Genomic DNA, 57,025 nt, shown 5'->3' with positions numbered 1-57,025 from the left:
GGAACATCGCTACCTCAGCCATGACGAGGCAATCCGTTTAGCTGAAAATTCAGGCGACCATAGAACGCTTGTGCTCGTGTTCTGCTACACCGGGCTGCGTTGGGGCGAGGCCGCCGGATTGCGTGTGCGAGATATTGATTTCAACAAGCACCGCATTTCGGTCAGCGTGAACGCGGTGGAGGTCGGCAACCACATCGAAGTTGGCACGCCAAAATCCCACAAGAGGCGCTCAGTCGCCTTTCCTCAATTTCTCGTTGGGTCGCTGAAGCAGCCGATAGCGGGTAAGTCGCCAGACGATCTGGTGTTCTCTGATTCATTTGGATTCCACATGAAGCGCACCCGAGTGAGCACAGGTTCGCGGTCGTGGTTTAAGACCGCATTGACCACAACCGGGCTTCCTCCCATGACGATGCACGACCTCCGTCACACGGCCGCGTCGCTGGCAATTTCCTCCGGCGCGAACGTCAAAGCCGTCCAGAGAATGCTCGGACATGCCTCCGCCGCGATGACTCTCGACGTCTATGCAGACCTCTTCGATGACGACTAGACGCCGTTGCACATCGCCTCGATAAGGCCGCAGCTATTTCAATTGTGGGCAAAATGTGGGCAACCGCCGATTTTGGGGCAAAGGAAAGCCCCTGAGTCCCAGTGTTTATAAGGGATTCAGGGGTTCGATTGGCTGCGGAGACGGTGGGATTTGAACCCACGGTACCCCGTAAAGGGTACTCCACCTTAGCAGGGTGGTGCACTAAGCCGAACTATGCGACGTCTCCTTGGCATCTGCTTGCGCAAACACACTCGTCCATCTTAGCCGTACCGCGGGCATCCGCTCTGACCATGAAGATCTCGGTCAGAGCGGATGTCCTCGCCCGGCTACTGGTCCTTCAGGGTTCGGCCGGCCGTGCAGGTGTAGTCGCCGGCGGTCTGGCCGGTCACCGACTCCGACAGGACGACTCCCGGGGCCTCCGTAGCCACCGGCGCCTCGGTCACGGCCGGAACATCGGTCGCGGCGGGATCCGTGGTCGCGGCCGGCGCGGGAGCGGCGTCAACGGGAGCATTCGGGTCAGCGACCGTACCGCTGCCCGTTGTTCCACTCAGCGAGAGCGGCTGATCGGCAGCGACGGCCTCGAACAGGTTGTCGAAGGCGGGTTGAATGGCCTTCACGCCGCCGGCCGTGGTGCCGGTGGGTACCTGCGCGAACACGACCTGGTCGAGGTCGATGTCTTTCAGAGCAATGGCGATCGACGCGAGGGTGGTCACGCTGTTGAGGCTGTCGGAGAGGCGCATGTTGGCGGTGACCGCCTTGGCCAGGGCGTACACCTTGGTCGGGTCCGAGAGGGTGTCAGCACTCTTGATCGTGCGCACCAGCGATGACATGAACAGCTGCTGGTTGTTGATGCGGGTCAGGTCGCTGCCGTCGCCGACGCCGTGGCGGGTGCGCAGAAACTGGAGCGCGTCGTACCCGGAGAGCTCGTGCTCACCCGGGTCGAGAAACGTTCCGGTGTATTCATCTTCGATGCGCTCTGCGACGCAAACCGGCACACCGCCGACGGCGGAGGACATAGCCATGACGCCGCTGAACTGCACCTCGGCTGCGAAGGGGATGGACAGGCCGGTGGCCTTCTCGACGGTCAGCACGGTGCAGGCGAGCCCACCGTAGGTGAGCGTGGTGTTGATCTTCTGGCTGCTCATCGCGCTGAACGAGCCACCATCGGGGTCGGGGCAGGAGGGGATGGAGACGAACATGTCCCGGGGAAAGCTGATGACCGAGGCGTTGCTGTGGTCTTCGGAGATGTGCAGCAGCATCGTCACGTCGTTGAGGTCACCGGTGGAGTCCTCCGGACCGAACGCCGCGTCCTGGCCGACTCTGCTGTCACTGCCGACGATGAGCATGTTCACGCCGCCGTCGATGGCGCCGATCGAGGGCACCGGCCCATCAGTCTCATTGGCGAGGTGCACACTGGGCTGCACGCTCGCGGCGACGTCATAGGTGGCGATGGCACCGACGGAGAAACCGCTGACCAGAACGACGGCCACACTGCCAGCAAGAAACTTCGCCACGGCGACGGCAGCGTTCGACTTCTTCAGTCGGCCATGCCGGGCAATGGTTTTGAGGTTCCTGGAACCGGCACTGCGGGGGCGAAGTTGGTCGCTCACTCATGTCCTCTCATCGGGTAGTCGGCCTGGTCAGCCTGAGGCGACAGTCATTGTGCGCCGGTGTTCTTCACTTGCACTGGTGCTGCGGAGGGCGTGGGATTCGAACCCACGAGACATTTCTGCCCACCAGTTTTCAAGACTGGCTCCATCGGCCGCTCGGACAGCCCTCCCGGTTGCCCATGCTCCACACGAAATGCTGCGGAGAAGAATTGGGCGAACTGGCCCGATTCTAGCCGATGGCAGACCCCACAGGCTGACAGAGGGGTCTGATAAACGGCTGGATGCCAGTCAGAGCGTGCGCAGAACCATGGCGAGGCCGTCGACTTCCACGGTTCCGGTGAGCTCCGATCCGGCGGCGAGAACGTCGTCGGGCGACTCTCCCATGGCCACACCGCGACCGAATTCGGCGGCCCATTGCAGCATGTCGATGTCGTTGCGCCCATCACCGACGGCCATCACCCGCTCGCGCGGCACACCCATCGCCACGCGCACCCGCTCCATCGCGGTTGACTTGTTGACGCCGTCGGGGGCGATGTCGAGCCAGGCGGTCCACCCGATGGCGTAGCTCACCCGGTTCAGGCCCATGCGCTCGACGACCTGGAGAAAATCTTCCATATCGTGGTCGGGCGAGATGACGACCACCCGGGTGGCCTTGTGCTTGAGCAGTTCATCGAAGTCGACCCGTTCGCTGTCCATGCCGATCGTGGCATCGGGGATCGGTTCGGTGTAGCGGTAGAAGCCGTGCTCATCTTCGACCGCGAACCGAGCGGAGCCGAGGTGCGCGCGAATCGATGTGAGCACGTCACGCGGGTCGAAGGTCTCGACCCATTCCCGGCGGTAGCCCATCGGCGCTGAGGCGTCGCGGTGCATCGTGATGGCTCCGTTGGAGCAAACCACGTAGCGCGGTGCGATACCGAGTCGGTCGAGCACCGGCAGGGCCGCTGCGGCCGAGCGGCCAGTGGCGAGCATGACCTCGTGGCCGGCTGCGGCGAGGCGGGCGACCTCATCGATCACGGCCTGGCTGATCGAGCCGTCTTCGTGCATGGTCGTGCCGTCGATATCGAGGGCAACAAGCCACGGCTCCGTTGTGACGACAGTCTTCACTTCGTTCCCTTCACCGGGAGCGGCGTCAACACCTCAAGGCCGCCGAGATAAGGCCGGAGGGCCTCGGGGACGCGCACCGAGCCATCCGCTTGCTGGTGTGTTTCGAGCATGGCGACGAGCCATCGCGTGGTCGCGAGCGTGCCGTTGAGGGTGGCGACCGGCGCGGTCTTGCCCGATTCGGTGCGATAGCGGATGTCCAGCCGGCGCGCCTGGTAGGTGGTGCAGTTGCTCGTGCTGGTGAGCTCACGGAAGGCGTTCTGGGTGGGCACCCAGGCCTCGATGTCGAACTTGCGGGCGGCGCTGGAGCCGAGGTCTCCGGCCGCGACGTCGATCACGCGGTAGCTGAGTCCGAGGGACTGCAGCATGCCCTCCTGCAGGGCGACGAGTCGGTCATGCTCGGCCTCGGCGTTCTCGGGCAGCACGTAGGTGAACATCTCAAGCTTGTTGAACTGGTGCACGCGAATAATGCCGCGGGTGTCTTTTCCGCCCGAGCCGGCCTCGCGGCGGTAGCAGGTGGACCAGCCGGCGTAGCGCAGGGGTTCCTCGGACAGGTCGAGGATCTCGTCTTTGTGATACCCGGCGAGCGCGACCTCGCTCGTGCCGGTGAGGTAGAGGTCGTCGGCGGGCAGGTAGTAGACCTCGTCGTTGTGTTCGCCGAGGAAGCCGGTGCCGTCCATGATCTCTGGACGCACCAGGGTGGGGGTGATGAGCGGCACGAAGCCGGCGTCGAGCGCACGGTCAAGCGCCATGTTCATGAGGGCGATTTCGAGGCGGGCGCCGATGCCCTTCAGGAAGTAGAAGCGCGTGCCAGAGACCTTGGCGCCGCGGGCCATGTCGATGGCTCCAAGCAGTTCGCCGAGTTCGAGGTGGTCGCGCGGCTCAAAGTCGAAGACCGGGGCGTCACCGTGGGTACGCAGGGTCGCGAAGTTTTCCTCGGCACCGGCCGGAACGCCGTCGATGATGGGGTTGGCGATGGACTTGACGATCTTCGTGAAGCGTTCCTCCGCCTCAGCGGCCACGGCGCCGGCGGCCTTGACCTCGGCGGCGAGGCCGCGCGCCTCGGCGACGAGGGCCTTCTTCTGCTCGGGCGAGGCCTGGGCCACCGTCTTGCCGAACAGGTTCTGCGTGGCGCGCAGGTCTTCGAACGCCGTAATAGAAGCGCGTCGTGTCGCATCGGCGGCGAGCGCGGCATCCACCGCTTCAACGGAGTCGCCACGGGCCTCCTGCGAACGCTTGAAGAGGTCAGGGTTTTCGCGTAACAGCACCGGATCAATCACCCGGCCAGTCTACAAGCGCCTGCCGTGGGGCAATCGCGAGGGCAACCCAGTAGCCTAGGCCTCGTGACCGCCTCCGAAAGCCGTAACCAGCACGCCGCCGTCGTCTACAACCCGGTGAAGGTCGATCTCGCTAAGCTGCGGGCGAGCGTGGCTGCGGCCGCACAATCCGCACGCTGGGCCGAAACGCACTGGTTCGAAACGAGCGTCGACGACGTCGGCCAGGCCGCCACCAGGCAGGCGCTTGATGCCGGCGCCTCGATGGTGCTGTCGGCCGGTGGCGATGGCACGGTTCGCGCCGTCGCTGAAGCCCTGCGTGACTCCGGCGTGCGCATGGCGATCGTGCCGTCGGGCACCGGCAACCTGCTGGCTCGCAACCTCGAACTGCCGCTCGGCAGCATCGATGCGGCGACCGCGATCGCGTTCAGCGGGGTCGACAAGCCCATCGATCTCGGTGTGGCGAGCGTCACCACCGAGGCCGGCGCGGTCGAGGAACACGTCTTCCTGGTCATGGCCGGTCTCGGCCTCGACGCGCAGATGATCGCCCACACCCGCGATGACCTGAAGAAGCAGGTGGGCTGGCTCGCCTACGTCGACGGGGTGGCGCGGGCGCTGCCGAAAGCCCGGCCATTTCGCATCCGCTACAGCGTTGAGGGGCGCGTCGACCGGCCAGCGCAGGTGAGCGCCATTCTGATCGCCAACTGCGGGCTGCTTCCGGGCAACCTGCAGTTTCTGCCCGACGCTCGCCTCGACGACGGCATTCTCGACATCGCCGTACTGCAGCCCAAGGGCGTGCTCGGCTGGCTGACCATCTGGCGGCGGGTGACCTGGGAGAACGGCGTGCTGCGTCGCTCAGCGGTGGGCCGGCGCATGATCCAGGCGACGGAATCGTCGAATGAACGGGTGATGACGACCCTGCGCGGCGCGGATATTCGCATTGTGCTCGAGCACGCCCAGGATTTCGAGCTCGACGGCGACGAATTCGGGCTGGTCCGCAAGGTGAAGTTGCACGCCGACGCTGGTGCGCTCATCGTGCGCGTACCGAACGAATAGGTCTATTCGGCCGGTTCCCCGCCGCTGTACCTACTCGGCCGGTTCCCCGCCGACCAGGCCACGCAACCAGTCGCGGGCTTCGATGAAGATGCCGTCGTCGTAGCGTGAGGTGAATTCGATCGGGCGTTTGTCGGCCCGCGGATAGGATCCGAGAAAGATCACCTTCGGGCTGAACCGGCGAAGTCCGAGCAGCGCATCGGCGACCCGCTCGTCAAGAATGTGCCCGTCGGCGTCGACGACGAAGCGGTACCGTCCGAGGGAATCACCGATCGGTCGGGACTGAATGAGACTGAGGTTCACGCCCCGAGTGGCGAATTGCTCGAGCATCTCGAGCAGGGCACCGGAACGGTCACTCGGCAGTTCGATGATCAGGCTGGTCTTGTCGGCGCCGGTCGGAGCGGTGAGCTCGTTGCCGCGGCCGACGAGCACGAACCGGGTGACCGCGTTCGGGTTGTCGCCGATATTCGACGCGAGGACGACGAGGTCGTGGTGCTTGTCGATGCCGGGCGGGGCGATCGCGGCATCCGCTTGCGTGTTGTCCAGAAGAGCGGATGCCGCGGCGACGTTGCTCGACGAGGGAAGGTGTTCGTGGCTCGGCAGCGTCTTCTCGAGCCAGTTGCGGCACTGGCCGTAGGCGACCGGATGCGCGTTGACGACCCGCACGTCGGCCAGCGTGGTGCCGGGGCGGGCGACGAGCACAAAATTCACCGGCACGAGGTATTCGCCGATGATGCGCAGGTTCGGAACGCTCGCGAGGGCATCCTGCGTGGCGGTGACGCCTCCGTCGACCGAGTTCTCAATGGCGATCATCGCCGCGATGCTGCGGCCGGAGATCACGTCGGCGAAAGCCTCGCCCACGTTGTTGACCGGACGCCAGACCTGGTCGCGTGCCTCGGGCACCTGCGCAAGCGCCGCTTCGGTAAACGTGCCGGCCGGGCCGAGATAGCTGTAGGTCTGGGTCTGCGTTTTTGTCAGGGACAGCGGATTCGGCGAGTCGGGCATGGCTCACAGCCTACTGGTGGTGCCAGACTGTGCTCATGAGTGAACGTGCGGGCACCCGAGCCCTGGAATCTGACCTGATCGACGTTGAGGGGCTGGTCAAGGCCTATTACGACTTGAAACCGGATGTCGCAGTGCCGGCCCAGCGGGTCGTCTTCGGCACCTCCGGACATCGAGGCAGTTCGCTGAACACCGCGTTCAACGAGGATCACATCAGTGCGACGACGCAGGCGATCGTGGAATACCGAGCCGGCCAGGGCATCACCGGCCCGCTCTTCATCGGCACGGATCCGCACGCCCTGAGCGGCCCGGCCTACACGACCGCCCTCGAGGTGCTCGTCGCCAACGGTGTGCGCGTGCTCGTGGACGAATTCGATGACTACGTGCCCACCCCCTCGCTGTCGCACGCGATCCTTGCCTACAACCGCGCCGAGCACGGCGACCTCGCCGACGGCATCGTCGTCACGCCGAGCCACAACCCGCCGATGGACGGCGGTTTCAAGTACAACCCGCCGCACGGCGGTCCGGCCGACAGCGACGCCACCTCGTGGATCGCCAATCGGGCCAACGAGCTCATCGCCAATGGCCTCGACGGTGTACTGATGAGCGAGCCGAGCGCCGTCGAGACCTACGACTTTCGCGGCAACTACGTCAACGACCTCGAGAACATCATCGACATGCAGGCCATCCGCACCAGCGGAATCCGCATCGGCGCCGACCCGCTCGGCGGCGCGAGCGTCGGCTACTGGGGCGCCATCCGCGACCGCTACGAGATCGACCTCGTCGTGGTCAACCCGAAGGTCGACCCGACCTGGCGATTCATGACCCTGGACTGGGACGAGAAGATCCGCATGGATCCGTCGAGTGCCTCGGTGATGGCATCCGTTGTCGCTCACAAAGACGAGTACGACATCCTCACCGGCAACGACGCGGATGCTGACCGGCACGGCATCGTCACGCCCGACGGCGGGCTGATGAACCCGAACCATTTTCTGGCCGTCGCCATCGACTACCTCTACAGCCACCGCGAAGGCTGGAAGCCCGACGCCGCCGTGGGCAAGACCCTGGTCTCGTCGACGATGATCGACCGGGTCACCGGCTTTCTCGGCCGCGACCTGTGGGAGGTGCCGGTGGGCTTCAAGTGGTTCGTGCCCGGCCTGATCGACGGTTCGGTGGCTTTCGGCGGCGAAGAGAGCGCCGGCGCAAGCTTCGTGCGCTTCGACGGCACGGTCTGGACCACCGATAAGGATGGCATTCTGCTCGCGCTGCTCGCCTCCGAGATTCTCGCCGTCACCGGCAAGACCCCTTCGCAGCGCTACGCCGAGTTGGCCGAGCACTTCGGCGCACCCTCGTATGCGAGAGTGGATGCCGCGGCCACGCCCGCCCAGAAGGCCGCGCTGGCCAAGCTCGACGGCTCAATGATCACCGCCACCGAACTCGCCGGCGAGAAGATCACCGGTGCCTTCAGTGTGGCCCCCGGCAACGGAGCTGCCATCGGCGGCGTCAAGGTCACCACGGAGAACGCCTGGTTCGCAGCCCGGCCGAGCGGCACCGAAGACGTCTACAAGATCTACGCCGAGTCCTTCCTCGGACCAATCCACCTGGCCCAGGTTCAGCTCGAAGCCAAGGCCATCGTCGACGCCGCGATCGCCTAGGGAACACTCCAGTAGTAGGCAGTGCCGCCCGGGTGATCCACCGTGATCGCCGTGTCGACCGAGCGGTAGTCGGAATCCAAAGTGTGCCCGGCGAAGGAGATGGAGATGGTCTCGCCGACCTTCTCCACCCTGGTGACGATGCCGGTGTGATCGCGGTCGCCGGTGTTGTCCCAGTCGAACTGCACGATGTCGCCGACCTTCACCTGGTCGCGCTGCTGATCGGTCAGCGCCGTGGCCTTGCCGGCCTGCGCGATGTACTTCATGAAGGCGGTCGAGCTGCGCCAGGCCGCCGAGGCATCGTAGGCATTGCCGTTCTTCGGGCTGGACCAGACGCTGTCCATGGTCCAGCCGCGCGCGATCATGGCCTGGCTGGCGAAGTTGACGCAGTCATTCTCGCCGAGCACACCCCACTCGGCCGAGTTGTAGTTTTCCAGCGGCCAGTGGGCGAGGAGGTAGTCCACCTGCGCGGCGACGGGAGCGCTCAGCACCGGCGCCGCTTCGACCTCTACCGCAGCGGCCGGTTCGGTCGGGGTGGCGCGCGCCGGGTCATCCGTTGCCGCGGGAGTGGCGGCATCCGTTACCTGGGCGGTCTTCGCCGGCCCGGTGTTCGTTGATTCAGCGGAACCCTCGAGGGCCTGCACGACGAGCGCGGTCGCGCCGACCGCGAGCACGGCTCCGACGGCCGTGGTCAGGCCGAGTCGCTGCCACCGGGTCAACTGCACAATGTACTCACTTCGTTTGGAGGAACTGATTAAACGCTCATGGCTGCGCTCAGGTAGAGCGCGATCGCCGCGAGGGCAACCAGCACTCCGACGATGAGAACGCCGATCAGAAACCGACGTCGGAGGCGCCGCTGGTCGGCCTCCGTTGGTTCGTTATTCTGCAGCATGATTCGAGCTTAGCCGCGACCAATATCGCAAGTCCTGAATGCCGCGTGCACAACTGCGGAGATCGTGTTTGTCGGGGCCGGTTGCGCTCGATTCCGGGCGCTATTCGGCGCGATATCCGCGTGTGCGTACCCGGGGCGCGGGTGGACGTCCGAAGCACTGGTCGAATGCGCCGCCGCGGGGTACCGTCGTGTCATGTCGCAGATCGAACCCACACCGTTCACCTGGCCGCCCGGATTTCTCTGGGGGTCGGCGACGGCCGCCGCGCAGATCGAGGGCGCCGGCCATGCGGGCGGCAAGGAAGACTCGATCTGGGACGCGTTCGCGCGGGTTCCGGGTGCCATCGCGGGCGACGACGACCTCGAAACGGCCGTGGATCACTACCATCGCATGCCCGCCGACGTGGCGATCATGGCCTCGCTCGGCCTCGACTCCTACCGCTTTTCCACCAGCTGGGCCCGGGTACGCCCCGGCGACCGCGCGGTGAATCCGGCGGGGCTCGATTTCTACTCCCGACTGGTCGACGAACTGCTCGCCGCCGGCATTCTGCCGTGGCTCACCCTGTATCACTGGGATCTGCCGCAGGCGCTCGAGGACAAGGGCGGCTGGGCCGATCGCGACACCGCCTACCGTTTCGTCGACTACGCAACGGATGTCTACGCCGCGCTCGGCGATCGGGTCACCCACTGGACCACCTTCAACGAGCCCTTCTGCTCCTCGCTGCTCGGCTACGGATCTGGCGTGCACGCGCCGGGCCGGAAGGATGGCCGGGCGGCGGTCGCCGCGGTGCATCACCAGCACCTCGCCCACGGACTCGCGGTGAACGCGCTGCGCTCGAATGGGGCCCAACACCTCGGGATCACGCTCAACCTCACCAATGCCGTGCCGCGCGATACCGCCGACCCGGTCGACATCGAGGCGGCCCGGCGGCTCGACTCGCTCGCCAACCGCATCTTTCTCGACCCACTGCTGCGCGGCGCCTACCCGGAAGATACCCTGCACGACCTGGAGCCGTTCGGCCTGGCCGAGGTCATCCACTCTGACGACCTGGCGATCATCAGCGCCCCGCTCGATTTTCTCGGCGTCAACCACTACCACGACGACCTCGTGAGCGGGCATGCGGATGCCTCGGCCAGCGACTCCCACGCTGGCGGCGCTGCGCGTTCGGTCGGGTCGCCGTGGATCGGATCGGAGTACATCACCTTTCCGAGCCGCGGACTGCCGCGCACTGCGATGGACTGGGAGGTCAACCCCGACGGGCTGCGCCTGCTGCTGGTGCGGCTCGGCGAGGAGTACGACCGGCTCCCGCCGCTCTATGTCACCGAGAACGGCGCGGCCTACGACGACCGGGTGAGCGCCGACGGCGGCGTGCACGACCCCGAACGCACCGACTACATCGCCTCGCACATCGACAAGGTGGGCGAGGCCATCGCGGCCGGCGCGGACGTGCGCGGGTACTTCGTCTGGTCGCTGCTCGACAACTTCGAATGGTCGTACGGCTACGAGAAACGCTTCGGCATCGTGCGGGTCGACTACGACACCCTCGAGCGCACGGTGAAGGACAGCGGGCGCATGTACGCCGCGCACATTCGGGCCGCGCACGCGGGCTGAGCCGCTCGGACCAAGCGGATGTCGCCGCTTGGCAGCATCCGCTTCTCGCGGCACTCCTGAGCGATGGCGGTACTCCTACGTAGCGGTGCCGCCATCTTTATCGAGGGCCGCGAGCCCACCGCATTACTTCTCGGTCGATTCAAGAAATTCGACATCGGCAACCGGCTCGAAGCGGGCGCGCATCACGGCGAGCGCCTCGGGGTTCTGGTCGATGAGTACGAAGCGACGGCCGAGCGCGGCGGCGACCGCTCCGGTCGTGCCGCTGCCGGCGAAGAAATCGAGCACCCAGTCGCCCTCCCGGCTGGAGGCCTGGATGATGCGGCGCAGGATTCCAATCGGTTTTTGGGTGGGGTAGCCGGTTTTCTCCTTGCCGGTGGGAGAGACGATCGTGTGCCACCAGACATCCGTCGGCAGTTTGCCCTTCGCGACTTTTTCGGGCGTGACCAGTCCGGGAGCCATGTACGGCTCGCGGTCGACGGTGGTCGAATCGAAGTAATACCGAGCGGGATTCTTCACGTAGACCAGGATCGTGTCGTGCTTGGTCGGCCACTTGTTCTTGGATTTCGCGCCGTAGTCGTAGGCCCAGATGAGCTCGTTGAGAAAGCACTCCCGGCCGAAGAGGGCATCGAGGAGCACCTTGGCGTAGTGCGCTTCGCGGTAGTCGAGGTGCAGGTAGAGGGTGCCGTCGTCGGCGAGCAGGCGCCAGGCCTCGATCAGGCGCGGCTCGAGAAAGGCCCAGTAATCTTCGAACTGGTCGTCGTAGCCGAGCAGGTCGCCCTTGATGCGTTCGTAGCGCTGCCCCTTGAAACCGGTGATCGTGCCGGCCGCGTGCGAACCGTCGACGGCGACCGACCGCACCGAGGTGGTGCTCTGCCGTTTCTGCGACCGGCCGGTGTTGAACGGCGGGTCGAGGTAGATCAGGGTGAAGGCACCGTCGGGCAGGCTCGGCAGCACCCGGAGGTTGTTGGCGTGGATGATACGGCTCGGGCTGGTCGGTGTCCACGCGTTAGGCATTTGTCCATTCTTTCAGCCTGCGCGCCGCCTCTCGGCTTAGTCTGTCGGGATGACTGCTGAATCGACGACCATCCACTCGCAGGATCTGGCGGAAGCCGGCATGCTCGAGGTGCGCCACGACCCCGAGCAGAGCCGCTACACGGTGTTGCTCGGCGAGCAACCGGTCGGCCTGGCCGATTACATCACGACGAAGACCGCCGTGCATTTCACACACACCGAGGTCGATCCGGCGCAGCGCGCCCACGGTCTGGCGAGCATCCTGGTCGAGCAGGCGCTCGACGACGTGCGGGTGCGCACCGACCTTGCCGTGGTGCCGGACTGCTCCTATGTGGCGCGGTGGATCGACCGGCACGCCGAATACCAGGACCTGCTGACGCGGGGACGCTAGCCCCACGTTCGCGCTTGTGGTCTCAAGACGCGCGCGAAAAACATGCGCGCTCCTCGACCAACGAGACTAATCGCTGGTCGAGGAGCAAGCTCTGCGAGCGTCTCAAGACCCGATCGCAGCAGCATCCGCTCTGCTAGGGAACCCGGGTCAGCCAGGCCTCGGTGCTGAACTTGTTCGCGACGAGTTCGGTGGCCTTGGCGTATTCCTCGGCGGTGACGTCACCCGCGGTGGCGCCGTAGAGGCCGGTGAAGGTCTCCTTCATGCGGTCAATGATGGCGGCGCGGCTCAGGCCGGTCTGGCTGCGCAGCGGGTCGACCCGTTTGGCGGCGCTCGTGATGCCCTTGTCGCTGAGCTTTTCGCGGCCGATGCGCAGTACCTGCACCATTCTCTCGCCGTCCATGTCGTAGCTCATGGTGACGTGGTGCAGCACAGCGCCGCTGCCGAGACGTTTCTGCGCGGCCCCGCCGATCTTGCCGGTCGGGCTCGTGATGTCATTGAGCGGCTGGTAGTGCGCGTCGATACCGAGGGATTTGAGCGCGGTGATGACCCACTCGTCGAGAAACGCGTAGGAGTCCGCGAAACTCATGCCCTGCACGAGGTCGGTCGGAGCGTAGATGGAATAGGTGATGACGGAGCCGGCCTCCATGAACATGGCGCCGCCGCCGCTGATGCGCCGCACCACGGTGAAGCCGTACTTGGCGGCGTTCTCCGGGTCGACCTCGTTCTTCAGCGACTGGAAGCTGCCGATGACGACGGCAGGTTCGTTCCACTCCCAGATGCGCAGGGTGGGCTGTCGGCGTCCCTCGCCGACCTCGGTGGCGAGCACCTCATCGAGAGCCATCTGCAGCACGGGCGCGACGGGCGTCTGCGAGTGGATGATCTGCCAGTCGTAGTCGCGCCAGGTGCTCGCCTGCGCGAGCGACCGGCGAATCGCGACGGCCACCGCTTCCGGGGAGAAGCCGAGCAGAATCGCGCCGGTGGGCAGCGCACCACGCACGGCTGCGGCGATCGTGGCCGCGTCGCTCGTTGCCGGCAGGCCGGTCACCGCGGCGTTGATGTCTTCGAGCGCATCGTCGGGTTCCAGGAAGAAATCTCCGGCCAGACGAAAGTCTGTGATGACATTGTCGACGACATCGAGATCGACGACGACGAGTTTGCCGCCCGGAACCTTATATTCACCATGCATGGTTTCAGCCTACGGCGTAGGCTCTGGCTTGAACGGCAGGCGCTCGTCGAGCCAGGCCACGAGGTCGCCGATCACCTCGGAGCGGTTGGTCTCATTGAAAACCTCGTGCCGCGCACCCGGATACACGATCAAACGCACGTCACGCAGCCCGGAACGCTTGATGTAGGCGTTCACCAGTTTGAGCGCGCTGCGTTCACCGCCGACGGTGTCGTCACCTCCGACCAGCACGAGCATCGCCAGGTCCGTTGGCAGGTTTCTGGCTGGCCGGCCGAACAGTCGGGCGGCCTCACGCACGCCGAACAGCTTCGCAAGCGGCGTCGCCGTGGTCAGCGGGTCGGCCACGAAGGCCGCAGCTACGGCCGGGTCGCGACTGAGCCACTCGACCCCGGTCGTGCCGAGCGTCTGGTGCTTGCGGTTGAGGTCACCGCCGTCGAGGTAGCCGGGCCAGCGGTAGGCGGTGCCCGAGAGCACGACGGCGTCGTACTCGGCGGCCTGCTCGTTCACGATCATCTGCACCATGAATGATCCCCAGCTGTGTCCGAGCAGCACGAGCGGCAGGTTCGGGTGTGCCAAGCGGATGATGCCGCTCAACTGATGCACGCCGGCCACGGCCGCGCGCAGCCCGCCCGCGCCGAGCCGGCCCAGTCGGGTGTGGTCGCCGCCGTGCTGGGCCAGCCCGGTCTGGCCGTGACCCAGGTGGTCGTCGGCGTAGACCGTGTAGCCGGCCCGGTTGAGGTCGGCGGCGAACGCCACATAACGCTGGGCGTGCTCGCCGACGCCGTGCGCGATCTGGATCACGGCTCGGGGCGCGGGGACCGGCCAGACGTAATAGGTGACAACCAGGCCAGAGGCATCCGTATATGTGGGCACGAGGTCAGTCTGCCGTGTTTAGAGCGGGTCACTGAGATCAATGTACTTAGCATAGCTAATTTGCTATGCTAAGTATCTATGGAATCGCGAATGCACCCCAAGACCGCAGCCCTCGGTGTCATCAAGTCGCAGCTAACTGAAGACGGCCAGCCCACCGCCGCGAACAACACCGCCGAACTCAGCCACGAATTTCGACTGGCCAATGGCCGCCTGGCCCGTCGCCTGCGCCAGGAGAAGGCCGAAAACGAGCTGGGCAGCGGCCAATTCTCGGCACTCGGCGTGCTCTACGTGCACGGCCCGCTGACGCTCACCGAACTCAGCGAGTTCGAGCGGGTCACCCCGCCATCGATGACCCGCACCGTGAAGTGCCTCGTCGATGCCGGACTCGTCACCCGCACCGACTCCACGCTCGACGGCCGCAAGATCGTGCTCAGCACAACGGATGCCGCCGCCGCCATGATGACCGAAACCCGCAAGCGTCGAGATGCCTGGCTGGTGCAGCGCGTCGCGCAGCTGAGCCCCGAACAACACCGGGTTCTCGCCGACGCGACACTGATCATGAAGGAGCTCGCCGACAGTTGAGTGCCATGTTCCGCTCCTTGAGCGTCGTTAATTACCGCATCTGGTTCGCCGGGGCCCTGGTGTCGAACATCGGCACCTGGATGCAGCGCACCGCGCAGGACTGGATCGTGCTGACCCAGCTCACCGACTACGACGCCACGGCGGTCGGCTTCACGATGGCCCTGCAACTCGGTCCGCAGCTGGTGCTCATGCCCTGGTCCGGACTGATCGCCGACCGGTTCAACCGGCGCAAGCTGCTCATTCTCACCCAGGCCCTGATGGGGCTGCTGGCCCTCGGCCTCGGCATTCTGACCGTGCTCGAGGTGGCTCAGCTCTGGCACGTCTACCTGTTCGCACTCGGGCTCGGCGTCGTCGCCGCGATCGACGCGCCGGCCCGCCAGGCCTTCGTCTCGGAGCTCGTCGCTGAAGACAACCTCTCGAACGCGGTCGCCCTCAACTCGGCCTCGTTCCACGGCGCACGCCTGATCGGACCGGCCGCTGCCGGACTGCTCACGGTCGCCGTCGGGGCGGGGTGGGTGTTCATGATCAACGCGGTCACCTTTGCGGCGACGGTCCTCGCGATGACCCTGCTGCGCACGCACCAGCTGCGCCGCCAGCCGACGGTCTCCCGCGAGCGCGGGCAGCTCCTGGCGGGCTTCCGCTACGTACGCGGCCGGAGCGACATCGTCGTCGTCATGATCGCGGTCTTTCTGATCGGCACTTTCGGCCTCAACTTCGCCATCTTCACCTCGACCATGGCTACGATCGAGTTCGGCCGGGGGGCCGCAGAGTTCGGCCTGCTCAGCTCGATCATGGCCATTGGCGCCGTCGTCGGCGCGCTCCTGGCCGCCCGACGCAGCCGCGCCCGCATGCGTCTCGTGGTGCTGGGTGCTGCCCTGTTCGGTCTGGCCTGCGGACTGTCGGCCATCATGCCGACGTATGCCAGTTTCGCCATATCTCTGGTTTTGGTCGGTCTGTCGTCGCTCACTCTCATGACGACGGCGAACGCCTACGTGCAGACCACGACCCGGCCCGAGATGCGGGGCCGCGTGATGGCGCTGTACATGGCTATCTTCGTGGGCGGCACTCCCCTCGGCGCGCCGCTCGTCGGCTGGGTAGCGGATGCCTTCGGCCCCCGTTGGGCGCTCGGCCTTGCCGCTATCTCGGGCGTGCTGGCCGCAGCCGTCGTGCTGTTCTGGATGGTGCGGTATCGCCGACTGCGGGTGCAGCTGCATCCGTTCACCGCACCGCGGGTGCGCGTGCTGCACGCCGGCGACGGACGCGAGGAAGCCGCCGCGCTCAATCGCGAGACAGCCACCCGCGAGATCGCGATCGTCGAGGCCACCGCGCCCCGCTAGTGCTTTCCGGGCCCGGGCCCGGAAAGCGGGCCCATGTTCTATCGTGGGCCCAGTGACCGGGCCCGGGCCCGGTCACTAAAATTTGGTGGCGGTGGACTCTCGAATGACCAGCTCCGGCTGGAACACGATCTGTTCGTGCGCGAACTCAGCGCCTCCCTCGGCCTCGCGCAGCAGCAGGTCGACGGCGGTATAGCCGATCAGCACGCTCGGCTGGCGGATCGACGACAGCGGCACCACGGCGGCGGCCGCAAACGCGATGTCGTCGTAGCCGATCAGGGCGATTTCGCGGGGCACGTGCAGGTCGCCGCGCATATTGAGCGCCTGCAGAACGCCGATGGCGAGCAGGTCGTTGGCGGCGAAAATGGCGTCAGGCCGGTCTCCCGGCGGACGCTCCAGGAGGCGCTCGCCTGCGGCCCGACCGGCCAGTACCGACAGTGCGTCGGTGTCGACGACCTCGATCGAGGCGAGCGGATGCTCCGCGACGGCATTGCGCGCCCCCTGCAGCCGGTCGACCACCTGCCGAATGCTGCTCGGCCCGCCGACGAAGGCGAGGCGCGTTCGTCCGATGGACAGCAGGTGCTGCGCCGCGAGTCGTCCACCGGCAACGTCGTCGACCGCCACCGAGGAGAAACTCCGGTCCTCCGTTTGGCGGTCGACCAGCACGGTCGGCGTCCCGCGGGCCCGCAATCGGGTGAGTCGCTCGCCGATGTCTCCGAGTGGGGAGATCAGCACCCCGTGCACCCGCTGCTCTTCGAATAGATCGAGGTAGGCGGCCTCCCGGGCCAGGTTGTCGTCGGTGTTGCCGAGCAGAACAGCGAGTCCGGCTTCGGCCGCCCGATCCTCGGCACCTCGAGCGAGGTCGGTGAAGAACGGGTTGGCCACGTCGAGCACGACGAGCCCGAGACTCCGGCTGCGACCGGCGCGCAGCTGCCGGGCGGCGTCATTGCGCACGAAACCCAGCTGGTCGATCGCCGACTGCACGCGGGCGACGGTGGCGGGTGAGACCTTTTCGGGCCGGTTCATAACGTTGGAAACCGTCCCCACAGAGACCTGGGCCAGGGCGGCCACATCGCGCACGCTCACCGTCACATCCATTTGTTACCCCGGATCCCAATCAGTGGGCACGACGTCGGCCCCGTTACAGAAGATATTCTCTCGCACCCGCGACGCTACTACGAACGTTTCAAAACTGTGATGGCGTAGCGCTTGACACCGATCCCGCGCGGCCATATATTTTGGAACACCGCTTCATTAAAACGATTCAATTCTTCGTCGCACTACGAATAGGCCCATCAATGTCGATTAGTCCCGGTACAGCCGGACCCGCCGCACTCGAGTTGCGCGGGGTCGCCAAGTCGTTCGGCGCCGTCGTGGCGCTGCAGGACGCGAACCTCACCGTGCAGCTGAACTCCATCCACGCCCTGGTCGGAGAGAACGGTGCGGGCAAGTCCACCCTCGTCAAAATCATCGCCGGTCTGTACCAGCGCGACGCCGGCGATTTTCTGCTGCGCGGCGAAACGGTGAACTTCAAGTCGACCGCGGAATCCAAGGCCTCCGGCATCGCCGTGATCTACCAGGAACCCACCCTGTTTCCCGACCTGTCGGTGACGGAGAACATCTTCATGGGCCGCCAGCCCACGAACCGGTTCGGCCGCATCGATCGCAAGGCCATGCGGGCCGAGGTCGAGGAACTTTTCGGTCGCCTCGCCGTGCGCATCGACCCTGACCGACCGGCCGAGGGGCTCTCGATCGCGGACCAGCAGATCATCGAGATTGCCAAGGCCATTTCTCTTGATGCCCGTGTGCTCATCATGGACGAGCCGACAGCAGCCCTGAGTGGCGTCGAGGTCGAGCGGCTGTTCGCTGTCGCCCGCAGCCTGCGTGACGAGGGTCGCGCCCTCGTGTTCATCTCGCACCGCTTCGACGAGGTCTTCGCCCTGTGCGACATGATCACGGTCATGCGCGACGGCGAATACATCTCGACCGACAGCATCGAAGACACCAGCGTGGCCGAGATCGTGCGCCGTATGGTCGGCCGCGACGTCACCGAGCTGTTTCCGAAGACGGTCGCACCCATCGGAGACGTCGTGCTCGAAGTCAGTGGCCTCAGTGTCGCCGGGCTGTTCCACGACATCAGCTTCTCGGTACGGGCCGGTGAGATCGTCGGCCTGGCCGGACTGGTCGGCGCCGGCCGCAGCGAGGTCGCCCGCGCGGTGTTCGGCATCGACCGCTACGATCGCGGTTCCGTCTCGATCAGCGGCACGCGCGTGCCGCGCCGCAACCCGGTCGCCGCCATGAACCTCGGACTTGCACTGGTGCCGGAGGACCGCCGCAAACAGGGCCTGGTGGTCGATTCCACCGTGGCACGCAACACCACCATGGCGATTCAGCGCAGCCTGGTCCAGTCCGGCCTGCTCACGTCGACCGCCGAAAACGCTGCCGCGCGCATCTGGGCCAGCCGCCTCGAGGTGAAGACCAACGCCCTCGATGCCATCGTCGGCACCCTCAGCGGCGGCAACCAGCAAAAGGTCGTGCTGGCCAAGTGGCTCGCCACCAACCCGAGGGTGCTCATTATTGACGAACCCACCCGCGGCATCGATGTGGGCACCAAGGCCGAAGTCCACCGCCTGCTCTCCGAACTGGCCGGCCAGGGCCTCGCCATTCTGATGATCTCGTCGGAGCTTCCCGAAGTGCTGGGCATGGCCGACCGGGTATTGGTCATGCGTGAAGGTCGCATCACCGCCGAAATCAGCCGAGCGGATGCGACATCCGAGACGGTCATGTACGCCGCGACCCACGCATCGGAGACCCACTCGTGAGCACGTTGACCGTCAAGCCCGCACCGAACGTGGTTCTGCACGGCCTCGGAGTCTTTCTTCGCGCCCGGGAGACGAGCATTCTGCTCGCCCTCTTGCTCGTGATCGTCGTGACGACCATCAAGAATCCGAACTTTCTGTTCAGCTCCGACGGTTTTCGTGATCTGCTGCTCACCCCCTCAATTCTGATCCTCGTCGCCGTGGGCCAGGCCATCGTGATCATCACCCGCAGCGTCGACCTGTCGGTCGGTTCCACTCTCGGACTGACCGCCTACCTGACCGGCCGGCTATTCCTCGACGTGCCCGGCATCCCGATCATCGTGGTGTTCCTGGCGGGAATCGCCTTCGGCGCCGTGCTCGGCCTGATCAACGGTGCCCTCGTTGCCTTCGCCAAGGTACCGGCCCTCGTGATCACCCTCGGCACGCTGTACGCCTACCGTGGCGTGAACGTGCTCTGGGCCGGGAGTGACCGCATCAACGCTTCGGACATGCCCAAGAACTTCCTGGCGCTGGGCACAACGGAGTACCTCTCCATTCCCCTGCTCACCATCATCGCCCTCATCGTGCTCATCGCCGCTGGCTGGTACATGCGCAATACCCGGGGCGGCCGGGAGTTCTATGCGATCGGCTCCGAGCCGGCGGCCGCTGAACTCTACGGTCTCAAGGTGACCAAGCGCATCCTCGTAGCCTTCATCGCCTGCGGCGCCCTCACCGGGCTGGCCGGAGTGCTCTACGCCGCGCGGTACGGCACCATCAACTCGCAGGCCGGCAGTGGGCTGGAACTTGACGCCGTGGCGGCAGCGGTCATCGGCGGCGTGGCCATCTTCGGTGGAAGCGGAACGGTCTGGGGCGCTGCGATCGGCGCGGTGTTGTTGCTCACCATCAACCGGGCGCTCCCGATTCTCGGGGTGCAGGACTTCTGGCAGCGGGCCGTCGTCGGTGCGCTGATCATCGGCGCGATCGTGCTCGACCGCTTGCTCGCCCTGCGACAATCCCGCAAACTTCTCGAATCGAGGGACGACTCCAATGACTAACACCACCACCGTCACCCCGACCCGCGTCTACCGCGACTACGGCCAGCCGCTCTGGCGCCGCCTGCTCGTCAACCGCGAGAGCGCCATCATCGTGCTGCTCGCCGTCGTCATCGTCGTTGCCATGCTCTCGGTACGCAACTTCGACAACCCCATCACGATCACCTACCTCCTGCTCGACGTGGCACCGATCCTGCTCATCGCCTTGCCGATGACCCTGATCATCATCACCGGGGAGATCGACCTCTCGGTGGCGAGCGTCGTCGGCCTCAGCAGCGTGCTGCTCGGCACCCTGCACCAGGCCGGGCTGCCGATTCCGGCCGCCGCGTTCATCGCGATCGTCGCCGGAGCCCTCGGCGGCGCGCTCAACGGGTTTCTCGTCACTGTCGTCGGCCTGCCGTCGCTCGCGGTGACGATCGGCACCCTGGCCCTGTACCGCGGCCTCGCGGTCGGTCTGCTCGGCACCACGGCGGTCACCGACTTCAACGAGTTCTGGACCACGCTGGCCAAGTCGAAAATTCCGGGTACCCCGATTCCGAGCATCACCATTCCGTTCCTCATTTTGCTGGCCATCTTCGCGATCGTGCTGCACTTCACCCCGTTCGGTCGGGGCGTGTTCGCCATCGGCTTGAGCTCCGAAGCAGCGACCTTCTCCGGCGTCAACGTGAACCGCACCAAGTTCATCCTGTTCGTCGTCGCCGGGGCAGTTTCGGCGTTTGCCGGCATCTACTACACGCTGCGCTTCGGAAGCGCACGCGGCGACAACGCCACCGGCCTCGAGCTGCAGGTCATCGCCGCAGTGTTGCTCGGCGGGGTCTCGATCTTCGGCGGTCGCGGCGCCCTGCACGGCGTCATCGCCGGCGTTCTACTCATCGGCGTACTCGGCAGCGCGCTGCGTCTGGCCAATGTCACGTCCGATGTCATCAACATCATCACCGGAGTGCTCCTCGTGCTCTCGGTGGTGTCCACCAGCTTCCTGTTCTGGCTGCACAAACAGCGTTCCCAGCCCAGGAGAATCAGACGAGTCGATACCGGCACCCCCCCGGCGTAAGCCAGGGACGAACGACTCGTCGATGCAATCACATCGATTCACTTCAACGAAAGGAAGAACAACGATGTTGTTTCACAAGAAAGGCTCGGGCAAGGCCCGCGTCGGAGCAATCGCAGCGATTGCCGTCAGCATTGCTCTGGTAGCCACCGGCTGCTCCTCAGGCGGCGGCGACAGCACGGACGGCGGCGACAGCGACAACCTCGCCATCACGTTCCTGCCGAAGAACCTCGGCAACGCCTACTTCGATACCTCGGACAAGGGCGGCGAGAAGGCCATCGGCGAGTTCGGCGGCACCTACGCCGAGGTCGGCCCGTCGGAAGCCACCCCGGACGCCCAGGTCAGCTACATCAACACGCTCACCCAGCAGGGCGTCGGAGCCATCGTCGTGTCGGCGAATGACCCGAAGGCGATCGGCGGGGCCCTCAACGAGGCTCGGGACGCCGGCGTCAAGGTCGTCACCTACGACTCGGACACCGACACTGAGTACCGCGACGTGTTCATCAACCAGGCCGACTCCGCCGGAATCGCCAAGGTGCAGGTGGACCTCATCGCCGAACAGATTGGTGACGCGGGCGAGATCGCCATCCTGTCGGCCTCGGCCAACGCCACGAACCAGAACGCCTGGATCGAACTGATGAAGTCCGATATCGCCGACAACCACCCCAACATCACCGTGGTGGAGACCGTCTACGGCGACGACGACGACCAGACCTCGTTCGACAAGACCGCGGCGCTGCTGCAGACCCACCCCAACCTCAAGGGGATCGTCTCGCCAACCACCGTCGGCATCGCGGCAGCGGCCCGTTACCTGCAGACCTCGGAGTACAAGGGCAAGGTCGCACTGACCGGACTGGGTACGCCGAACCAGATGCGCGACTATGTCACCGACGGCACCGTCACCGCGTTCGCGCTGTGGAACCCGGCCGACCTCGGTTACCTCGCGGCCTACGCGGCGAAGGCGCTCATCGAGGGTGACATCACCGGCGCCGAAAGCGACACCTTCGAAGCCGGCGACCTCGGCACCTACACGGTCGGCGCCGACGGCGTCGTTCTGCTCGGCGACCCGTACGAGTTCAACAAGGACAACATCGCGGACTTCGACTTCTAGGTCATCGCCGACTAGCTCGACCAGAACTTCGACTTCCTGCAGTTTGTGAAGTGGTCGGATCGGGGCCCCAATGCCCGATCCGGCCGCACTCTTTGCATTCCACCCTTGCACTTTCTCAACCCACCCGGCATGATTGAAACGATTCATTCTTGTCCAGCCACGTTCACCTGAGGAGCACTCGATGACGAGCCCCACAGCTAGACACCGCGTCTGCTTCCAGTTGCAGGTCAAACCCGACCGTCTCGACGAATATCGCCGACGCCATACCGCGGTCTGGCCTGAAATGCTCCGGGCACTCAAAGCCACCGACTGGAACAACTACTCGCTGTTCCTGCGGGCCGACGGCCTGCTGATCGGCTACTTCGAAACGGCGGATCTCGCATCCGCTCAGGCCGGCATGGCGGCCACCGCCGTCAACGCCCGCTGGCAGGCCGAAATGGGCGAATTCTTCGTCGCACTCGACGGCGCCCCCGACACCGGGTTTCTGCAACTGACCGAGGTGTTCCACCTCGAAGACCAGCTTGACGCCATTACCACCGCTACAGAAAGAAGTTCCTCGTGACCATCAGTGCTGCCGTGCTCACCCAACTCGAGGCGCAGGCCATCGAGCTGCCCTCCTGGGCGTTCGGTAATTCGGGAACCCGGTTCAAGGTGTTCGGAACCCCGGGCACCCCGCGCACCATCGAGGAGAAGATCTCCGATGCGGCGACGGTCAACGAATACACCGGGCTCGCGCCGAAGGTAGCCCTGCACATTCCCTGGGACAAGGTCAACGACTACGCTGCCCTGCGCGCGTTCGCCGCCGATAGGGGCCTCGCGCTCGGCACCGTGAACTCGAACACGTTCCAGGACGACGCCTACAAGTTCGGCAGCCTGACCCACACCGACGCGGCAACGCGGCAGAAGGCGATCGATCACCACTTCGAGTGCATCGAGATCATGCACCAGACCGGGTCGACAGACCTCAAGATCTGGCTCGCCGACGGTACCAACTACCCCGGTCAGGGCGATATCCGCGGCCGCCAGGACCGCCTCGCCGAGTCGCTCGCGACCATCTACGCCCGCCTCGGCGATGACCACCGCCTCGTGCTCGAGTACAAATTCTTCGAGCCGGCGTTCTACCACACCGACGTTCCTGACTGGGGAACCAGCTACGCGCAGGTGGTCGCGCTCGGCGAGAAGGCCAGCGTCTGCCTCGACACCGGCCACCACGCGCCGGGCACCAACATCGAATTCATCGTGGCCCAGCTGCTGCGCCTCGGCAAGCTCGGCTCCTTCGACTTCAACTCGCGGTTCTACGCCGACGACGACCTCATCGTCGGCGCGGCCGATCCGTTCCAACTGTTCCGCATTCTCTACGAGGTCATCCGCGGCGGCGGCTACGGCCCGGATTCGACCGTGGCGTTCATGCTCGACCAGTGCCACAACGTGGAAGACAAGATCCCCGGGCAGATTCGCTCGGTGCTCAACGTGCAGGAGATGACCGCCCGCGCGCTGCTCGTTGACCGCGACGCCCTCACCCTCGCCCAGAACACCGGCGACGTGCTCGGCGCAAACGGCATTCTGATGGATGCCTTCTACACCGATGTGCGCCCCTCGCTTGCGGCCTGGCGCGAGGGCCGGGGACTGGCCGGCGACCCGATGGCCGCCTACGCCGGCTCCGGTTACCAGGAGCGCATCGCTGCCGAGCGCGTCGGCGGCAGCCAGGCCGGCTGGGGCGCGTAGGCCGTACCCGTGCATAACTCCTGCAATTCATTCGGGGTCGCAAGAAGTTGCCCCAAATCATGCGGTTGCATTCCTGGACGGCCAGAAATTGCAGGAGTTATGGGCACTTCCTGGCCGTCCCGCTCGACCCAACCCCAGACATCCACTCTCACCCGGCAAGGAACCTCATGACTTTGAACCCAGCAGCCGCCGCGCTGATCGCCCGGTCGAACCGCCTCGGCGCCGACCCGAAGAACACGAACTACGCCGGCGGCAACACCTCGGCGAAGGGCAGCGAGACCGACCCGGTCACGGGCGAGGCCGTTGAGCTGCTGTGGGTGAAGGGTTCCGGCGGGGATCTCGGCACGCTCACCGAGAAGGGGCTCGCGGTGCTGCGGCTGGATCGCCTGCTGGCGTTGAAGAACGTCTACCCCGGGGTGGACCGCGAAGACGAGATGGTCGCCGCGTTCGACTACACGCTGCACGGCAAGGGCGGCGCCGCGCCGTCGATCGACACTGCCATGCACGCCCTCGTCGACGCAGCCCACGTGGACCACCTGCACCCCGACAGCGGCATCGCCATCGCGACCGCGGCTGACGGCGCAGCGCTCACGCAGACCATTTTCGGCGACAGAGTGGCCTGGGTCGACTGGCGTCGCCCCGGTTTTCAGCTCGGCCTCGACATCTCCGCCATCAAGGAAGCCAACCCGGAGGCCGTCGGCTGTATCCTCGGCGGGCACGGCATCACGGCCTGGGGTGACACGAGTGAGGCGACCGAGGCGAATTCGCTCTGGATCATCGACACCGCCGCCGCCTTCATAGTGGAGCACTCTCGGTCCGAGCCGTTCGGCGCCCTGCTGGACGGGTTTTCGCCGCTTTCCGAGGCCGACCGCCGCGCCCGCGCCGCAGCGCTCGCGCCGACGATTCGCGGACTGGTCTCGACCGACGCGCCCAAGGTTGGTCATTTCACCGACGCCCCCGAGGTACTCGACTTTCTCTCCCGCGCCGAACACCCCCGGCTGGCCGCCCTCGGCACGAGCTGCCCAGACCACTTTCTGCGCACCAAGGTCAAGCCGATGCTGCTGGACCTGCCGGGCGGGGCATCCGTTGAAGAATCACTCGCCCGCCTGGTCGTGCTGCACGAGGAGTACCGCGCCGACTACCAGGCCTATTACGACCGCAACGCGACCCCGGAGTCGCCAGCGATTCGCGGCGCCGACCCGCTCGTCGTGCTCGTTCCCGGCGTTGGCATGTTCAGCTACGGCGCGAACAAGCAGACCGCCCGCGTCGCGAGCGAGTTCTACATCAACGCCATCAACGTGATGCGCGGCGCCGAAGGCCTCTCGACCTACGCGCCGATCAACGAGGCCGAGAAGTTCCGCATCGAGTACTGGGCGCTCGAAGAAGCCAAATTACAGCGGATGCCCGCCCCCAAACCGCTCGCCACCCGCGTCGCGCTCGTCACCGGCGCCGCCTCCGGCATCGGCAAAGCCATCGCCACCCGGCTCGCCGCGGAGGGCGCCTGCGTCGTCATCGCCGACCTCGACCTGGCCCGCGCGCAGGCCGCCGCCGCCGAGATCGGCGGGACGGACGTCGCCATCGGCGTGCAGGCCAACGTCACCGACGAGGCGCAGGTGCAGGCCGGCGTCGATGCCGCCGTGCTCGCCTTCGGCGGGCTCGACCTGGTCGTGAACAACGCCGGACTGTCGCTGTCGAAGTCGCTGCTGGAAACCACCGTGGCCGACTGGGACCTGCAGCACAACGTGATGGCCAAGGGCTCCTTCCTGGTGTCGCGCGCCGCGGCCCGGGTGCTGATCGACCAGAAACTCGGCGGCGACATCATCTATATCTCCTCGAAGAACTCGGTTTTCGCCGGCCCGAACAACATCGCCTATTCGGCGACGAAGGCCGACCAGGCGCACCAGGTGCGACTGCTCGCAGCCGAGCTCGGCGAGTACGGCGTGAAGGTCAATGGCATCAACCCCGACGGCGTCGTGCGCGGCTCTGGCATCTTCGCCGGCGGCTGGGGCGCCAAACGCGCCGCCGTTTACGGCGTCGACGAGCAGGACCTCGGCAAGTATTACGCGCAGCGCACCCTGCTCAAGCGCGAGGTGCTGCCCGAGAACGTCGCCAACGCGGTGTTCGTGCTGTGCACGAGCGACCTCAGCCACACCACCGGGCTGCACATCCCGGTCGACGCGGGCGTGGCCGCCGCGTTCCTGCGGTGATGAGCCGGCGCATCCGCTCTGGTCCGGTGCACCGGTGGTGACCAGCGCGGGCACGGTCGCAGCGATCGACCTCGGCGCGTCGAGCGGACGGGTCATGCTCGGCCACGTCGGACACAACGAGCTGAACGTGCGCTCGGTGGCCCGGTTCGCCAACACCCCGGTGCGCACCATCGACGGGCTGCACTGGAACATACTCGATCTCTATCGCGGTGCCATCGGCGGCCTGCGTTCGGCCGTGCGCGAGGAACCCGAGCTGCTCGGCGTAGCCGTGGACTCCTGGGCGGTCGACTACGCGCTGCTGCGCGGGCAGCGGATGCTCGGCAACCCGTTTCACTACCGCGACGGCCGCACGACGGCGGGGGTGGACATCGTGCATGCGACCCTGCCGCCGGCCGAACTCTATGGGCGTAACGGGTTGCAGTTTCTGCCTTTCAATACGGTGTACCAGCTGGCCGCCGACCGGCTGGCCGGCGGCCTCGACGACGCGGATTCGCTCCTGCTGATTCCCGACCTGATCACGTACTGGCTCAGCGGCGAGAAGATCGCCGAGCGCACGAACGCCTCGACCACCGGGCTGGTCGAGGTGAGCCACGGCGACTGGGACGATGAGCTCATCGCCAGGCTCGGACTGCCGCGCGGACTATTCCCCCGGCTCGTGGACGCGGGAACTCACGTGGGTTCGCTGCTTCCCGATGTTCTGGCTGAGATCGGGGCCGGGCACCGGATCGACGTGACGGCCGTCGGGTCGCACGACACGGCATCCGCTGTGGTGGCGGTGCCGATGACCGGGCAGAATACCGCCTATATCTCGTCGGGAACGTGGTCACTCGTGGGGGTGGAGCTGGCCGGACCGGTGCTCAGCGAGGCGAGCCGGGCAGCGAATTTCACCAACGAGGGCGGCGTCGACGGGCGGGTGCGCTATCTGCGCAACGTCATGGGGCTGTGGCTGCTGAGCGAATCGCTGCGCACCTGGGAGCTTGCCGGGCAGACCTTCGACCTGCCGGGGCTGCTGGCTCAGGCCGGCACGTGGAGTGGGCCGGTGACGGTGTTCGACGTGGATGATCCGCGCTTTCTGGCGCCCGGCGATATGCCGAGCCGCATTCGCGCGTACTGCCGGGAGCACGATTTGCGTGAGCCCGTCACGCCGGTGGAGCTCGTGCGCTGCATCGTCGAAAGCCTCGCCGAGGCCTACGCGCACACGCTGCGGGTTGCGGCCGAACTCTCGGGAACCCGCATCGACACTGTACACATCGTCGGCGGCGGGTCGCTCAACGAATTGCTCTGCCAGCTCACCGCCGATCATTCAGGCGTGCCCGTGCTGGCCGGACCGGTGGAGGCGACGGCGATCGGGAACGTGCTGGTGCAGGCGCGCGCGCAGGGGTTGGTCACCGGCAGCCTCGAGAGCCTGCGCGCCCTGGTCGCCCGGGCGTTCGCGCCGCGGCGCTACGACCCGCGCTGACGCTCAGCGGAGGAATTCGGCGGGGTGCGAGCCCCCGACACGCACCGAAGTTGTCGAGTGAGTGCGCGGTCGGCCCGGGCCCGGGACGCCAGTAGGCTCGGGTGAATGGGTGCTGGCAGCCGGCGGGGCGACGCGACGTTCGAGTGCACGGGCCGCGGTGGCCGCGCATGAAGGCGACCATCGCGCTCGTCATCGCCACCCTGCTGTGGGCGTGCAACTACATCGTCGGCGGCATCGCAGTGCAGACCCTCTCCCCCGTCGAACTTACTTGGCTGCGCTGGCTGCTCGCCTGCGTTCCGCTGCTGATTCTCGCCCAGGTGGTCGAGCGTCCGAACTGGGCCTCGGTGCTGCGTCACTGGCCCAGGTTGCTGCTGCTCGCGGCCCTCGGCGTCGGCGGGTACAACCTGCTGCTCTACACCGCCCTGCAGTTCACGACCCCGCAGTCCGCGTCGCTCATCAACGCCGCCAATCCGGCCGTGATGGTGGTGCTCGCGGCAGTACTGTTGCGCGAACGCATCGGCTGGCGGGGCATCGTGGGGCTGGCGCTGGGACTTGTGGGGGTGTTGCTGATCATCACGGATGGTGCGCTCGCATTTGTTTTGACGCGCACGCCGAACGCGGGCGATGTGCTCATGGTGGGCGCGATCGTGGTGTGGAGTCTCTACACGATCGTCGGCCGCGGGCTGCCGGTTCCGCCGATCACGGCCACGGCCGTGCAGGGCACGTTCGTGGCGGTGCTGCTCGCGCCGGTCGCGCTGGCCAGCGGGGTGCGCTGGCCAGCGGGGTGCGCTGGCCAGCGGGGTGCGCTGGCCAGCGGGGTGCGCTGGCCAGCGGATGCCGCCATCGGCTGGGCTGTGATCTTCATCGCGATCTTCCCCTCGATCGGCTCGTACGTGCTGTGGAACGCGGCGCTGAAAAGCATTCCGCCGGGGCGGGCCGGGCTGTTCCTGAACCTGATCACGGTGTTCACGGTGATCATCGCCGTCGTGCTCGGCGCCCAACTGACCACGCCGCAGCTCGTCGGGGGCGTGATCGTGTTCGCCGGAGTTGCGCTGAGCACCGGTACCCGGCGCGGCCCCTCTCCCGCCAGCCGGAGCGGGGCGACGGAGCGCGAGCACGCTAGGGCGCGTCTCCCAAGGCCTTCACCCAAATGATTATTGCCCAGAGGACGACTCCGCCGCGGTAGGTCAGCCGCCCGCCGCCGAGGCGTGGTACCCGCGGGCTCCCGAGCACCTCGGGGAACATGGGCCAGTCGCCGCCCTGACCTGGGCCCAGGAGAAGAGCCAGCGGGCGCAGGTCCGCCTGTGCGGAACAGCCGGCTGGTCGCATCAGGCGCGCGAAAACTGCCGGATCGGCCAGAAGTACTTCGGCGCGAGGGAAGCTCATGACCGGCCCATCAGGGCGTATCCCTAACGGTGTTAGGTTCCGTCGTCTCACTTTCTGCTTGGGACTCAAAAAAGCCAGGGACCGGGAGCGACAGCTCCCGACCCCTGGCCGGTTTCGGTGAGGCGGTTTTAGTTGTCGGCCTTGACTTCGCCGTCGACCTTCAGGTCGGCGTCGGCGTCGGCGTCGGCGCCCTCGGCTGAGGCAGTGGCGTCAGCCGTTCCCTCAGCGGAAGCCTTCGCGTCGAGGCTTGACTGGATCTGCTCGGTGACCTTCTGGATCTCCGGTCCGTAGCCGCCCTCGAGCGCGGAGGCCAAGAGGGCCTCGGCCGCAGCGGCCTGCTCGGCTGCGGGGAGTGCCTGCTGCTCGGCGAGGTCGGCCGTAAGCGCTTCGGGAAGCTGGGCGAGTAGGGCCGGGTTCTCGGAGATCGTGGTGGCAATCCTCTCGGCCGCACTCGCGGCATCCGTTCCCTGCTCGGCGTCAACGGCCAACAGGCCACGCAAGGCTGCGGCGAGCGGATGTGCCGGGTCCTTCTGGATCTCCTCGGCCAGCTTCTGGATGTCCACGCCGTAGCCGCCCTCGAGCGCTGTGATCTCGATCTTGTCGGCAGCGGCCGTCTGCGCGGCGGTCGCGGCGCTCTGGTCGGCGGTCGCGGCGTTGAGCGCGGTCAGGTCGGCCTGCAGGTTCGCCGGGAGGCTCTCGAAGAGGTCCGGGTGGCTCGCGAGCGTGTCAGAGACCTGCTTCGTGGTCTCTGCATTGCTGGCACCCTGGAGGTCGGCGCGCAGCTCCTTGGTCAGCGAGGCGAGCACGTCGTGGCCCGCGTGGGAGCTCGTGCTCGACGTGTTGTCCGCGGTCAGCGGGGTGGCGTTCGCTCCCGCGACGCCGAGACCGAGAAGTGAGCCGACGGTCATCACGGTGACCGCGCCGACGGCGATGCGCTTTCGGGCTGGCGAGCCGAAGGCCGTGGAGGTGTTGTTCGAAGTCATATGTGGATCCTTTCGATTACTTGCGGTAGTCCGACGAATGCCGGACCAGCCACACTTGGGCACGGCCCGAGCCTAGGTTTCGGCCGTGCCGCGAAACTTCGTGGAGGCTGACCGGTGAGGGAATCAGGTGTTCCCGGTACTAGGTTCGGTTCGGCGATATCGCTCTGATCAGCACAATAGATGCTGAATCAGAAGTTTCTATCCGTCGGATAAGAGTCTTCCCCGAGACCGCTGGGCGCCCGGACGGTCGGTCGTGGCGCGGCGATGCCGTGGTATTTCGGGCCAGCCCCATCCTGGGAGAACCCTCGGTACAGGCATTAGGAGACACCCCCTAGCCCCCGCGTCCCGAGCCCCGGCCCGGCTACCGGGCAAGTAGGCTCGCAGGATGAGCTCTTTGCTGGTCAGTCTGCCCGACTCCGTGCTGCGCGAAGCGGTCGGCGAACTGCCCCAGGGGGTCGAGGTCGTCGAGTGGGCGCTCGACGGCCCGGCCCCTCGTCCCCGGTTCGACATCGTCGTCACTCCTTACATGGGCAAAACCGACCGGCTGGCGCACCTCGCCGGCGTCGACGCGCGACTGGTGCAGTGCCAGTCCATCGGCTACGACGGCGTCGACCGGGTGCTGCCCGCCGGGCACGTGTTCGCCAACGCGGCGAGCGTGCACGAGACCTCCACCGCCGAACTCACCCTCGCGCTCATCCTCGCCTCCCAGCGCGGCATTCCCGACTTCGTGCGCGCCGCCGACGCCGGCGAGTGGGCACCGGCCCACCACCCGAGCCTCGCCGACCGCACCGTGCTGCTGCTCGGGTACGGCGGTGTCGGCCAGGCCATCGAGAGCCGGCTGCTCGCCTTCGAGACCACGCTCATCCGCGTCGCCCGCACGGCTCGCAGTGATGAGCGCGGCGACATCTACGGTTTCGAGTCCCTGCCCGAACTCCTGCCCCAAGCCGACATTGTGGTCGTCGGTGTTCCGCTCACGGCCGAGACGACGAACCTGATTGACGATGCATTCCTGACCCAAATGCGTGACGGAAGCCTGCTCGTGAACATCGCTCGCGGTGCGGTCGCCGACACGGATGCCCTACTCGCACACGCGACCAGGGGCCGGATCAGGCTCGCACTCGACGTGACCGATCCGGAACCGCTGCCGGCGGGGCATCCGCTCTTCGCGCTGCCAAACGTGCTCATCTCACCGCACGTCGGCGGTGCCTCGAGCGCCATGCTGCCGCGCATGGCCCGGCTGGTGCGCGAACAGGTCGAGCGGATGCTGCGCGATGAGCCGCCGCTCAATGTCGTGTTGACGAGTTAGCCGGCCTTCCCACCACTCGTGCGCGTCGCTGCGTCGCCGCCGATGGCTTCGTTCGCGGCGTCCTGCGCGGTGCGGAGGGCCTCATCGACCGGAATGCGGCCGAGGAACATCTCGGAGAAGGTCGACTCGAACGCGTCGGAGGCCTCGGCCCACTTCGCGCCTTGCGGCGCCTGCACGGTGCCGTTGGCGAGCACGTCGATGAAGGCGTCCACATCGATGCCCTGCTTCTGCCACGACGCGACATAGCTGGCCTGCGCACCGATAACCGCCGGCGACGCCGAGCCGTCGGCGCCGATCGCCGCACTGCCCTCGGTACTGCCGAGCCACTCCAGCAGTTTGCGGGTCTGCTCCGGATGCTTCGAGTCGGCGTTGCCCGCGGCGACGACGCCGTTGGTCACGCTGATCGCGCCGGCCGGGCCGGACGGGATCGCCGCCACGCCCCAGTCGAAACCGGCGCCCTCGCTCACATTGCTGAGGTTGTAGACCCCGCTCTGGAACAGGGCCATCTTGCCCTGCAGAAACTGGTCGAGCGCGAAATCGCCGTTGAGGTTGGTGTCGGCGGCCGACGGAGCCACGTGGTACCGGTTCATCAGGTCGATCACGTAGGAAAACGCCGCGACGCCCTCGGCCGTGTCGAAGACGAACTCATCGCCGTCCTGCAGGGCTGCCCCGTTCGAGCCGAGGTAGTTGAGATAGATCGCGTTGAGGTCGTTGGCCGCGTTGTAGCTGTACTGCACGATCTGCGACGGGTCGAAGGCGGCGCTGTCGGCGGTATTGCCGTTGACGTCGAGGGTGAGTTTCTGCAACACGGGAAGCAGGGTGTCTTCGCCGGCGGACGGATCCCAGTGCAGGTCGCCGACGGTGGCCGGGTCGATGCCGGCGGCCGCGAGCAGTTCTTCGTTGAAATAGAGCCCGATTCCGGGGTCGGCGAGCTGGGGCACTCCCCAAAGCGCGCCATCGAGGGTGTACTGACTGATGACGCTGGGCTGCCAGCCGGCCTGCGCGGGCGAGCCGAGCGCATCCGTGATGTTCACGAGGTTGCCATTGACGGCATAGTCGGCGAAGTTGCCCGCATTCACCCAGAACACGTCGTCGGCGGTCTCACCGGCCACGTCGACACGCAGCTTGGTGAAGTAGTCCGCCCACGGCACGACGTTGACGGCCACCTCGATACCCGGGTTCGCCGTTTCGAACGCCGCGAACGATGTCTCGTACGACTGCGCCACCTGTTCGTCCCAGACGCGCACGGTGAGCGTCGTGTCGGAGGCGGTCGGCGGCGCCAGCGCGAGCGCGCCGGCCACTCCGCCGATAGCGACAACGGATGCGACGGTGACGATGGCGATTATGGTTGAGCGTTTAGCGATGGGGTCCCCTTGTTTCCTGTTGGAGGCTACCAGTCGCAGGCCACCGCAAACGCTACCGTGACGCCCCGCGACCCGGCAGGTGACTCGGCACGCGGCGGTCAGGACCTCCCCCCGGATTGGCTGAAACTGTATCTCGCCTCTGCGGAAGTTCGTGTAGCCTGTGGTCAGACCACACCGCGCTTCGACCGAAGGGACCCCATGACCGCGATCATCCCGCGCGCCTGGCAGGCCGTGCTCGATGCCGTCGAACGCGACCTGATCGAGGGGCGGCTGAGCCCGGGCGATCACCTGCCGCCCGAACGCACCCTCGCCGCCGACCTCGGCGTCGGTCGATCGAGCGTGCGCGAAGCGCTGAGGGTGCTCGAGGTGCTGGGGCTTATCCGCACCGCCGTCGGTTCAGGGCCTTCGGCCGGCGCGATCATCGTCGCCCGCCCCGGCGGCGGCATGTCGGCGCTCATGCGATTGCAGGTCGCGGCGCAGGGGTTCGCCGTGGCCGACGTCGTCGAGACCCGCCTTCTGCTGGAAGGGTCGATCGTCGCCGAACTGGCTTCGGGCACCGGCGTCATCGACCTGTCCGCGGCTGAGCAGATCCTCACCGCGATGGAGTCCCAGACCCTCACGGAAGCCGAATTCCTCGCCCTCGACACCCAGTTCCATCTCTCGCTCGCCGAAGCGAACGGCAACCAGGTCATCACGGCCACCATGGCCGGGCTCCGCAGCGCCATCGAGGGGTACGCGCGGGCGGGCGCGGCGGGTCTGGCGAGCTGGCCAGCGACATCCGCTCGTCTCATGCTCGAGCATCGCGGCATTCTCACGGCCATTCTGGCCGGTCAAGCGGATGCCGCCCGCCTCGCCGTGCACGCCCACATCACGGGGTATTACGCCGAGACCCACCTCACTTCCGCTTCATCCACCACTGCCAGCCCCACGACACGATAGGACGATCATGGTTCAACGACGCATCCCCAGGATCAAAGACCTCGCCCCGCTGATGAAGTTCAAGACACCGGAGCTCAACGCGAAGAAGCGGCGCCTCGACGGCGCCCTCACGATCAACGACCTGCGCGCCATCGCCAAGAAGCGCACACCGAAGGCGGCGTTCGACTACACCGAGGGCGCCGCCGAGGCCGAGATCTCGCTCGGACGGGCTCGTCAGGCCTTCGAAGACATCGAGTTCCACCCGTCGATTCTGCGCGACGTGTCAACCGTGTCAACCGGCTGGGACGTGCTCGGCTCCCCGGTTTCGCAGCCCTTCGGCATCGCGCCCACCGGCTTCACCCGGATGATGCAAACCGAGGGCGAAATCGCCGGGGCGCACGCCGCGGCCCGCGCCGGTATTCCGTTCGCGCTGTCGACGATGGGCACGACCTCGATCGAAGATGTCAAGGCCGCCAACCCGAACGGCCGCAACTGGTTCCAGCTGTACATGTGGAAGGATCGCGACCGTTCGATGGCGCTCGTCGACCGGGCCGCCAAGGCCGGGTACGACACCCTGCTGGTGACCGTCGACGTGCCCGTCGCCGGCGCCCGCCTGCGCGACAAGCGCAATGGCTTCTCGATTCCGCCGGCGCTCACCCTCGGCACCGTCGTCAACGCGCTGCCGCGCCCGGAATGGTGGATCAACTTTCTGACCACCGAACCGCTCTCCTTCGCGAGCCTGGACCGGTGGAGCGGCACCGTCGCCGACCTGCTTGACACCATGTTCGACCCGACGGTGGACTTCGAGGACCTCGCCTGGATCAAGGCGCAATGGCCGGGCAAGGTCGTCGTCAAGGGCGTGCAGAACCTCGACGACGCCAAGCGCCTCGTCGATCTCGGTGTGGACGGCATCACCCTGTCGAACCACGGCGGCCGCCAGCTCGACCGCGCACCGATTCCGTTCCGCCTGCTGCCGCAGGTCGCCCGTGAGGTCGGCGCCCACACCGAGATTCACCTCGACACGGGCATCATGTCGGGGGCCGACGTGGTGGCCTCGATCGCCCTCGGCGCCCGCTTCACGATGATCGGCCGCGCCTACCTCTATGGGCTCATGGCCGGGGGCGAGGCCGGGGTCGATCGCACGATTGCGATCCTGTCGGAGCAGGTGGCCCGCACCATGCGCCTGCTTGGCGTGAATGCGCTCGAGGAGCTGAACCCCGGCCACGTGACGCAGCTGTCCCGGCTGCAGCCGGTCGCAGCGCCGCTGGTTGCCGCGGCCGAGGCGGTTCCGGTGCGTAAGTCTCCCGTGCGAAAGGCGAGCGTCAGAGCATGACGCTGCCGTCACCGGCACGCCGGTGAAATGCGCGCCGAAATAGGCGACCCCGGCGCAGTAGGGACCAAGTCAGTCCGCCGCCGGCACGAGATGCCGGCGGAGAACCGCAGCGATCTCATCGAGGTCTTTTTCGCTCTGCGCCACGGCGAGCACGAGCGCGAAAGCCTCGTCGGTGGGCATGACCACACGAAACCCGTTGAGCCTCAGAAATGCCAGGGTGAGAATCCATGACAGGCGTTTGTCATCGAACAATGGGTGATTCTGGGCCAGCGAGGAGAACAGTGCGGCCGCTTTGAGCTCAAGGGTGACGTAGGCGTCTTCACCGAACATGCTCGCTGCCGGTCGGGCCAGCGCGGAGAATAGCAGCCCCTTGTCTCGAATATGCAGCCCGAGGTGAGCGACCGTTGCAACGGCCTGTTCGGGTTCGATGTATTCGGTCATATCGAGTCGGGCCTTAGGCGTCTTCGAGTTTTTGCAGAAGGTCGGCGTAGTCGCGAGTCGTCTCGTCGACACTCGCTAATACGCGTTCCGTCTTCGATTCCTGACGCACGAACCGGTCGGCCGCCTCAATAAGCGCAGCGTGTTTCGAGATATGCCGCTGGCGCGCAATCGCTTCGAGCGCTGAATCGAGTTCTTGGGGAAGTCGCACGGTCATGGCCATGCACGAATGGTATCACTTCAGTACCAAACGTGGAGAATTATCTCGCCAGCCGGTGCAAAGCATCCGCTCAAGACGAGCTCAGGCCAGGTGCTCGCGGAACTCCCGCAGGGCGAGGGCGTCGTCCTCCCAGGCGCCGCCCTCGTGCCCGTTGTACGGCCAGACCGTGATCTGCTTGGGACCGGCATAGTTGTTGTAGGCCGCAAACACGGTCGACGGCGGGCAGATCGGATCCATCAGTGCCGCCGTCATGGTCACCGGCGCGGTCGCGCGCTTGGCGAAGTTGACGCCGTCGAAGTAGGACAGAACATCGTGCACCCGCGCTACCTTCAGCCGATTGGTCGCAAGATACTGGCCCAGCTCGCGGTACGGCAGCGCGTCGGTAATGACGGATGCGCGCGGAAAGTCGCAGAGAAACGGCACCCGCGCGACCACGGCGGAAAGGTCGGGAACCAGCCCGGCCACGGCGAGCGCGATGCCACCGCCCTGACTCGTGCCGGTCACGCCGACCCGGGCTTCGTCGACGAGCGTCAGACTGCGAGCCGCCGCGACGGCGCGCACGGCGTCGGTGAACAACCGGCGGTAATAGTAGGTCTCGCGAGAATCGATGCCGCGGGTCAAAAACCCGGGCACCTGCGGGCCACTCCCGGCGTCATCGGCGGTGTCTCCGGTGCTGCCGCCGTAGCCCTGACCGCGCAGGTCCATCTCGAAGTGCGCGAAACCGGCGGATGCCCACAGCAGATTCTCGAAAGCCTGCCCGCGTCCCCGGCCATAGCCGTGAAACTGCACGATGGTCGGCAAGGGACCGCCAGCCCCGGCAGGCACGCGCAGCCAGGCCTTGATCGGCTGCCCGCCGAAGCCGGCGAAGGTCACGTCGAACACATCGAGGGTGCTCAGCCCGGCGTCGACCTTCGAGGCCGTGACATTGAGCGGGTACAGCTCGGCCTCGGCGAGTGTGTTGGCCCAGAACGCGTCGAAGTCGGACGGGTCGGCCTGACCGCTGCGATAGGCGCGGAGTTCGGCTTCGGGCAGGTCGGTGTACATGCCCTTCAGCCTAGAGCCGCCTGAGAGTGCGTCCGAGGCAAACCGTCACGCGGGGGCATCCGCTTGGGGCAGCACGCGCAGGCCGAGCGCCAGCGCGGCGCGGGCAAGTCGAGAATCAAAGGTCGCCAGGGGCGCCGACTGCGCCAGGGCTACGACCAGCACGCAGCAGTCCGGCATTTTCAGGCCGGTCGTTGTGCGCAGTTCGGCGAGCAACAGTGGCTCGTCAGGCGGGGAGGGGATCGGCACAATTCCGACGGATCGAAGATCAGCGAGCAGCTGGTGGGCGCGACCAACCCGCACACCGCCAACAAGAATCTCGGCAAGGGTGAGGGGATGCAGCGCGAAGCCACTCACCGATTCGTCGGATTTGCCGAGTTCGCCGACGATCAATGATTGTGCGGCATCGTGATGCGCGTCGCCGGGGTCGAGGAAGGCGATGACGACGCTGGCATCGAGAACGATCATTCCGGCCAGTCGTCACGCAGGCCGGCGAGGTATCCCGCTCCGAAGGCCCGCGGATAGCTGCCGCCGACCCGCGCGGCCGCGCGGCGGCGGGATTCGAGACCTGCCCTGGAGCGTTCCCGCTCGGCGAGCGCATCACCGCCGGCCTGGATGACGCGGACGATGAGGCGCGACCGCGGTTCTGTCGGCCACTGTTTCACAGCCTCATCGAGGGCGCGCTGCACACCGTCGGTCTCGGTGACCTGGTATCGACGGCGTACGGTTGGCATGCGAAAAGTGTACCACTGTGTCCATGAGTGGTACAGGGGCAGCGGGCGCATGTGGCACGGACCGGGTACGAGCAGCCAGCGCGCGTGACCGCGCCCGAATGGGTGCGCGCTACGGTAACCGACGCAGCGCGCACCCGTTTCGAGCACCGTCATGAAGAGGCGGGAACCTACCTCGCTGCCGCGAGGTCCTCGAGCACGAGGCGCAGCTGCTCGACGGCCCAGTCCACGTCCTCCGCCGAAACCACGATCGGTGGCGCGAGACGAATGGTCGAACCGTGCGTGTCCTTGGCGAGCACCCCGCGGGCGAGGAGCGCCTCGCAGACCACCCGGCCGGGCGCGAGCGACGGGTCGATGTCGATGCCGGCCCAGAGTCCCACGCCGCGAACGGCGATCACGCCGTGGCCGATCAGTGCGGAGAGCCCGGCGTGCAGGCGGGCGCCGAGCTCGGTCGCGCGCTGCTGGTATTCGCCGGTGGCCAGCATTTTCACCACGGCGAGGCCGACGGCCGCGGCGAGCGGGTTGCCGCCGAAGGTCGAGCCGTGCTCGCCCGGGTGCAGCACCCCGAGGATGTCGGCGTTGCCGACCACGGCAGAGACGGGCACGATGCCGCCGCCGAGGGCCTTGCCGAGCAGGTAGAGGTCGGGCACGACTCCCACCAGGTCGCAGGCGAAGGTCGAACCGGTGCGGCCGAGGCCAGACTGGATCTCATCGGCGATGAACAACACATTCAGCCGCGTGGTGATCTCGCGTACTGCGGGCAGATACGCTGCCGGCGGTACGACGATTCCGGCCTCGCCCTGGATCGGTTCGAGCAGCACGGCCACGGTGTTCTCGTCGATCGCGGCTTCGAGCGCGGCGGCATCGCCGTAGGGCACGGTGCGAAAACCCGGCGTGAACGGGCCGAAGTCGGCGCGGGCCGACTCGTCGTCGGAGAAGCTGATGATGGTGGTCGTGCGGCCGTGAAAGTTGCCGGCGGCGACGATGATATTGGCCTGGTCGGGCGCAACGCCCTTGACCCGGTAACCCCAGGCGCGGGCCACTTTGATGCCGGATTCCACCGCTTCCGCGCCGGTGTTCATCGGCAACACCATGTCTTTGCCGGCGAGTTCGGCCAGCGCGGTCACGAACGGGCCGAGCTGGTCGTTGTAGAACGCCCGGCTGGTGAGCGTGATGCGGCCCAGCTGCGCGCGGGCGGCGCCCTGCAGTACCGGGTTGGAGTGCCCGAAGTTCACGGCGGAGTACGCGGCGAGGCAGTCCAGGTAGCGGTGACCCGCGACATCCGTCACCCAGGCGCCGTCGCCGGACGCCACGACCACCTCGAGCGGGTGGTAATTGTGTGCGGCGTGCGCGCTCTCCTGGGCGATGAGGGCAGCGGCAGCAGGCGAAACGGATGCGGCGGCTACGGCCTGCGCGTCGGTCAGGTTCGTGGTCATGTCGTGCTCCTTCAGGTTGGTCGTCGCGGGCGCTGTCTTGATGGGCGCGGTCATCGGCGCAGTTCGAGCGTGCAGCATTTGACCCCGCCGCCGCCGAGCAGCAGTTCGGACAGGTCGACGCCGATCGGGTTGTAGCCGCGCACGCGCAGCTGGCGCTCGAAGTCCTTGGCGCGGGCCGCGATGACGACGTTGTAGCCGTCGGAGTAGGAGTTGAGGCCGAGGATGGCGGCATCCTCTTCGGTGACGATGACCGCGTCGGGGTAGCGTTCCTGCAGAATCGCGAGGCTCGGCGCGTCAAAGGCGCTCGGCAGGTAGGCGATGTTCGTGTCATCGAGCACGGCGACGGCGGTGTCGAGGTGGTAGAAACTCGGGTTGACCAGGCGCAGGGTGATAACCGGGCGGCCAGCGATGGCTGAGAGTTCGGCGTGGCTGTTCGAGTCGCTGCGAAAGCCGGTTCCGGCCAGGATGACGTCGCCGACCAGCAGAAAGTCGCCCTCGCCCTCATTGGTCTCGACGGGCACGCGCACGTCGAAGCCGTTGGCGCCGAACCAGTCCATGTAGGCGGGGCCTTCTGGCTGGCGCTGCACGTGGGTGAATTTGGCGCCGTAGGCCTGGTTGTCGATGACGAAGCCGCCGTTGGCCGCGTAGACCATGTCGGGCAGGCCGTCAATCGGATCGATCAGCTGCACGTCGAAGCCGAGACCGACGTAGGTGTCGTAGAGGGTCTGCCACTGCGTGACGGCGAGCGAGGTGTCGGTGGGCAGGGCCGGGTCCATCCACGGGTTGATGCGGTACACCACGGTGAAGAACTGCGGCTTGCACATGAGCACGGTGCGTTTGGTGGCGGTGCGCACGGGAACGGCGCCTTCAACGGCTCGAACGGGGGTGGCTGAGTCGATCGACATGAGGCTCCTTCGGGGATCCGCGGGCCTGTCGACCGGCGAAACTCGGGGTGAATGGCGGACCAGGTCGCTCACGAGAGCCCGGCACGACCAACTACTGATCGTTCCGGAACGCCACCCTCAGTCTCACACAGCATGATTCAACGTTTCACGCTGATCTGCGCAAAAAATCTTCGAGATGTTCGGTACGAACGCAATTTTACGTCGGGCCGCCCCCTAGACTCGCCCCATGGACAACCTCGATCACAGCATTCTCGACCTGCTGCGCCAGAACGCGCGCGCCGGCTATGGTGACATCGGCTCGGTGGTGGGGCTGTCAGCATCCGCTGTAAAACGCCGTGTCGACCGGCTCGTGGCCGATAAGGTCATTCGCAGCTTCACCATTCAGGTCGACCCGGCCGTCGACGGCATGAGCACGGAAGCCTACGTCGAGCTGTTCTGCCGGGGCACCGTTGCGCCCGACGAATTGCTGCGCATTCTCTCCGGTGTGCCAGAAGTCGTCGATGCGGGGACCGTCACCGGCAGCGCCGACGCCATGGTGCACATTCGCGCGCGCGACATTCCGGGGCTGGAGGCGGCGCTCGAAAAGGTGCGCCTGGCTCCCAACGTTGACCACACCCGCAGCGCGATCGTCTTGTCCCGATTGATCCATCGATCAATCGAGTAGCTGTCACGCGAAAGCGGGAAATTCGTTGCTTGCGGGATGCTGAAGCAACACAGTTCCCGCTCTCGCGAACTAGGAGACCGGCTTCTGGCGCACCGGGGAGATCAGGTGCAGCAGGGTGACCGCGGCGATCGACCCGGCGCAGAGGATGCCGGCGAGCACGACAATCTGAAACCGGCCGGCCTCGAGCGGCGAGGCTCCCCCGAAGATCGCTCCAACGAACGCTCCCGGCAGCGTCACCAGCCCCGTGGTCTTGGTCTGGTCGGTGGACGGGATGATGGCGAAGTAGACGGCCTGTCGGGCCAGGTCGCGGGTGGATTGCCGCGGCGTGGCCCCGAGCGCCAGCCAGCCCTCGACCTCGGGCCAGTGGTCACCGACCGCCTCGGAGAAGCGGCGCCCGCTGAGCGTGGCGATCGACATGGCATTGCCGATGATGATGCCGCCGATCGCGAGCACGTAGCGCGGCGAGAACTCGATCGCGCCGGTGGCAAAAACGATGGTGAGCGTCACGATCACGCCGAGCCCCATGGCCGCGGCCACGCGCACCAGGTGTGCTCGGCTGAAGCCGACGCGACGGGTGACGGTGCCGACGGCCGCCCCGAACATGACGAGCAGACCGACACCGACCCAGAGCGGGTCGTTGATGATTCCGCTGAGAATCAGGCTGATCGCGGCCAGTTGCAGGGTTCCGCGCAGCAGGGCGAACGCCGGGGCGAACGGATGCTGCGTGCGATAGCCCCGCAGCACCGTCACGACCACCGCGAGCAACAGCACAACTCCAACCAGGGTCGGCAGAAGGCCGGCCAGCTCTGCGGGAAGGGTCACTGTTCGAGCCTACCCAGCGGAGGTCGCCCGCTCTCGCGAAAGCGGGCGATCCGCCGCGTCGCCGGGGCGGAAGCAACCGATCACACTCGCGCGGAACATTTCGCGGGAACGTACCGTGGGTATGCTGTTGCAGCATTCGTTGTAGCGAGGCAAAATTGCTCATAACGTTGAACGGAGGGTCCCGTGCCCGCTTCCTTTATTGCCATTGACCCCCGGTCGAGTACGCCGCCGTTCGAGCAGTTGCGCAGCCAGGTTATCGCGGCCGTGCGCTCCGGCGAACTGGCCCACGACACCCGCTTGCCGACCGTGCGGGCCCTCGCCGCCGAGCTCGGCCTGGCCACGAACACGGTCGCCCGCGCCTACCGCGAGCTGGAACGGGACAGCGTGATCGAAACCCGTGGCCGGTTCGGATCGTTCATCGCTCCCAACGGCGATGCGGCCGATCGCAATGCGCAGGCGGCGGCCGACGCCTTCGCGACGCGCATCGAGCAACTCGGCGTGAGCCCGGACACTGCGCTCGCCCTGGTCACCGATGCCCTGAGTCGCCGTTCCGACGCCTGATCATCGGCCTTGCGCCGCGCGTTTTGTATTGCTACTCTGGTACAAAATGCACACAAAAGGAGGGTTTCGTGGACACGGTCGTACTGATCCTGGCGGCGCTGGTACTAGCGGGTCGCGGCATCCGCTTGATCTATAACGCACGTGCCGAACCACGCAAGCGGATGCTGCACGCCTACTCCCGGCAGGTCGGGCTCGCCTTGGTTCCCGAGATCGTTCCCGAGCTGTCGAGCCGGATCTATCGCCGCGAACGCGCGGGGATCGTCGGGTCGATGGTCGGGCTCGTGCTGGGCGTGGCGACGCTACTCGTGACGAATGGCAGCCAGAACCCGTGGAACGGGCTCCTGGTCGTGGTCGCGATGACGGTCGGGTCGACGGTCGCCCTTATCGGCAACGATTCCCGCTCGGCGTTCGCGCCGGTGGCCGAGGCGCCGCGGCTGGCGCGCAGCGCCTCCCCCGGGCTGGGCGACTACGTCACCCCCCTTGACCGCACGTTCTCACTGGGTCTGCTGGGCCTCGCCACCCTCGGCTATATCGCCGTGCTCGGAGTCATCGCGATCAACCCGGATCGGGTGTTCGATGACGTTTCGGTGCGCACGATTCTCTGGCCCGCCGGGCTGCTGCTGGCGCTCGCGACCGCGGCGAGCCTGGTCACCTGGGCGGCGGCAAACGCCCTGCTCGGCCGCGGGCAACCGGCCGGAACCTACATTCAACTGGCCTGGAGCGATGCCTTTCGCAGCACCACCCTGCGCAGCCTGGTGGGGATTCCCGGGATCATCGCCGCCGTGAGCTCCTGCGTGTTGTTCCTCGCCTTGAGCGAGGCGATCCACCGGCCCGAGCCCGGCTCGATCGGCGAGATTCTGGTCGGCTCGTTCACGATCATGGGGCCGGTGCTCATCATGGTGCTGGTGAGTTGGAGCGTGACGAGCCTGCGCAATCGCAGCACGACGCACTTTTTGCGCCGGCTGTGGCCCGAGACGGCCGTCGAACTCGACCGTCGTCGCCGCGCGCGCGGCGCCGCTGGTGATGATCAGCCCGACGATCGACCCGACAACCAGCCCCGCGATCGGCCGGATCAGGGCAGCCGAACGCGGACCCCGGCATGATGCTGCTGGTCGATCCGCGCTCGGCGACCCCGCCCTACGAGCAGCTGCGGGTGCAGGTGCTGGCTGCGGTGCGTTCGGGCGAGCTGGCTCCCGGCGACAAGCTGCCGACCGTGCGCAAGCTCGCCGAAGACCTGGGGCTCGCCGCCAACACCGTCGCGCGTGCCTATCGCGAGCTCGAGCGTGACGAGGTCATCGAGACGAGGGGCCGCAACGGATCCTTCATCGCCGCGAACGGTACGGCCGCCCAGCAGCAGGTTCAGGTCGCCGCCGTGGCCTTTGCCGGCAAGGCGCGCCAGCTCGGCGTCGCACCCGAGGAGGCGCTCGCGTTTGCGCGCGCGGCCCTCGGCATCCGCTCGTAACGCGACGCACACACAAAGCCACCCGGGCCCGGGCCCGGTGCGTGGGCCCATGCTCTATCGTGGGCCCGCTTTCGGGGCCCAGGCCCGGTCAGGATAATGGGGCTAGCGCGGTACGCGATAGTGCGCGGCGAGACGCTCGAAGCCCTCGTCCAGGGAGACCGACGGGGTCCAGGCCAGGTCGGCGCGGGTGCGCCGCTGGTCGAACCAGTGCGCGGTCGAGAGCTGCTCGGCCAGAAACCGGGTCATCGGCGGTTCATCCGTACCGGCGCGATGGCGCCAGATGGCCTCGATGACCGAGCCCGCGGCCCGGGCAGCGAATGCCGGCACCCGCCAGCCCGGAGCGGTCACGCCGGCCGCGCCACAGATTCCGGCCAGCAGTTCCACGACCGGGCGCGGTTCACCGTTGGTGATCACGTAGGACTGCCCGTGCACGGCCGGAGCGGCGTCGAGCGCCGCGTGGATCGCGGAGGCCGCATTGTCGACGTAGGTCGTGTCGATGAGCGCTGCGCCGTGTCCGAGCAGCGGAAGCCGTCCGTGGCGGGCGCGGTCGACGATTCGGTCGATCAGCTGGGTATCGCCGGGACCCCAGACCAGGTGCGGGCGCACGGCGACAACACTGAATCCGGGAGCATCAGCGGCGAGCACGAGCAGTTCGCCCCTGGCCTTGGTGCGGGCGTAGTCGCCGCGGGCGTGCTCGGGTGAGGCCGGCAGGGCATCGGAGCCCATGATCGAGGCGCCGGCGTGAGCCACCGACGGCGAGGAGATATAGACGAATCGGGAGACGCCGGCCCGCTGGGAGACCTGCAGCACGGTGCGCGTCCCGCCGACGTTGACCGCCTCGAACTCGGCCGGGTCACCGGTGAGCGAGACCTTGGCGGCGAGGTGTACAACGGCGTCCATCCCGCTCACGGCGTAGGCGAGGCCGGCGTAGGGGGTATCGGCGGCGGTCGTAATGGAGCCGTGCACGTCTTCGACGCCGGGCACACCAGACGGCCGGCGCTGAAAGGTACGCACCTCGTGCCCGGCAGCGCTGATGCGGGCGGCGACGGCGCGGCCGAGGAATCCGCTGGCTCCCGTCACCAGCACTCTCACGGTTTCACCCAGCGCCCGCCCGAGAGGATGCCGGTGGCCCAGCGAGACAGGCGGCTGCGGTCAATCTTGGAGTTGTGGCGGATATCGGTCGGCAGGCCGGGCACGACGAGCACGGCGGCGACCGGTGAGCCGACCATTGCGCGCACGGCGGCGGCGAGCGGCTCGGACGCCCGGTGTACCCGGCGGGCGGGCGGCACGGTCTCGATCACGGCGACGCGCTGCTGCGTGCCGATCGGACCGACACCGACGAAGGCCGCCCGAGAAACCTCGGGCAGCGTTTCGATGCGCTGCTCGGGACCCACCGGGGTGACCACGCCGTCGGCCGTCACAAGGACGTGCGGCAGGCGGCCCTCGACCCAGAGTCGGCCCGCACTGTCGAGGTGGCCGACGTCGCCGGTGCGATGCCAGCGTTCGCCCGGCACGGCCCCACGACGCGAGGCCCGCTCGGTCAGCCACAGCCGGTCGTAGTGGTCCTTCACGTGCGGCGCCGACACCACGATCTCGCCGGTCACGTCGGGCTGTTCCGACAGTTCCCCAACGGATGCCCCGCTCGCGTCGAGCGCGCTGATCCGGATGAGCGTGGTCTGCGTCGAGGCCCCGACGCAGACGCCGCCGACCGGGTTCGCGAGCAAGACTGACCCGTCTTCGTGCACTGCGGCATCCGCTGTCTGCGGCCGTGCGGCGCTCCCGGCTGCGGCCCGAATTCCCTCGAGGGTGATGTCGGCCATGAGCAGGCCCTCGGTCATACCGTACGGGGTGTGCGCGGTCGCTTGCGGCATGAGCGCCGCTGCCTGGGCGAGCAGGCTCTCCGAGATCGGCGCGCCGGCCGACAGAAAACGCTGCACCCCGGCGAGGGCCGCATGGTCGTCCGAGGTGAGCGCGGCGGCGGTCGCGACGACATTCACGAGGGCGGCGGGCGAGAGAAAGACGACCGTGGCGTCGATCGCGGCGACGGCGGCCGCGACCGCGCTGGCGGTGAGGGTCTTGGGCGCGGTGACGTCCATGTCGGGGGTGACCGAGCGGGCGCCGAGGGCCGGGCCGAGCAGTGCGAATGGGGCGAATCCGGCGACGAGGCCGGTGCCGACGCCCACGCCGTACTGCAGAAAGAGGGCGTTGCTCACGGCGGAGAGCTGGCCGTGCGTGTAGACGACGCCCTTGGCCGGGCCAGTCGATCCGGAGGTGAACAGTACAGCGGCCGGGTCGCTCGGAGCGGGCTCCGGCGGGAGGTCGTCGCCGGCGCTGAGTCGGGCCTGGCCCAGGCTGATCAGCTCGGCGAGGGTGTGTTCCACGCTGAGCAGGCGGGCCATCGGGGCCGGAAAACCCGCGACGGAAATCTTGCGTCCGGGCCAGCCGAGAGCGCGGGCGGCCATGAGGCCGGGAGCGGCCCCGATGACGAAGTCGGGGCGGGCGCCGCGCACGGCGCGAGTGAGGCCGGCCAGGCCGAGGCCGGCATCCGCTACGACGACGATGGCGCCGATGCGCACGCAGGCGTAGAGCACCGCGGTGAGGTCGGCGCTCGGCGGCACCAGCAGCGAGACGCGGTCGCCGGGCCTGACGCCGATGTGCACGAGTCCGGCGCCGATCTGCCGCACGCGGCGGGACAGTAGCCGCCAGCTGACCGTGCGCGGAGTCGGCAGCATGTCGACGAGGGCGGTCTCGTCGGAGCCGCGTAATTCGTCGAGGTAATGCCACAGCGGATGCGTCGCCGCGGCTTCCCACGCGGCTCGCGTCGCCGAGACGGTCTCGACCAACGGAGCCGGCGCGACCGCATCGCCGGCCAGCAACCCCGACACGGCGGTGAGCGGCGAAGGCGACGCTCCCATCCGTTGATCGAGCGTGCCGAGATCGCCATTCCGAGAACGCGACGAGCTGACCAAAGCTGGCGCTACGGCGTCGCCGAGCCAGAGCAGCGCGGCGGCGGCATAGTCCGCGTCTTCGGCAAGCAGATGCCCAGCGCCCTCGAAGCGGTGCACGCGGGCGTGCGGCATCCGTTCGACCAGGTCGTCGAGGTAGCGGTCGCTGAAGATCGGGTCGCGCGGACCCCAGAGCAGCAGCGTCGGCACCGCGAGCGAGCGCACTGCCTCGGCGATACGGTCGAGTTCGGGCCGACTCTCGTGCGCCAGTGCGACCGGAATGTCGGCGACGAAGCCGCCGATTCCGCCGCGCCGGGCGCTCGTCAGATACGGAGCTCGGTAACCGCGCTTGACCTCGCTCGACAACGGCGGATGCGCGAGGGCCAGCGTCGTGGCCAGGAACGCCGGCGTCGCCACGGTCGCCGGGCCGAGGATTCCGCGACCGAGGGCCAGCCGCAGCGGCGCCGGAATCGCGTCGTTAACGGGCTGGTGCACCGCGGTGTTGAGCAGCATCACTCCGGCCAGCAGCTCGGGGTGGTCGACGGCCCAGCCGAGCGAGACGACGCCGCCCCAGTCGTGGCCGAGGGTAACGACCGGGCCGGCCAGATCGAGCGCGTCGGTGAGGTCGCCGAGGTCGCGCACCCGGCGGGCGAGGGGGCGAAAACCTGCAGTGCGCTCAGAGAAGCCCATGTCGAGCTGGTCGATGGCGATCACTCGCCAGGCCGGCGCGCCCGACGCTGCGGCATCCGTTGCCGACGCGAGCAGGCCGCGCCAGAGGTAGGACCAGGTGGGGTTGCCGTGCACGCACAGGATGGTGCCGACCGGAATCACGCCGAGCGCGTCGAGCTGCGGGCCGTTGTCGAGCACGTGCCAGCCGTGGGTCACCGCGGCATTTTCGCTCTCCGCGACCTCGGCCAGGCTGGACCACTCTGGGTTTAGCCCAGCCAGCCCAGACGGCGGCAGAGTCGCCACGGCCGGCACCGCACGCGGAAGTCGGGAAGCTGTGGTTGCGCGGATTTCAGTCACACTCCTCTTCGGCCCGAGAAGCCACTTTCGGCCCCTTGGTTTTCACGAGTTGGACAATTCATGGGGCCGAAGTTGGCATCTCGCAGAATTCGACGGCGGTGTCGGGCTCCCCCGGTCACCAGACGAGTTCCATCATGGCGGTGTTGAGGCCGGAGCCGACGCCCATGAGCAGCACCCGGTTGCCCGGCTGCAGCTTGGACGCCTCCTGGGAGAGCGTGATCGGAATCGACGCCGGACCGACATTGCCGAGCGTTGGGTAGGTCAGCGGAACCTTGGTCTTGTCCATGCCGGTCGCCTTGACGATGGCGTTGGTGTGCACATCCGAGACCTGGTGCACGATGTAGCGGTCCATGTTCGACCAGCTCCAGTCGCGTTTGGCTTCGGTCCAGGCCGAGACGACCAGTTCCATGCCGCCCTTGAGCAGGGCCTTCGCATCGGTGAACATGCCGTCGACGCTGCCGACGCAGAGTCCGTTGAACTGGGTGGCCGCGCGGGTGACGCCGCCGAGGATGCGGTGGCCGCCGGGGTGGGCATCCGCTGGGCCGAGCACGGCGGCCGCAGCGCCGGAGCCGAGGGTAAGACTCGCGAACTCACTCATGAAGTCTTTGCGCTTGATGCCCGGGCGGCCGAGGCGATCGATCGTGTTGGTCTGGATCTCGTCGGCGTCTTCACCGTCGATGATCACGGCGTACTTGATCTGCCCGCTGTCGATGAGCTGCGCGGCGAGCGTCATGCCGTTGACGAAGCCGAGGCAGGCATTGGCGATGTCGAAGTTGATCGCCGACGACGGCAGGCCGAGTCCGTGGTGGATACGCACGGCGACGGAGGGTTCGAGGTGCTTGCGGGTGACCGAGGTGTTGATCAGCAGGCCCACGTCGCTCGGCTTGATGCCAGCCTCTTTCAACGCAATCTTGCCGGCCTTGACCGCGGCGTCGTCGAAGGTCTCGTTCGGGCCCCAGTTACGGCGCTCGTAGACTCCGGCCACGCGCTGCAGCAGCCCGGTCGGCAACTTGAGGCGCGCCAGAACCGGCTTCAACCGAAGATCGATCTCTTCCGAGGTCGTGATGAGGGGCGCCATCAGGCTGGTGACCGACAACAAGGCGACGTTTCGGTGCGTCGTCGTCGCATTTCCGTTCAAGCGTGAACCCCTGTCGAATTGTGGACAGCGGTAATCATACGTCCCCTAGGAGCTTGCCCCACGAAACTGTACGTGAACCGGGCGCAGCCTGTGAGCGCTGGTAGCCGCTGGTGCGTAACCACGGAGATTCCGCCGCCTCCCGCCCCGAATCAGGCGAATGGGGGCTAGCGGGCGAGAATCTCCGCGGTTGTGAACCGTACCCGGCCTAGATCACGCCCTCGGAGAGCGTGCTCGGGTTGCCGAACCGGTGCGCGGTGATCGAGATGGCCTGTTCGCGCAGGAACGGCAACACCTCGATGCGGCCGGCCTGGGTGACCGCGTTCGAGTACACGGCGATGTCCGGGCTGCCATTCAGGGCCTCGGCGAGAGCGGATGCCGCCTCCCGCGCGCCCAGCACCGGGTCGCTGCCGACGAGGCGCACGCGGCTGGACGTGATTCCGCCTGAGCGGGCCCTGTTCAGCCACTCCTCATCACTCTCGACGACCACCGGGATCTCGCGCTCGGCGAGGATGTTGCGCACGGCGGGCGGCACCGGGACGGTACTCGACACGTCGAAGCGTGACGTCGACAGGGTCGCGGCGGCGATTACGCGCAGCAGCTGCGCAAGGGTGCCGGTTTCGGTCAGGCGCACGGTGACCGGCAGCGCGCGGTAGCGGAACAGGTTGCGCTCCACGCCGAGGTCGGTCGCGTCGCGCACGACGTTGAACTCTTCACGCCAGGCCAGGGCGTCGCTCACGGCCGAGCGGCGCAGCACGTCGAAGTCGGCGTAGTCGAGAAAGGGCTGACTGGCCTCGATGATGTCGGTGACGCGCTGCTCGAGACCGCGCAGGTGCAGCGTCGAGCTGTTGCGGCCGGGCTCGTTGACCCAGCTGCCGAGGCCGAGCAAGTAGTTCGGTCCGCCGGCCTTGGTGCCGGCGCCCACGGCGGACCGCTTCCAGCCGCCGAACGGCTGGCGCTGCACGATGGCGCCGGTGATGCCGCGGTTGACGTAGAGGTTGCCGGCTTCCACGGAATCGATCCAGAGGGCCAGTTCGTCGGCGTCGAGCGAGTGCAGGCCGGTGGTGAGCCCGAAGTCGACGGCGTTCTGCAAGCGGATGGCTTCCTCCAGGTTGCGCGCGTGCATTACTCCGAGGACCGGGCCGAAGAACTCGGTGAGGTGAAAGTACGATCCAGGCGCGACGCCGGTGCGAATGCCCGGCGACCACAGCTTGCCGGTCTCATCGAGCTGCTTGGGCTCGACCAGCCACTTCTCTTCGGCGCCGAGCGTGGTGAGGGCGTGCAGCAGTTTGCCGTCGGCCGGCGACATGATCGGCCCCATCTGGGTGACCGGGTCGCTCGCCGGGCCGATCTTGATCGAGGTCGCGGCATCGACAAGCTGGCCGAGGAACCGCTCCGACTTGGCGACCGATCCGACCAGGATAACGAGGCTCGCGGCCGAGCACTTCTGGCCGGCGTGGCCGAAGGCGCTCTTCACGACGTCGGCGGCGGCCAGGTCGAAGTCGGCCGAGGGGGTGACGATTATGGCGTTCTTACCGCTGGTTTCGGCGAGCAGGGGCAGATCGTGCCGGAACGAGCGGAACAGCTCGGCCGTCTCGTAGCCGCCGGTGAGGATGACGCGGTTCACCGCGGGGTGCGCGATGAGCTTGGCGCCGAGATCACGGTGCGGCAGGTTGACCAGCGCGAGCAGTTCACGCGGAATCCCGGCTTCCCAGAGCGCTTCGACGACGACCGCGCCGGTGCGCTGGGCGACCGTGGCGGGCTTGATCACGACGCCGGCGCCGGAGGCGAGGGCGGCGAGCACGCCGCCGGCCGGGATCGCGGTCGGAAAGTTCCACGGCGGGGTGACCACGATGAGCTTGGACGGCACGAAGATGGCGCCCTGCACGCGGTCGAGGTCTTTCGCTCGCTCGGCGTAGTAGTGAGCGAAGTCCACGGCCTCGCTCACCTCGGCGTCACCCTCGGTGATGGTCTTGCCACACTCGCTCGCCATGACCTCGATCAGGCGGTCGCGGTTGGCGGCGAGCGCGAGGCCGGCGCGGTGCAGCACCGCGGCACGTTCAGCGCCGGTCTTCTGGCCCCAGGCTGCTCCGGCGGTCAGCACGCCGTCGATGATGAAGCCCAGCGCTGCCTCATCGGGAACGGCGGCGGCCTCGATGGTCTCGGTGCCGAGAACGGATGCGTCGGCCCGGGCCAGGATGCGGCGCCCCCAGGCCCGGTTGGCGGGCAGTGACGGGTCGGTGTCGGGTTCGTTGTGGAAGCTCGAGTGCAGGGGAACCGAGCCGCGGGTGATGCCGAGCAGCACGCCGGTCAGTTGCGGGTCGACGTCGGATGCGGTCTCGGTGTCGTGGCTGCGGGCATCCGTGTGGGCTGCGGCCAGCCGGTCGAGGTCGTAGCTGCTCGAGCGGTCCTGCACGCGGTTGGGGGTCGGGACTCGGTCATCGAGGGCGTCGAGCGAGGCCTGAAAACGGGCCTTCTCGCGGTCGAACAGCTCGGGGTTGCTGGTGAGCTCGAACACGGCCGACATGAAGTTCTCCTGGCTCGCGTTCTCTTCGAGCCGGCGGATGAGGTAGCTGATGGCCACGTCGAACTGCGCGGGGTCGACGACGGGCGTGTAGAGCAGCAGCTGGCCGACGTCCTTGCGCACGGCCTGGGCCTGGCCGGTGGCCATGCCCAGCAGCATCTCAAACTCGACTCGGTCGTCCACGCCACGGGCGACGCTGAGCAGGTGCGCCCAGGCCACGTCGAACAGGTTGTGGCCGGCAATTCCGAGCTTGACCGCATCGGTATTCTGCGGGGTGAGCGCCCAGTTGAGCACCCGCTTGTAGTTGGTGTCGCTGTCCTGCTTGGTGGAGAAGGTCGCGAGCGGCCAGTCGTGCACGGCGGCGTCGACGTGCTCCATGGCGAGGTTGGCGCCCTTGACCAGGCGTACCTTGATCGGCGCCCCGCCGGCCGCGCGGCGGTTCTGCGCCCAGTGAGTGAGGCCCTGGATGGCACTGAGGGCGTCGGGCAGGTAGGCCTGCAGCACGATTCCGGCCTCGAGCTGGGCGAGCTGCGGCTGGTTGAGCAGCCCCTCGAACACCGCGATGGTGAGGTCGAGGTCGCGGTACTCCTCCATGTCGAGGTTGATGAACTTCGGCGTAGCGGATGCCGCGGCGAACTCGAACAGCGGCGTCAGTCGTTCGATCACGCGGGTGACGGTCTCGTCGAAGGCCCACATCGACAGCTGGCTGGCGATCGACGACACCTTGATCGAGACGTAGTCCACGTCGGGGCGCTCGAGGATGCGCCTGGTGCCCTCGAGGCGTTCAAGCGCTTCCTTCTCACCGAGTACCGACTCGCCGAGCAGGTTGATGTTGAGGCGGTTGCCGCCCTCTTTCAGGTGCACCAGCGCCGGGCCGAGCTTGTCGGGGGTCGCGTCGACGACGAGGTGACCGACCATTTGGCGCAGCACGGTGCGGGCGGCGGGGATGACAACCCAGGGCAGCACCGGCCCGAGAATTCCGCCGAGGCCGATGGCCGCGCGCATGTGCGGCGGCAGAAAGCCGGGCGCCTTTTTGGCCACCTTCGCCAGGCTGTAGCCGGCGACCATCTTGTCTTCGGGGCGCATGACGCCGTCCACGAAACCGACCGTGAAGTCCAGGCCGTTCGGGTCTTTTAGCACGCCGGCGAGCCGCTCGGCCGCAGCATCCGCTGGGATGGTGGCGCTTTCGTCGAGCCATTTCTTGACGAGCTTGACGACCTCCGAACTGAAATCCTCGTTGGCGGGACGGGTGGAGGCGTTGGTCATGGTCACGAGACTAGTCTTTCGTTCGCGGATGGGTTGCTCTGGTGGTTCAAGTCTGTGGCCAGCCTATATTTAGCAAAAGCAATTGTTTATGCATGATATTCGTTACAATTTCTAATGATTTGGTTTTGTGTAGGGCTAGCGGTGTAAGGGGCAGCGGATGCTGGACGTCAGGCGGCTGCGACTGCTGCGCGAACTGAAGATTCGCGGCACGCTCGCCGGGGTCGCCGCGGCCCTCGCTTACAGTCCCTCGGCGGTGTCGCAGCAGCTCGCCCTGCTCGAAAAGGAGGCCGGCGTCGTGCTGCTCAAGAAGGTCGGCCGACGGGTGCAGCTCACCCCGCAGGCCGAGATCCTGGTCGAGCACACCACGCACCTGCTGGAACGGCTCGAGCTCGCCGAGGCCGACCTGCGCGCGAGCACCACGACCGTGTCGGGCACCGTGCGGGTGGCGGTGTTCCAGTCGGCGGCCCTCGCGGTCATTCCGCGGGCGCTGACCTTTCTGGCCGAGGACTATCCGGCGCTGCGGGTGGAGGTGACCGAGCGCGAGCCCGAGCGCGGCCTGTTCGAGGTCGCTGCGCGGGACTTCGACCTCGTGCTCGCCGAACAGTACCCCGGCCATACCCGCGCCCACTGGCCCGACCTCGACCGGGTCAACCTCGCGACGGATGCGCTGCGGCTCGCGGTGCCGCCGGAAGAAACCGGGCGAGTGAGCGCTGGAACGCTCGAGCAGACCGCCGGACTGCCGTGGGTGATGGAGCCGGTCGGCACCGCGTCACGGCAGTGGGCGACGCAGCTCTGCCGGTCGGCCGGGTTCGAACCGGACGTTCGGTTTGAGACCGCCGACCTGATCGCGCACATCCGCTTGATTGAATCGGGCAATGCGGTGGGCATTCTGCCCGACCTGGTTTGGGCGGGGCGAATGCCGGCCGTGCAGCTGCACGACCTGCCGGGCACCCCGCATCGAACCCTGTTTTCGGCCGCACGGCGGTCGAGCGCCGGCCGTCCCGGCGTGGTCGCGGTGCGCGGCGCCCTCGACCGGGCGGTGAGCAAGGTGGCCAAGCCCACCGAGTCCGACCCGCTTGAACCGCCGCGCCCGTTCGAGCCCCTCGCGCCGGGCTAGGCCGGCAGCACTCTACGCCCTCGCTAGGCTCTGGGCATGAGCGAACCCACACACGACGTCGTGATCATCGGTGGCGGCCACAACGGCCTGGTTGCCGCCGCCTATCTCGCCCAGGCCGGCCGCAGCGTGCTCGTGCTCGAGCGCGAGCCTCAGGTCGGCGGCGCCGCTATTTCAGCGGATGCCTTCCCCGGCACAGGCGCACGCCTCTCGCGCTACTCCTACCTGGTGAGCCTGCTGCCGACGCGCATCATCGACGAGCTGGGGCTTGACATCGAGCTGGCGAGACGGCGGTACTCGTCGTATACGCCGGGGCGCTCTACTGACGGGCTCCTCGTGGATCACGGCGACGCCGACGCGACCCTGGCCTCGTTCGCGCGCCTCGGCGCCGCAGCCGACTGCGAAGCCTGGACCGCTTTCTATGACGACACCGCCCGGTTGGCCCGCGCCGTGTTTCCGACGGTGTGCGAACCGCTGCTCACCCGCTCGGAGGCCCGGCGCCTGGTCGGCGACGACGCGCTGTGGAGGTCGCTGATCGAGCAGCCTCTCGGCGAGGCGATAACCGCCCGGTTCGACAACGACCTGGTGCGCGGCGTCGTGGCCACCGACGGCCTGATCGGCACGTTCACGAGCCTCACCGACCCGAGCCTCGACGCCAACCGCTGCTTTCTGTACCACGTGATCGGCAACGGCACCGGCGACTGGGACGTACCGATCGGCGGCATGGGCGCCGTGACCGGGGCGCTCGAACGGGCGGCGCGGGGCGCCGGCGCTCGTCTCGACGTCGGTGCCGACGTCGAATCGCTCACGCCCGCCGGCGTGGTGACCTACCGGCAGCACGGGCGGCTGCAGACGGTGACGGGCGGGGTGGTGCTGGCGAACGTGGCACCGTGGGTGCTGCGGGAGTTGCTGGCGGCGGGCGGGGCATCCGCTGTTTCGTCGCCGGCGCAGCCGAAGCCCGAGGGCGCGCAGGTGAAGGTCAACCTGCTGCTGACCCGGCTGCCGCGGCTGCGGGATTCGAGAGTGTCTCCCGAGGCTGCGTTCGGCGGCACCTTTCACATCAACGAGTCGTACGAACAACTGCAGGCCGCGTTCGAGCAGGCTCTGGCCGGGGAGATTCCGGCCGTGCTGCCGTGCGAGATCTACTGCCATTCACTGACCGACCCGAGCATTTTGTCGCCCGAGCTCGCCGCGGCCGGGGCGCACACCCTCACCGTGTTCGCGCTGCACACCCCGAATCGGGCGCTCACCGAGGCGAACAATGCGTCGATGCGGGCCGAGCTGCAGGCCGCCGTGCTGCGTTCGCTCAATTCGGTACTCGCCGAGCCGATCGTAGGGCTCTTCATGACGGATGCTGACGGTCACCCCTGCATCGAAACCAAAACGACCCTGGACCTCGAGCACGCCCTCAACCTTCCCGGCGGCAACATCTTTCACGGGCCCCTGTCGTGGCCGTTTCTCGAGGATGATGAGCCGCGCAGCACGCCAGCCGAGCGCTGGGGTGTCGCCACGGAGCATCCCCGCATTCTGATCTGCGGGGCCGGAGCCCGGCGCGGGGGCGGCGTCAGCGGGCTCGGCGGCCACAACGCCGCAATGGCCGTTCTGGAGGGCCCCTGACGTATAGCCGAGGGACGCAATAGGGCCTAGCCTGAGTTAAGACTCGCGTTTCACTCATAGTGGAGGTCACCATGTCAGCCAAGCCCACCGGACGCCTCGTTCACCGCGAGGACGGACTGTATCTCATGCTGAATCGGTTGTTCAACGCGCCGATCGAACAGGTCTGGGCCAGCCTGACCCGCCCGGTGGAGCTTGAGAAGTGGATCGGAACCTATACCGGTTCGCCGGCCACCGGTGCGGTCAAGTTCAAGATGACGGCGGAGCCCGATGCCAAGTGGGAGTATGTAAGCATTCGCGAATGCCAGGCTCCGCACCGCTTCAGCGGCGATTTCGGCGAGGGCGAGGATTCCTGGCGGGCACTGTTCCACCTGGTCGAGGGCGACGGAATGACGAACCTCACGTTCGGGCAGCGTTTGCGCTCCCCCTCCGAGGCCGCCACGATGGGGCCGGGCTGGGACTACTACCTCGATCGCCTGGTCGCTTCGCGCGCCGGCCTGCCGCTGCCGGAGTGGGAGCATTACTACCCAGCGCACGCCCAGTTCTACAAGGACCTCATCGTTCCGGTGCGCACCGCCTGATCGGTCACTTCTTGCTGCGGTAGCTCTCGGCAGTGGCGAGGAGCGCCTCGTGCCACGGCGTAGCGGCGACTCCGAGTTCCCGCTGCGTCTCGGCGGAATCGATGACGAACGGCACCACGAACTGGTAGCTCGAGGCCCACACCTCGTGCATCATCGGGTTGGCCAGGCCGAGCGAGCGCAGCAGCCACTGCGGATACCCGGAGACTTTTCCCTGCGAGCCGTACTGGACATTGAGCTGCTCGGCGATGTCAACACGACTGAAGGTACCGCTCGGAACGTGCCAGATTCGGCCCCAGTCGCCGGTGTCATCCGCCGCTGCAATGAGCGTGGTCACGATGTCGGGCAGATAGGTCCAGCTGTGCGGGAGTTGCGGCTTGCCCACGACATGGGCCGTCTTCGAGCGCCCCACCGCGGTGAAGAATGACTCGCCGAGGTGAGCGGTGCCGGTGGCTCCCGGCCCGAAGTAGTCGCTCGCCCGCACCTCGACGGCCTGAATGCGGCCGGCATCGTGGGCGGCGCGCAGTTTCGCCCATCCGGCACGGCGAACGAGTCCCTTAGTCTCGGTCGTCGTCTCGGGAGAGTGTTCGGTCATGGCCCCGCTCGGCGACCCGTACGGATAGAGGTTGCCCATGACCACGATGCGCGCGCCCGAAGCGGATGCCGCGGCGATGGCAAATTGCACGAATGTGACATCCGGATGCCAACCGCTGAGTCGTATTTATTTCTGATTGTGCATCAGTAACTTTCTGAGTTTTGCTCGCTTATATTGGCCAATTGCGTTAGGATTGTGGGTGAAGGAGGCACCGTCGCCATGACCCTCACCGCCCCGCCCGCCGCACCCGGCCCTGTGCCGGAACCCGAGGGATCCCTGGTGGCGGCGGTCGCTCAGGCCGGGTCGATTCTGGCTGCGGCACTGAACGGGGTTCGGTTCGGTCACCTCGATGACAGTGAAGCCGTCGCGGTGCTGGCAGCCCTCGAAGGTCTGGGTCGCAAGGTCGATGGGGCCAGACTACGAGCCACCACCGACATTGGCGTTCGCGCCGAGACCGACCTCGGCAGCGGGTCGCTCGCCTACCGAAACGGATGCCGCAACCGGGTCGAATTCATCAGCCAACTCGCCAGCATCTCCGGCCGCGAAGCCAAACGCCGCCTCAAACTCGGTGAAACCACGGTCGAACGCACCCCGATGGGCCTGCCCGTTCCCGCCCGCTACCCGGTCATCGCCGACGGACTGGGCAGCGGCGAGCTGGGTATCGAGTCGGCGGAGATCATCGCCACCACCCTCACCGCGCTGCACGGCACGGTCATGCAGGACGACCTCGACCACGTCGAACGCGCCCTGGTCGCCTCTGCCACCGGCGCGATCACCCCGGAAACCGCGGGACTGCCCGGGGCGGGCATCCGCTTCGCCCCCGACCTGCTCCGCGCCCAAGCACTGGAGTGGCAGGGGCGCCTCGACCCCGACGGCACCGCCCCGAGCGACGACGCGACCGAAGCGAAAAGCACCCTCACCTTCGGCCTGCTGCGCAACGGCCTCTACCCGCTGCGCGCCGACGTCACCCCCGAACTACGCGGCATCATGGACACCCTCTTCGACACCCACCTGTTGGCACGGTCTCGCACGCCACGGTTTGAACCCACCGAACCCGCTGAACCCACTGACGGCAGCGGCTCCGCGCTGGACGGCCTCACTCTCGACGATCCCAACGGTGACGGTGAACGCTTCAGCGCCGACC

Annotated in this window: 52 protein-coding genes and 2 tRNA genes (1 of these 54 cut by a window edge); 27 read left to right on the top strand and 27 right to left on the bottom strand. The window is 67.1% G+C overall.

Features of this window, described 5'->3' with window-relative positions; all coding sequences use genetic code 11:
• Positions 1-547: the 3' portion of a tyrosine-type recombinase/integrase gene (locus tag E3O06_RS10895; RefSeq protein WP_338144853.1), read on the top strand. 488 nt of this gene lie to the left of the window's left edge; the window shows 547 of its 1,035 coding nt (coding positions 489-1,035); its start codon lies off the left edge, out of view; its stop codon occupies positions 545-547.
• A 135-nt stretch (positions 548-682) separates the two neighbouring features.
• On the opposite strand, the gene E3O06_RS10890 is transcribed toward E3O06_RS10895, so the two are convergent.
• From E3O06_RS10890 to serS, 5 genes are all read right to left on the bottom strand, one after another.
• A tRNA-Ser gene (locus E3O06_RS10890) sits at positions 683-773 on the bottom strand.
• A 100-nt stretch (positions 774-873) separates the two neighbouring features.
• Positions 874-2,157 (bottom strand): LCP family protein, encoded by a 1,284-nt coding sequence (locus E3O06_RS10885; protein WP_134503410.1) that lies wholly within the window; start codon positions 2,155-2,157, stop codon positions 874-876.
• An 85-nt stretch (positions 2,158-2,242) separates the two neighbouring features.
• Positions 2,243-2,327, bottom strand: a tRNA-Ser gene (locus E3O06_RS10880).
• A gap of 118 nt (positions 2,328-2,445) precedes the next feature.
• The gene (locus tag E3O06_RS10875; RefSeq protein WP_241980089.1) at positions 2,446-3,261 is read right to left on the bottom strand and encodes an HAD family hydrolase; all 816 of its coding nucleotides are present in this window, start codon (positions 3,259-3,261) and stop codon (positions 2,446-2,448) included.
• Complete coding sequence (serS, locus tag E3O06_RS10870; protein ID WP_134503409.1) at positions 3,258-4,538, bottom strand: serine--tRNA ligase; 1,281 nt, start codon at positions 4,536-4,538, stop codon at positions 3,258-3,260. Before serS ends, E3O06_RS10875 begins: the two co-directional genes overlap by 4 nt.
• Positions 4,539-4,601: 63 nt before the next feature.
• Here serS and E3O06_RS10865 point away from each other — a divergent pair, with 63 nt between their 5' ends.
• A complete protein-coding gene (locus E3O06_RS10865) occupies positions 4,602-5,588 on the top strand; it encodes a diacylglycerol/lipid kinase family protein (RefSeq protein ID WP_134503408.1) in 987 nt (328 codons plus the stop codon).
• 30 nt (positions 5,589-5,618) lie between these two features.
• Here E3O06_RS10865 and pheA read toward each other — a convergent pair whose 3' ends face one another.
• Positions 5,619-6,590, bottom strand: a complete 972-nt coding sequence (gene pheA, locus E3O06_RS10860) for a prephenate dehydratase (protein WP_134503407.1) — start codon at positions 6,588-6,590, stop codon at positions 5,619-5,621.
• A 35-nt stretch (positions 6,591-6,625) separates the two neighbouring features.
• Between pheA and pgm the strand changes: the two genes are divergently transcribed.
• On the top strand, positions 6,626-8,242 hold the full coding sequence (gene pgm / locus E3O06_RS10855; RefSeq protein WP_134503406.1) for a phosphoglucomutase (alpha-D-glucose-1,6-bisphosphate-dependent): 1,617 nt from the start codon (positions 6,626-6,628) through the stop codon (positions 8,240-8,242).
• On the opposite strand, the gene E3O06_RS10850 is transcribed toward pgm, so the two are convergent.
• The gene (locus E3O06_RS10850; RefSeq protein WP_166788179.1) at positions 8,239-8,958 is read right to left on the bottom strand and encodes an amidase domain-containing protein; all 720 of its coding nucleotides are present in this window, start codon (positions 8,956-8,958) and stop codon (positions 8,239-8,241) included. The two genes, pgm and E3O06_RS10850, sit on opposite strands and share 4 nt — an antisense overlap.
• A 35-nt stretch (positions 8,959-8,993) precedes the next feature.
• A complete protein-coding gene (locus E3O06_RS17575) occupies positions 8,994-9,131 on the bottom strand; it encodes a hypothetical protein (RefSeq protein ID WP_166788178.1) in 138 nt (45 codons plus the stop codon).
• Positions 9,132-9,324: 193 nt separating this feature from the next.
• Between E3O06_RS17575 and E3O06_RS10845 the strand changes: the two genes are divergently transcribed.
• On the top strand, positions 9,325-10,740 hold the full coding sequence (locus E3O06_RS10845; protein ID WP_134503404.1) for a GH1 family beta-glucosidase: 1,416 nt from the start codon (positions 9,325-9,327) through the stop codon (positions 10,738-10,740).
• A gap of 123 nt (positions 10,741-10,863) precedes the next feature.
• Here the strand turns inward: E3O06_RS10845 and E3O06_RS10840 are convergent, their stop codons facing one another.
• Positions 10,864-11,754, bottom strand: coding sequence for a DNA-methyltransferase (locus E3O06_RS10840; RefSeq protein ID WP_134503403.1), 891 nt, complete (start codon positions 11,752-11,754; stop codon positions 10,864-10,866).
• A 49-nt stretch (positions 11,755-11,803) separates the two neighbouring features.
• Here E3O06_RS10840 and E3O06_RS10835 point away from each other — a divergent pair, with 49 nt between their 5' ends.
• Complete coding sequence (locus E3O06_RS10835) at positions 11,804-12,142, top strand: GNAT family N-acetyltransferase (RefSeq protein WP_241980087.1); 339 nt, start codon at positions 11,804-11,806, stop codon at positions 12,140-12,142.
• 133 nt (positions 12,143-12,275) lie between these two features.
• Here the strand turns inward: E3O06_RS10835 and E3O06_RS10830 are convergent, their stop codons facing one another.
• Entirely contained in the window at positions 12,276-13,328 is a 1,053-nt protein-coding gene (locus E3O06_RS10830) for a lipoate-protein ligase LplAB (RefSeq protein WP_134503402.1), read from the bottom strand.
• A 9-nt stretch (positions 13,329-13,337) separates the two neighbouring features.
• A complete protein-coding gene (locus E3O06_RS10825) occupies positions 13,338-14,198 on the bottom strand; it encodes an alpha/beta fold hydrolase (protein ID WP_134503401.1) in 861 nt (286 codons plus the stop codon).
• Positions 14,199-14,288: 90 nt separating this feature from the next.
• On the opposite strand from E3O06_RS10825, the gene E3O06_RS10820 reads away from it, so the two are divergent.
• Both E3O06_RS10820 and E3O06_RS10815 read left to right on the top strand, forming a co-directional pair.
• A complete protein-coding gene (locus tag E3O06_RS10820) occupies positions 14,289-14,780 on the top strand; it encodes a MarR family winged helix-turn-helix transcriptional regulator (protein ID WP_134503400.1) in 492 nt (163 codons plus the stop codon).
• On the top strand, positions 14,777-16,117 hold the full coding sequence (locus E3O06_RS10815; protein WP_166788177.1) for an MFS transporter: 1,341 nt from the start codon (positions 14,777-14,779) through the stop codon (positions 16,115-16,117). The genes E3O06_RS10820 and E3O06_RS10815 overlap by 4 nt, the downstream gene beginning before the upstream one ends.
• A 75-nt stretch (positions 16,118-16,192) precedes the next feature.
• Here E3O06_RS10815 and E3O06_RS10810 read toward each other — a convergent pair whose 3' ends face one another.
• Entirely contained in the window at positions 16,193-17,206 is a 1,014-nt protein-coding gene (locus E3O06_RS10810; RefSeq protein ID WP_241980085.1) for a LacI family DNA-binding transcriptional regulator, read from the bottom strand.
• A gap of 206 nt (positions 17,207-17,412) precedes the next feature.
• Between E3O06_RS10810 and E3O06_RS10805 the strand changes: the two genes are divergently transcribed.
• From E3O06_RS10805 to E3O06_RS10765, 9 genes are all read left to right on the top strand, one after another.
• Positions 17,413-18,936, top strand: coding sequence for a sugar ABC transporter ATP-binding protein (locus E3O06_RS10805; protein WP_134503397.1), 1,524 nt, complete (start codon positions 17,413-17,415; stop codon positions 18,934-18,936).
• Positions 18,933-19,967, top strand: a complete 1,035-nt coding sequence (locus E3O06_RS10800; protein WP_134503396.1) for an ABC transporter permease — start codon at positions 18,933-18,935, stop codon at positions 19,965-19,967. The genes E3O06_RS10805 and E3O06_RS10800 overlap by 4 nt, the downstream gene beginning before the upstream one ends.
• The gene (locus tag E3O06_RS10795; protein ID WP_134503395.1) at positions 19,960-21,015 is read left to right on the top strand and encodes an ABC transporter permease; all 1,056 of its coding nucleotides are present in this window, start codon (positions 19,960-19,962) and stop codon (positions 21,013-21,015) included. Before E3O06_RS10800 ends, E3O06_RS10795 begins: the two co-directional genes overlap by 8 nt.
• A 64-nt stretch (positions 21,016-21,079) precedes the next feature.
• The gene (gene rhaS / locus E3O06_RS10790) at positions 21,080-22,123 is read left to right on the top strand and encodes a rhamnose ABC transporter substrate-binding protein (protein ID WP_134503394.1); all 1,044 of its coding nucleotides are present in this window, start codon (positions 21,080-21,082) and stop codon (positions 22,121-22,123) included.
• Positions 22,124-22,304: 181 nt separating this feature from the next.
• Complete coding sequence (locus tag E3O06_RS10785) at positions 22,305-22,685, top strand: L-rhamnose mutarotase (RefSeq protein WP_134503393.1); 381 nt, start codon at positions 22,305-22,307, stop codon at positions 22,683-22,685.
• Positions 22,682-23,848, top strand: coding sequence for an L-rhamnose isomerase (gene rhaI, locus E3O06_RS10780; protein WP_174843223.1), 1,167 nt, complete (start codon positions 22,682-22,684; stop codon positions 23,846-23,848). The genes E3O06_RS10785 and rhaI overlap by 4 nt, the downstream gene beginning before the upstream one ends.
• Before the next feature lie 167 nt (positions 23,849-24,015).
• Positions 24,016-26,055 carry a bifunctional aldolase/short-chain dehydrogenase gene (locus tag E3O06_RS10775; RefSeq protein ID WP_134503392.1) on the top strand — a complete coding sequence of 680 codons (2,040 nt, stop codon included), beginning with the start codon at positions 24,016-24,018 and terminating at the stop codon, positions 26,053-26,055.
• Positions 26,056-26,089: 34 nt separating this feature from the next.
• On the top strand, positions 26,090-27,514 hold the full coding sequence (locus tag E3O06_RS10770) for a rhamnulokinase (RefSeq protein ID WP_134503391.1): 1,425 nt from the start codon (positions 26,090-26,092) through the stop codon (positions 27,512-27,514).
• A 167-nt stretch (positions 27,515-27,681) separates the two neighbouring features.
• Positions 27,682-28,668: a DMT family transporter gene (locus E3O06_RS10765; RefSeq protein WP_134503390.1), complete on the top strand. Its 987-nt coding sequence runs from the start codon at positions 27,682-27,684 to the stop codon at positions 28,666-28,668.
• 360 nt (positions 28,669-29,028) lie between these two features.
• On the opposite strand, the gene E3O06_RS10760 is transcribed toward E3O06_RS10765, so the two are convergent.
• Positions 29,029-29,883, bottom strand: a complete 855-nt coding sequence (locus E3O06_RS10760) for a hypothetical protein (protein WP_134503389.1) — start codon at positions 29,881-29,883, stop codon at positions 29,029-29,031.
• A 385-nt stretch (positions 29,884-30,268) separates the two neighbouring features.
• On the opposite strand from E3O06_RS10760, the gene E3O06_RS10755 reads away from it, so the two are divergent.
• The gene (locus E3O06_RS10755) at positions 30,269-31,189 is read left to right on the top strand and encodes a 2-hydroxyacid dehydrogenase (protein WP_134503388.1); all 921 of its coding nucleotides are present in this window, start codon (positions 30,269-30,271) and stop codon (positions 31,187-31,189) included.
• On the opposite strand, the gene E3O06_RS10750 is transcribed toward E3O06_RS10755, so the two are convergent.
• Positions 31,186-32,490 carry an ABC transporter substrate-binding protein gene (locus E3O06_RS10750; RefSeq protein ID WP_241980083.1) on the bottom strand — a complete coding sequence of 435 codons (1,305 nt, stop codon included), beginning with the start codon at positions 32,488-32,490 and terminating at the stop codon, positions 31,186-31,188. The two genes, E3O06_RS10755 and E3O06_RS10750, sit on opposite strands and share 4 nt — an antisense overlap.
• Positions 32,491-32,751: 261 nt before the next feature.
• Between E3O06_RS10750 and E3O06_RS10745 the strand changes: the two genes are divergently transcribed.
• Both E3O06_RS10745 and E3O06_RS10740 read left to right on the top strand, forming a co-directional pair.
• Positions 32,752-33,492 (top strand): FadR/GntR family transcriptional regulator, encoded by a 741-nt coding sequence (locus tag E3O06_RS10745; RefSeq protein WP_134503387.1) that lies wholly within the window; start codon positions 32,752-32,754, stop codon positions 33,490-33,492.
• A gap of 7 nt (positions 33,493-33,499) precedes the next feature.
• Positions 33,500-34,804: an alpha-hydroxy acid oxidase gene (locus E3O06_RS10740; RefSeq protein WP_134503386.1), complete on the top strand. Its 1,305-nt coding sequence runs from the start codon at positions 33,500-33,502 to the stop codon at positions 34,802-34,804.
• Positions 34,805-34,873: 69 nt separating this feature from the next.
• Here E3O06_RS10740 and E3O06_RS10735 read toward each other — a convergent pair whose 3' ends face one another.
• The 7 genes from E3O06_RS10735 to ddaH all read right to left on the bottom strand — a co-directional run bounded on the left by E3O06_RS10735 (position 34,874) and on the right by ddaH (position 39,575).
• The gene (locus tag E3O06_RS10735; protein WP_134503385.1) at positions 34,874-35,245 is read right to left on the bottom strand and encodes a type II toxin-antitoxin system death-on-curing family toxin; all 372 of its coding nucleotides are present in this window, start codon (positions 35,243-35,245) and stop codon (positions 34,874-34,876) included.
• 13 nt (positions 35,246-35,258) lie between these two features.
• Entirely contained in the window at positions 35,259-35,465 is a 207-nt protein-coding gene (locus tag E3O06_RS10730; protein ID WP_241980081.1) for a hypothetical protein, read from the bottom strand.
• 78 nt (positions 35,466-35,543) lie between these two features.
• Complete coding sequence (locus tag E3O06_RS10725) at positions 35,544-36,506, bottom strand: acetylxylan esterase (protein WP_134503384.1); 963 nt, start codon at positions 36,504-36,506, stop codon at positions 35,544-35,546.
• Between the two features lie 45 nt (positions 36,507-36,551).
• Positions 36,552-36,971, bottom strand: a complete 420-nt coding sequence (locus tag E3O06_RS10720) for a type II toxin-antitoxin system VapC family toxin (RefSeq protein ID WP_134503383.1) — start codon at positions 36,969-36,971, stop codon at positions 36,552-36,554.
• Positions 36,968-37,237, bottom strand: coding sequence for a hypothetical protein (locus E3O06_RS10715; protein ID WP_134503382.1), 270 nt, complete (start codon positions 37,235-37,237; stop codon positions 36,968-36,970). Before E3O06_RS10715 ends, E3O06_RS10720 begins: the two co-directional genes overlap by 4 nt.
• Positions 37,238-37,404: 167 nt before the next feature.
• Positions 37,405-38,670: an ornithine--oxo-acid transaminase gene (gene rocD, locus E3O06_RS10710; protein WP_134503381.1), complete on the bottom strand. Its 1,266-nt coding sequence runs from the start codon at positions 38,668-38,670 to the stop codon at positions 37,405-37,407.
• A 50-nt stretch (positions 38,671-38,720) separates the two neighbouring features.
• On the bottom strand, positions 38,721-39,575 hold the full coding sequence (gene ddaH, locus E3O06_RS10705) for a dimethylargininase (RefSeq protein WP_134503380.1): 855 nt from the start codon (positions 39,573-39,575) through the stop codon (positions 38,721-38,723).
• Positions 39,576-39,801: 226 nt separating this feature from the next.
• On the opposite strand from ddaH, the gene E3O06_RS10700 reads away from it, so the two are divergent.
• Positions 39,802-40,239, top strand: coding sequence for an Lrp/AsnC family transcriptional regulator (locus E3O06_RS10700; RefSeq protein ID WP_092106650.1), 438 nt, complete (start codon positions 39,802-39,804; stop codon positions 40,237-40,239).
• 69 nt (positions 40,240-40,308) lie between these two features.
• On the opposite strand, the gene E3O06_RS10695 is transcribed toward E3O06_RS10700, so the two are convergent.
• On the bottom strand, positions 40,309-41,061 hold the full coding sequence (locus tag E3O06_RS10695; RefSeq protein ID WP_134503379.1) for an ABC transporter permease: 753 nt from the start codon (positions 41,059-41,061) through the stop codon (positions 40,309-40,311).
• A gap of 183 nt (positions 41,062-41,244) precedes the next feature.
• On the opposite strand from E3O06_RS10695, the gene E3O06_RS10690 reads away from it, so the two are divergent.
• From E3O06_RS10690 to E3O06_RS10680, 3 genes are all read left to right on the top strand, one after another.
• A complete protein-coding gene (locus E3O06_RS10690) occupies positions 41,245-41,622 on the top strand; it encodes a GntR family transcriptional regulator (RefSeq protein WP_206751372.1) in 378 nt (125 codons plus the stop codon).
• Positions 41,623-41,690: 68 nt separating this feature from the next.
• Entirely contained in the window at positions 41,691-42,725 is a 1,035-nt protein-coding gene (locus E3O06_RS10685) for a hypothetical protein (protein ID WP_134503378.1), read from the top strand.
• Entirely contained in the window at positions 42,722-43,084 is a 363-nt protein-coding gene (locus tag E3O06_RS10680) for a GntR family transcriptional regulator (protein WP_338144851.1), read from the top strand. The genes E3O06_RS10685 and E3O06_RS10680 overlap by 4 nt, the downstream gene beginning before the upstream one ends.
• Before the next feature lie 102 nt (positions 43,085-43,186).
• On the opposite strand, the gene E3O06_RS10675 is transcribed toward E3O06_RS10680, so the two are convergent.
• The 4 genes from E3O06_RS10675 to E3O06_RS10660 form a co-directional block, all read right to left on the bottom strand.
• Complete coding sequence (locus tag E3O06_RS10675; protein WP_134503377.1) at positions 43,187-44,176, bottom strand: NAD-dependent epimerase/dehydratase family protein; 990 nt, start codon at positions 44,174-44,176, stop codon at positions 43,187-43,189.
• On the bottom strand, positions 44,173-47,055 hold the full coding sequence (locus tag E3O06_RS10670) for an alpha/beta fold hydrolase (protein WP_241980079.1): 2,883 nt from the start codon (positions 47,053-47,055) through the stop codon (positions 44,173-44,175). The genes E3O06_RS10675 and E3O06_RS10670 overlap by 4 nt, the downstream gene beginning before the upstream one ends.
• 115 nt (positions 47,056-47,170) lie before the next feature.
• A complete protein-coding gene (locus E3O06_RS10665) occupies positions 47,171-48,193 on the bottom strand; it encodes a 3-oxoacyl-ACP synthase III (protein ID WP_134503376.1) in 1,023 nt (340 codons plus the stop codon).
• A 205-nt stretch (positions 48,194-48,398) separates the two neighbouring features.
• Positions 48,399-51,980, bottom strand: coding sequence for a proline dehydrogenase family protein (locus E3O06_RS10660; RefSeq protein ID WP_134503426.1), 3,582 nt, complete (start codon positions 51,978-51,980; stop codon positions 48,399-48,401).
• Between the two features lie 157 nt (positions 51,981-52,137).
• On the opposite strand from E3O06_RS10660, the gene E3O06_RS10655 reads away from it, so the two are divergent.
• The 3 genes from E3O06_RS10655 to E3O06_RS10645 all read left to right on the top strand — a co-directional run bounded on the left by E3O06_RS10655 (position 52,138) and on the right by E3O06_RS10645 (position 55,289).
• Positions 52,138-53,097: a LysR substrate-binding domain-containing protein gene (locus E3O06_RS10655; RefSeq protein WP_134503375.1), complete on the top strand. Its 960-nt coding sequence runs from the start codon at positions 52,138-52,140 to the stop codon at positions 53,095-53,097.
• A gap of 36 nt (positions 53,098-53,133) precedes the next feature.
• Complete coding sequence (locus E3O06_RS10650) at positions 53,134-54,711, top strand: phytoene desaturase family protein (RefSeq protein WP_134503374.1); 1,578 nt, start codon at positions 53,134-53,136, stop codon at positions 54,709-54,711.
• A 71-nt stretch (positions 54,712-54,782) separates the two neighbouring features.
• On the top strand, positions 54,783-55,289 hold the full coding sequence (locus E3O06_RS10645; RefSeq protein ID WP_134503373.1) for an SRPBCC domain-containing protein: 507 nt from the start codon (positions 54,783-54,785) through the stop codon (positions 55,287-55,289).
• A 4-nt stretch (positions 55,290-55,293) separates the two neighbouring features.
• Here the strand turns inward: E3O06_RS10645 and E3O06_RS10640 are convergent, their stop codons facing one another.
• The gene (locus E3O06_RS10640; protein WP_134503372.1) at positions 55,294-55,971 is read right to left on the bottom strand and encodes a Rossmann-fold NAD(P)-binding domain-containing protein; all 678 of its coding nucleotides are present in this window, start codon (positions 55,969-55,971) and stop codon (positions 55,294-55,296) included.
• A 129-nt stretch (positions 55,972-56,100) separates the two neighbouring features.
• Between E3O06_RS10640 and E3O06_RS10635 the strand changes: the two genes are divergently transcribed.
• On the top strand, positions 56,101-57,025 hold a 925-nt coding region (locus E3O06_RS10635), incomplete at its 3' end, for a DUF222 domain-containing protein (protein WP_134503371.1).

The organism is Cryobacterium glaciale (assembly GCF_004402535.1).
Taxonomy (GTDB): domain Bacteria; phylum Actinomycetota; class Actinomycetes; order Actinomycetales; family Microbacteriaceae; genus Cryobacterium; species Cryobacterium glaciale.
The sequence above is the reverse complement of the archived record's forward strand: the minus strand, read 5'-3'. Positions and strand labels throughout refer to the sequence as shown.

What these genes read in the sequence shown, in the direction of transcription:
- pheA (WP_134503407.1), bottom strand. Translation starts at nt 6,590, where the DNA reads ATGCCCGACTCGCCGAATCCGCTGTCCCTGACAAAAACGCAGACCCAG.
- pgm (WP_134503406.1), top strand. Translation starts at nt 6,626, where the DNA reads ATGAGTGAACGTGCGGGCACCCGAGCCCTGGAATCTGACCTGATCGAC.
- E3O06_RS17575 (WP_166788178.1), bottom strand. Translation starts at nt 9,131, where the DNA reads ATGCTGCAGAATAACGAACCAACGGAGGCCGACCAGCGGCGCCTCCGA.
- E3O06_RS10845 (WP_134503404.1), top strand. Translation starts at nt 9,325, where the DNA reads ATGTCGCAGATCGAACCCACACCGTTCACCTGGCCGCCCGGATTTCTC.
- E3O06_RS10840 (WP_134503403.1), bottom strand. Translation starts at nt 11,754, where the DNA reads ATGCCTAACGCGTGGACACCGACCAGCCCGAGCCGTATCATCCACGCC.
- E3O06_RS10835 (WP_241980087.1), top strand. Translation starts at nt 11,804, where the DNA reads ATGACTGCTGAATCGACGACCATCCACTCGCAGGATCTGGCGGAAGCC.
- E3O06_RS10830 (WP_134503402.1), bottom strand. Translation starts at nt 13,328, where the DNA reads ATGCATGGTGAATATAAGGTTCCGGGCGGCAAACTCGTCGTCGTCGAT.
- E3O06_RS10820 (WP_134503400.1), top strand. Translation starts at nt 14,289, where the DNA reads ATGCACCCCAAGACCGCAGCCCTCGGTGTCATCAAGTCGCAGCTAACT.
- E3O06_RS10805 (WP_134503397.1), top strand. Translation starts at nt 17,413, where the DNA reads ATGTCGATTAGTCCCGGTACAGCCGGACCCGCCGCACTCGAGTTGCGC.
- E3O06_RS10795 (WP_134503395.1), top strand. Translation starts at nt 19,960, where the DNA reads ATGACTAACACCACCACCGTCACCCCGACCCGCGTCTACCGCGACTAC.
- rhaS (WP_134503394.1), top strand. Translation starts at nt 21,080, where the DNA reads ATGTTGTTTCACAAGAAAGGCTCGGGCAAGGCCCGCGTCGGAGCAATC.
- E3O06_RS10785 (WP_134503393.1), top strand. Translation starts at nt 22,305, where the DNA reads ATGACGAGCCCCACAGCTAGACACCGCGTCTGCTTCCAGTTGCAGGTC.
- E3O06_RS10775 (WP_134503392.1), top strand. Translation starts at nt 24,016, where the DNA reads ATGACTTTGAACCCAGCAGCCGCCGCGCTGATCGCCCGGTCGAACCGC.
- E3O06_RS10765 (WP_134503390.1), top strand. Translation starts at nt 27,682, where the DNA reads ATGAAGGCGACCATCGCGCTCGTCATCGCCACCCTGCTGTGGGCGTGC.
- E3O06_RS10760 (WP_134503389.1), bottom strand. Translation starts at nt 29,883, where the DNA reads ATGACTTCGAACAACACCTCCACGGCCTTCGGCTCGCCAGCCCGAAAG.
- E3O06_RS10755 (WP_134503388.1), top strand. Translation starts at nt 30,269, where the DNA reads ATGAGCTCTTTGCTGGTCAGTCTGCCCGACTCCGTGCTGCGCGAAGCG.
- E3O06_RS10745 (WP_134503387.1), top strand. Translation starts at nt 32,752, where the DNA reads ATGACCGCGATCATCCCGCGCGCCTGGCAGGCCGTGCTCGATGCCGTC.
- E3O06_RS10740 (WP_134503386.1), top strand. Translation starts at nt 33,500, where the DNA reads ATGGTTCAACGACGCATCCCCAGGATCAAAGACCTCGCCCCGCTGATG.
- E3O06_RS10735 (WP_134503385.1), bottom strand. Translation starts at nt 35,245, where the DNA reads ATGACCGAATACATCGAACCCGAACAGGCCGTTGCAACGGTCGCTCAC.
- E3O06_RS10730 (WP_241980081.1), bottom strand. Translation starts at nt 35,465, where the DNA reads ATGGCCATGACCGTGCGACTTCCCCAAGAACTCGATTCAGCGCTCGAA.
- E3O06_RS10725 (WP_134503384.1), bottom strand. Translation starts at nt 36,506, where the DNA reads ATGTACACCGACCTGCCCGAAGCCGAACTCCGCGCCTATCGCAGCGGT.
- E3O06_RS10720 (WP_134503383.1), bottom strand. Translation starts at nt 36,971, where the DNA reads ATGATCGTTCTCGATGCCAGCGTCGTCATCGCCTTCCTCGACCCCGGC.
- E3O06_RS10715 (WP_134503382.1), bottom strand. Translation starts at nt 37,237, where the DNA reads ATGCCAACCGTACGCCGTCGATACCAGGTCACCGAGACCGACGGTGTG.
- rocD (WP_134503381.1), bottom strand. Translation starts at nt 38,670, where the DNA reads ATGACCACGAACCTGACCGACGCGCAGGCCGTAGCCGCCGCATCCGTT.
- ddaH (WP_134503380.1), bottom strand. Translation starts at nt 39,575, where the DNA reads ATGTCGATCGACTCAGCCACCCCCGTTCGAGCCGTTGAAGGCGCCGTT.
- E3O06_RS10700 (WP_092106650.1), top strand. Translation starts at nt 39,802, where the DNA reads ATGGACAACCTCGATCACAGCATTCTCGACCTGCTGCGCCAGAACGCG.
- E3O06_RS10680 (WP_338144851.1), top strand. Translation starts at nt 42,722, where the DNA reads ATGATGCTGCTGGTCGATCCGCGCTCGGCGACCCCGCCCTACGAGCAG.
- E3O06_RS10660 (WP_134503426.1), bottom strand. Translation starts at nt 51,980, where the DNA reads ATGACCAACGCCTCCACCCGTCCCGCCAACGAGGATTTCAGTTCGGAG.
- E3O06_RS10655 (WP_134503375.1), top strand. Translation starts at nt 52,138, where the DNA reads ATGCTGGACGTCAGGCGGCTGCGACTGCTGCGCGAACTGAAGATTCGC.
- E3O06_RS10650 (WP_134503374.1), top strand. Translation starts at nt 53,134, where the DNA reads ATGAGCGAACCCACACACGACGTCGTGATCATCGGTGGCGGCCACAAC.
- E3O06_RS10645 (WP_134503373.1), top strand. Translation starts at nt 54,783, where the DNA reads ATGTCAGCCAAGCCCACCGGACGCCTCGTTCACCGCGAGGACGGACTG.